The following is a 57,135-nucleotide window of genomic DNA, read 5'->3' as shown; positions in this document are numbered from 1 at the left end:
ACCGTCGCTGACGGGTCGCGGGCTCGGCGCGCAGGACGCGGACCTGCTGTGGATCGTGGCAGGGGTGACAGGAGTCGAACCTGCGGCATCCGGTTTTGGAGACCGGCGCTCTGGCCATCTGAGCTACACCCCTTGGTGCCTGAAGCATGGCACCCGCCGGCCCGCGCGGCCACCGAGTTTCGGTGAGCGCGATCAGGGCCAGATGGCGCAGAGGGGGCGCGGTGGAGGAGCGGCGGCGGGGGAGGGGCTCGATGCTGGGTGCATCGGACGCCTGCCGGGCCGGCAGGCGTCCGCACCGCGCCCGAGGAGGAAACACGTGCCCGTACCCGCCCCCGCAGCCGGCATCGGCCGGCGCGCTGCCCGGCGTGCCGTCGGCACGGCCCTTGTGGCCGGGGCCGTGCTGACCGGACTGCTGGCGACCCCGGTCTCCGCCGACGTACCGTCACCCGCCGCCCAGGGCCCTCACGACAAGGGCCCTCAGGGCGACGGCCCGCACGGTGGTCCTCATGACAAGGGTCTGCAGCGCGCCCTGGCCGACCTGGTGGCCGCGCCGGGCGGTCCGCCTGGCGTGATCGCCGTGCTCACCCGGGACGGTGATCGGCGGGTCTACCGGGCCGGTGCGGCGGAGCTGGGCACCGGACGCCCGCCCAGGACCGGCGACCACATGCGGATCGCGAGTGCGGCCAAGGCCTTCAGCGGAGCGGTGGCGCTCAGCCTCGTGGACCGACGGGCCCTCGCCCTCGACGACACGATCGGCAGACGACTGCCCCACCTCCCCGCCGCCTGGCACAAGGTGACGCTGCGACAGCTCCTGCAGCACACCAGCGGCCTGCCCGACTTCAGCCGGAGCCAGGCGTTCCAGGACATCGTCCGCGCCGACCCCCGCCACCACTTCGACTCCCGCCGGCTGCTGGACTTCGTCGCCGACCAGGACCTGGCCTTCAAGCCCGGCAGCCGCTACGGCTACTCGAACTCCGACAACATCGCCGTCGCGTTGATGTCCGAACAGGTCACCGGGCGCCCGTACGAGTCGCTGCTGCGCGAGCTGGTGTACCGGCCGCTCGGCCTTCACCAGACCAGCCTGCCGCAGGGCTACCGGCTGCCCCGCCCCTACCTGCACGGCTACGACACGACCCCCGGCGAGGCACCGGAGGACGTCAGCGAGGCGATCAGCGCGTCCGGCGCGTGGGCCTCGGGCGGCATCGTCTCCACACCTCGCGACCTCTCCGCCTTCATCGGCGGCTATGCCGGCCCGACGCTGCTGAGCCCGGCCACCCGCCATGCCCAGCAGGACTTCCTGCCAGGCGGCGCCTCCGAACCCGCCGGTCCGGGCAGCAACGCGGCCGGGCTCGCGCTGTTCCGCTACACCACCCGCTGCGGCACCGTCTTCGGCCACACCGGCAACACCCCCGGCTACACCCAGTTCGCCGCCGCCACCCGGGACGGCCGCCGCACGATCACCGTCTCCGTGACCAGCCAGCTCACGCTCGACCCGGCCCTGCTCGCCCGACTGCGGGCCACCGAGGAGAAGTTCGTCTGCGCCTTGCTGGACGACGGACGCCGGTGAATCGGGCGGCGCCGCCACCGCCGTACGGCGATCTCAGGCGCCCGGCCCGCCCGACCCGCCTGACCCGCCCCGCCCGCCCGGCAGCGCGGGGCCTTCGCCGACGCGCGCGATGCCCGACTCGTACGCGAACACCACCGCCTGGGCGCGGCTGCGGAGGTTCAGCTTGGCCATGAGCCGGTGGAGGTGGGTCTTGACGGTGGAATCGCTGACGCACAGGCGCTCGGCGATCTCCTCATTGGCCAGGCCCTGGGCGACCAGGCCGAGCACCTCGCTCTCGCGTCCGGTGAGCAGGCTCGTCGCGTCGCCCCCGGGCCGGACCGTCTGCTGACGCTGCTGATCGGGGACGGTGTGCTTCTGGATGAGGCGGCGGATGCGGGCCGGCGCGACCAGGAGGTCGGCGGAGAGGGTCGCGTTGACGGCGCTGAGGAGCTGCTCGGGCGGCATGTCCTTCAGCAGGAAGCCGGTGCAGCCGGCGCGCAGGGCCGCGTAGACGAACTCGTCCTCGTCGAACGTGGTGAGGACGACGATCCGCGGAGCCGGGTCGAGACCGAGGGCGAGGATCCGCTCGGCGGCGGCGAGTCCGCTGAGACGGGGCATGTAGATGTCCATCAGGATGAGATCGGGGCGGTGCTCGCGGGCCGCGGCGACGGCCTCCTCGCCGTCCGAGGCCTCCACGATCGGGCCCAGCCCGTCGACCGTGCGCAGCAGCGTGACGATGCCGGCACGGATCAGGTGCTGGTCGTCCACCACCAGGATGCGGGCCACAGCGCTCCTCGGCCTCGGGTGTCGCTCACGTCATGGTCGGCCGCTGTCCCGATCCCGATTCTGGAAGGTGTCGTTCCGCGGAGCGGCGTTCTGCTCCAGAGGGATGCGGAGGCGTACCTGGAATCCACCCCCCGGGCGGGCTTCGGCGGTCAGCGAGCCGTGCCAAATCTTCGCCCGTTCCCGCATTCCGATCAAGCCGTGCCCGGATCCGAGGGCGCTCGTGAGCGGCCCTGGGGCATCGTCCACCGCCCCCTCGTCCAGAACCGTCACGCGCAGTTCCTGGTCCAGATAGGCGACGGCGACGTCGGCGGCACGCGCCCCGGAGTGTTTGACGACGTTGGTGAGCGACTCCTGGACGACGCGGTAGGCGCACAGTTCGATCCCTGGGTGCAGGGGGCGTCGTGCCCCGGAGAAGTGCACGACGACACGCAGACCGGCCGCTTCGAGGCGCTCGGCGAGTGCGAGGATGCGGTCGATGCCGGCGAGCAGGTCGTCGGGGATCGGCGCGGACGGGTCCACGGAGACGGACGGGCCCTGTGCGCTGCTCGTCGCGCCGTTGCCGCCTCCGCCGAGATCGTACGTACGGAGCACGACCAGGAGGCGGCGCAGGTCGTCCAGCGTCTCGCGTCCGGCGGTGGCGGCGATGCCGAGCGCCTGGTGGGCCGCGGCGGGATCGGAGTGGAAGGTGTACTGGGCGAGGCCGGTCTGCAGGGTGACGATGGTCATGTGCTGCGAGATCGTGTCGTGGAGCTCGCGCGCGATCCGGAAGCGCTCGTCGAGCACCGCCCGCCGGGCCTCCTGGCGCTGCTGCTCGTCGAGCAGGAGGGTGAGCCGCCGCAACTCCGCGTTGCGCTGGGCGAGTCGGCGCTGGGTGAGCCCGACGGCGCCGGCCACGGCGGGCACGATCAGCGCCTGCACGACCGTCACGGGCCAGGGAAGCCGGCCGTACACCCCGCTGAGGGCGATGACCACAGCCAGCAGCACCGTGCCGCAGATGACCCGGCCGCGCCGCTCGCGGGCGCAGACGGAGACGAACGCCACCGCCGGACACCAGAAGTTGAGCGAGGGCTGATACCCCAGGAGCAGATATCCGGCGAATCCCGCCCCCGTGACCACGAGCACGCCGAACGCCCGCTTCTCCCGGAGCGCGAGAGGCAGGGCGATCAGCAGGGTGAGCAGGTACGCCCCCGGGCCGAACGGCCGCCACGGCGCCGGGTGGTAGAAGGTGCCGATCAGGCAGCCGGCGACGGCGAAACCGACGGCCAGGGCCACCGGCGCCAACCGTGGGCGGAGGGCCTGCAGCGCGGGCATCCGGACATGGTAGATGACGGTCCCCAACTGCTCGTTCCTCAGGGTGAGTCGAAAGTGTCGCCGGCGAGGCAGCTCTCGGCAGGCGCCGCTCCCGCCCGGTCGTGGGCGGCAGCAGCGTCCCCGTCGCCGCTCCTGCCGCCCACACCGTCGCCGGCTCCCTCGTGCGTCGGCACGTGCCGGGCCGCGGCCCGGCACGGCCGCGCTTCCCCCTGCCGAGCATGCCGGCCGGCGGGACGACCGAGGCGCCATACCCACGCCTTCCTCGTCCAGCCGGTACGCCGACCGTAGAAGAAGGCCGGCGCGGCCGGCATCCGCCGGCAGTTCACCGTTCCCGTCGACTTCTGGAGTCCCCCGCGCATCGAGGTCAACCTGAGGAGGACGGAGCGAGGCGGCGGAACCGGGGGGATACGGCGGAAGTTGGCGCGGAAGTTCAACCCCGTGTGGGACGCCGGCCCCGTCGGGAGTCCGTATCTTCTGAGACCACGACGCCCGCCGCCGGCGTGCCCTCGACAGGGCACACCGCATCACGCCACGTCGATCACGCAATCGCACACGGGGGAACCACCATGCGTACCGCACGCACGACCTTGAGGAATTACGCCCTGGGAGCGGCGGCCGTCGCCGCGCTGCTCTCGACCGCCGCCTGCAGCCCCGACGCCGGGGCGGAGGGCGCGGGGACCGCGCCGTCCAGCACCGCGAGCGCGACCCCGTCCGCCACACCGAGCGGCGGTACCGGCTCCGCCGCACCCGGCTCGGCCGCGCCCGGCTCCGCCGCGCCCAGCACCAGCCCCGGCAAGGGCGGTGACGGCGGAGGCGACGTCGGGGGCGACGGCGTCCCCGGCCCTCCGTGCACGGACGACAGCTTCACGATCACCGCGTCGACCTCGCCGCACGACTCGCTCCAGCACATCCTCCTCACAGCCACCAACACCAGCGACAAGGCGTGCGTCCTGGGCGGATACCCCGCGGTGGTCTTCGAGGACGCGCACCACCAGGCGAGCGTCATGAAGTCCCAGCTCGAGGAGTTCCTGGTCCAGCCGGGGAAGAAGGCGTACGCGGGCGTTCGCCTCTTCCGGACCGGCGTGCCGACGACCGCGGTGAAGAAGATGGGCGTCAGCCTCTCTCCGGAGGGCTACGAGCAGAATGTCCCGCTGCCCGGCGGCATGGGTTTCGTGAACATCGACAACGATCCCAAGGTCACCTACTGGACCGGCAGCGAGGACCTGGCCGTGAAGCAGTCGCTCGCCAAGTGACCTTCCATGCCTCGGTCCGAGGCTGACGTACGACGGATCCGCACCCGCCCGGCCCGGCCCCGCGTCGGGCCGGGCCGGGACGGGACGGATGCGGGGTGCTGTCAGGCGGTCCCGCGGCGCCTGAGGGCGTAGAAGGTGATGCCGCCCAGCAGGAGGACCCCGGCGCCGATGCCGACCGGCAGGGCGAGCCCGCCGACGAGCGAGCCGTCGTCCTTCGCGGCAGCACCCGCCGTGTCGCCGGCCCCATCCTGCTTGGCGCTCCCGCTCTCGGCCCCGTTCCCCGTCGCGCCCGACGGCGCGGGGCCCTGGGCGGCGTCGTCACCGAAGAAGAACACCGGGCCGTTCCCGGAACGCGGTGCGCCGGAGATGTCCACGGTCAGCGAGATCGGCACGACGATGCCCTTCGCCTCGTCGTGCGGCTCGGCGACCTGCGCCTGGATGTAGTACGTGCCGGGCACGTCGTACCCCTTCGAGTCGGGGCTCTTCGTGTCGTCCGGCGCGGTGATCTCCCACGGCCCGCAGACCCGCTCGATGTGCCCCGTCCGACCCGCGAAGAGCTCGGTCACGTCATTGTCCTCATTGCACAGCGTCTCCTCACGCATGGCGTTGTAGACGGTGACGTTCCACCCGGTGGTGACGGAGTTGGGGAAGTCGGCAGGGATGTCCACACCGCCCTTGACCGTGAGCTTCTGGCCCGCCTTCACCTCCACCCGCCAGAACGGCGCCTCGCCGACGGCGATGGACTGCCGGTGGGTGCCCGGTCCGATCGGGGTGGCGCTGTTGAAGGAGAAACCGCCCTCGGCTTCGGCCCCGGTGCGGGGCGCCGGAGTCCGGGCTCCGGCCGCCTGGGTCGTCTTGTCGGCGATGCCGACGAGCAGCTCGACGGGCATCGGCTTGTCGCCGGAGTCGGTGATGTCGTTCTCGACCATGATGCAGCCGGTGTCGTCCGGCGCGGGCGATTCGTTGCCCGCTCCGGGCCTGCTGCGGCCTCCGGTGGTGATGATGTTCGCCCACCCCATGGACTGGTCGAACTCCCTCAGCCAGGCGCGGGGTTCACCGTCGCCCGCAGGCCCGGCCGCGACGGTGATGATGGCACCGCGCCCGTACCCCTCCTCTGCGACGGCGGTGGCGCTCACCTGCAGCCGCTGGTCGGGGCGCTTCTTGACCTTGTAGTAGAGGTTGCGGCCGCCGGTGAACTTGTCCAGGTACTGGCCGGGCGCGACCAGCGGAGCGTCCTGGCAGCCGTTGAGGGAACCCTCTACCGGCTTTCCGGTGGCGCGGTAGGTGCGCCATCCCTTGCGGAACAGGGTGCCCAGATCGGCGGTGAGCGAGTCGGCGTCGTCGGCGTCCGCGTACGACCCGTCGGTCACGTCGGCGATGCACTTCAGCTGCGCACGTGCCGAGGAGGGCGTACGGAACCCGACCACGTCCACGGCGAGGTCGACGCCCTGCGCCTTGAGCTCCCGGGCGACGTCGCACGGAGGCGGCGGCGCGCAGGTGTCCTCACCGTCCGAGACCAGGACGATGCGGCGCCTGCCGCTCGTGCCGAGGTCCTTGGCGGCTTCGCGGAGCGAGACGCCGATCGGGGTGAACCCGACCGCCTTGAACCCGGCCACCCGCTGCTTGGCGTCGGCACGCGCCGCCCCGTCCATCGGCGTGACCGGCAGGACCTGCTGGGTGTCGGCACAGCCCCGCTTCTTGTCCTGTCCCGGGTACGTGGCGCCGTAGACGCGCAGTCCCAACGGGGCCTGTCCGGGGGCCGTGTCGATGATCCGGGTGACGGCCTGCTTGGCGGCGGCGAGACGGGTCTGGCCGCCGGCGTCGTTCTCGTTCATCGACCCGGACAGGTCGAGCACCAGGTCGATCCGGGCCGCGGGTTCCGGAGCCGCGGGTCCTGCGGGTGAGACGGGTGCTGCCGGGGAGGCGCTCGCGGTCGCCGCCGGGGAGAGGAGCGCGCCGACCATCAGCGCGGGAAGGGCGGCGAGCACACGTCGTCGGCGTGGTCTGCGGTACATCAAGGTGAACTCCATGAGGGTTTTCGGTCGGCCCGGCACGTGGGCACGAGCCGGTCAGGAAACGGGCGCTCGACCGGACCTCGGAGGCACTGCGGTGCCTGAGTGTCTGCGCGCTGTCGCGCGTCTCGCGGCGCTGGTGGAGCGTTGCGCCGAAGTCCGGGAGCCGGCCGCTACTCGGTGCTGCCGGAGAGGTGCGCCCTGGACGCCGGTCTGGCGCCGTCGGGCACTCCCGTGGCCGGGATGGTCGAGGACGCGGTGCCTACCTCGCGTGCCGTCATCCACACCATCGAGGCGTCCCCCTGCAAGATCGGCTGGTCGCGGCAAGTCTCGCGGCGCGCGCCCACTCTTTCCATGGTGAAAACCTGCAGACAAATCCGCGGCCGGACGTGGCCGGACGCGATCGCGTGCCTGGCCGGCTCCCGGTCAACGGCCCGCGTCGGGGGCGGCCTCCTGGGCAGGGCCCTTGGCGGTGTCCTCGGCGCCGGCGGCCTTCAGCGCCGCTTCCACCCGGCGGTTGCTGGTCATGGACGCCGTGACGGCCGTCATCGCCAGGAGGAGGACGGCGGCGGCGTACAGCGGGGTGCGGATGTCGTACGTGGTGGCCAGCCAGCCGCCGAGGAAGGCACCGACGGGGGCGGCGCACATGGCCAGCATGCGGGAGGTGGAGGCGACCCGGCCCATCAGGTGGGCGGGGACGATCGCCTGCCGGAGGGAGGGCGCGAGCACCATGGTGGCACCCATGCCGGCCCCGCAGACGGCGAGCGCGAGCCCGGCCACGTACGGGTTCGGGGCGGAGGCGAGTCCGAGGATGGCAAGCCCTTCGACGGTGGCCGTGAAGGTCAGCGCGGCGCCGGTGCCGAGCCGCCGGCCGAGGTGGGAGGCGATGCCCGCGCCGAGCAGACCGCCGGTGGCCTCCGCCGTGAGGAGCAGGCCGAAGCCGTAGGTGTCGATGCCGAGGCGCTCGCGGGAGAAGAGGGCGAGCACGGTCTCCACGGCGAGAAAGGCGATGTTCCCGACCGCCGGACGGAGCGCGAGCCCGAGCAGCACCCGGTCCCGGAAGACGTACGAGGCCCCGGCCCGTGCCTGTCGGAGCAGCGACTCGCGGGCCTCCGGTGCGGGCCGGGGCACGGCAGGCAGCGTCCGTACGAGCAGGGCGGAGAGCAGGAACGACGCCGCGTCGGTGAGCAGCGGAACCGCCCGCCCGAGCGCGAGCAGGGCGCTGCCCGCAGGCGGCCCCGCGAAGCCGGACATGGCGGTCTGGGCGCCGCGCAAGCGGGAGTTGGCGCACTCCAGGAGCGCGGGGTCGCGCCGGAGGAGATCCGGCAGATAGGCCGTGGCGGCGGTGTCGAAGAAGAGTCCGCCGAGGCCGAGCAGGAAGGCGACGGCCGCGAGCAGCGGAATGCTCAGCAGGTCGAGCACGGCCGCCGCCGCGGGTATCGCGAGCAGGACCGCCCGTGCGGTGTCCGCGATCCACATCGTGTGCCGGCGGTCCCAGCGGTCCACGAGCGCACCGCCGAGCACCCCGAAGAGCAGCCACGGCAGCGTCCCCGCTGCCGTGACGACGGCGAGCGCCATCGGGTCCCGCGTCAAGGTCAGCGCGATCAGCGGCAGCGCGGCGTGGGTGACCCCGTCACCGAGCGAGGAGACCGTCTGCGCGGTCCACAGCCGTCCGAACCCGGTCGGCAACTTCCGTATGTCTGAGGTCACTTGGCGCCCCCCTCTACCTGCTGCTCGGGCCGTGCCGGGTGGAACAGCGCGAAGACGAGCGACGTGTCCGGCAGCGACGGATCGGACAGCTCCCGGTACTCCTCCGCCAGAGCCTGCAGCCGCGCCCCCAGCTCCGCGAACTGCTCGTCGGTGAGCCGCAGATGCGCCATCCCCACGTGCCGCTCGCCGGCCGCCGGCGACGCCTCCAGGTCCGCCACCGCGTGCCGCATCAGCACGTCCGGGCCTCCCTGGCCCGGATCAGGCAGCACGATCGACCGCGCGGCCATCGCGTAGTACCGCTCGGTGACGCCCCGGACCTTCCGGGTCCGCACCACCTTCACCAGGCCGGCCCGCTCCAGGAGCCGTACGTGGTAGCTGGAACTCCCCTTCGCGAGGCCCACTCGCTCGGCGATCTGGGTGATCGTCGCGGGCTCGAAGCGGAGCACGGCCATGATCCGGTGACGCGTGAGGTTGGAGACGGCGCGCAGTTGTTCGTCGGTGGTGACGTGAAAGGTCTCGGGCTGATCGTCCGCAGTCATGCGAGCAATGGTCAACGATTCTTGACCATTAGGCAAGGGGGTATCTCCGCGAGGTGCGCGGGGCCGTTGCCGGGCGAGGCCGGGGGTGGTCTTCCGGAGGCGACAGACCGTCAGGCGATCCCGTCCCGACCGGTCTCCCGGACAGCCGATCGCGGCGGTACCGCCGAGGGCCGGTACCGCCGCGATCGGGGCGGCTACGCAGGAGGCCGACCCCTTACCGCCGACCGCCTACCGTCCGGCGAACGGCCGCGGGGCCGGCCCCCCGGCTCAGCGCAGATGCCGGGTGAAGAACCGGGCCGCGGCTTCCCCCGCGTACGCGGGGACGCCGGTGTGCCCGCCCATGTTGGCGTGCAGGGACTTCTCCTTGGAGCCGAAGGCGTCGAACATGTCCAGGGCGGCCTGCCGGTCGTTCCCTTCGTCGTCCCACTGCAACAGGACGTGCAGCGGAATGGTGACCCGACGGGCCTCCTCGAACATGGCGCGCGGGATGAAGCTGCCGGCGAAGAGGCCGGCGGCCACGATGCGCGGTTCGACCACCGCGAGCCGGACGCCGATGGAGATCACGCCGCCCGAGTACCCGACCGGGCCGCCGAGCTCGGGCAGCGCCAGCAGGGCGTCGAGAGCGGCCTGCCATTCCGGAACCGCCCTGTCGACGAGCGGCAGGATGACGGCGTCGACGATCTCGTCACCGACCGGCTCGCCGGCCGCCAGAGCCTGCCGCAGCTCGGCTCGGGCCTGCTCGGCGGCGGGCCAATGGGGCCGGTCACCGCTGCCGGGGAGCTCGATGGTGGCCGAGGCGAAGCCGTCGGCCGCGGCGTGCCGGGCCCGCTCCGCCAGCCGGGGGTACATCTTGTCGAGCCCGAGCGTGGGGTGCCCGAGCAGGATCAGCGGCACCGGTGCGGACGGGGACGCCGAGGCGGGCGTCCACAGGATTCCGGGGATCTCGCCGAGGGTGAAGCGGCGCTCTAGAACACCGTCGTCGAGGTGCTGCTGGGAAGTGAAGTGCATGGGTCATGCCTTTCGGGAGTGCACTGATGCGGCGCTCCCGGACGACGACCTATCGCCCGACCGTGACCCCGGAAGGGAGCACCCATGTCGATACTGTGTTCACGGGTACCACCTCCTCGTTCTGCTGCACGGCCTCCGGAAACGTAACAGCGGTCGTCACGGTTGCCAAATGGATTTCCGAGGCGCCGCCGATCCGCCGGCCCGGCCGGCCTACGGCGGGCGCTCCTCGCCACGCTCTCGAGGTCCACGGACTCCTGACGACCGAGGTCAGTTCAGTGGGGTGCGGTGCAGGTTGACGAGCAGGCGCCAGACCCGCTGGGCGATCTCGGCGGGGGAGGCCTCGATGAGGCCGTGCAGCCAGTCGGCGAGCACCCCGGCGAAGGTCGCGGCCACGGCGGAGGCGACCAGGTCGGGTTCGGGCGCGCCGGCCAGGGCGCGCTCGGTGCGGCTGCGGGCGCGCAGATCCTGGTGCAGCACCTGGCCGAGCGGGCCGCTGCCGCCCGGGCGCAGCAGCTCCCGGTAGAGCGCGGCGTGCGGGGCGAGACGCTCGAAGAAGGCGGGCAGGGCCGGCGGCGGGGTGACGGGGTCGGGTACACCGCGCCACGCGTGGAGGGCGTCCACGGCTTCGCGGACGATGTCGGCGCAGGCGTCGACGGCGAGCGCCTCCAGGTCCGCGTAGTGGAGGTAGAAGGTCGCACGGCCGACCCCCGCCCGGCGCACCAGCGCGGCGACGCTGACCTCCGCCAGCGGGCGCTGGGCGCACTCCTCCAGGAGCGCGCGGCGCAGCGTGGCCCGTGTCCGCGCCGTACGGGGATCCGCGGGCACTTCGGTCACCGGGCGAGCAGGACGGCCGCCAGGGCCAGCGCGCCGGGCAGCGCCTGGGCGACGAAGATGCGCCGATTGGCGGTGAAGCCGCCGTACAGCCCGGCGACGAGCACGCAGACGAGGAAGAAGACCTGGACCCGGAACCCGGTCGGATCCCCGGCGATCAGCCCCCAGACAAGGCCGGCGGCCAGGAAGCCGTTGTAGAGGCCCTGGTTCGCGGCGAGCGGCGCGGTGGCGCGGGCCATCTCCGCGTCGAAGCCGGAGAGGTTACGGCCCGGCTTCCGCTCCCACAGGAACATCTCCAGAACCAGGATGTACGCGTGCAGCGCGGCCACCAGCGCGACCAGTACGTTCGCGGTTGTCTCCACGGATACCCCACTCCTCATACTTCATGGACGGGTGTCCAGCATACATGGACACCCGTCCATGAAGTCAGGTGTGGCCGCGGCCCCGGCTCAGAGCCCGTACGCCTTGACCACCCGCCGGGCCTGGGCGAAGAGCATGCCCACGTTCACCGACTTGCGGCAGACGACCACCGCGACCACGTCCTGGCTCTCCGTCATGCGGATGAACAGATGGGTCAGATTGGCGCTGTTGACGAGGATCTCCTGGAAGTAGTGTTGGTCGTTGGCGACCCCGCGACGCTCCTTGAACACGTCCTCGATCAGGACCACGGTGCGGCCCTGGAACAGGTCGAGGGTGGCTCCCGCGAGCAGGTCCAGGACCTCCGGAGGGTGGCTGTCGACGGTCTCGTAGGACAGGAGCATCCCCGTCCCCATGTCGACCACCCCGGCCGCGACGCAGTCGGGGGCATCGGCGCGCAGCTCCTTCACCAGCCCCTGGATCGCGTCCGAGAATCCCTGTGCCACAGGCTTCGTCACCTCGTCGTCACTTCCTTCCGGACAGAATGGCTTCGACCCGCTTCAGTACGGGTTGGGATTCGAGGTGGAGCCGCTCCAGGTCCATTCCCTCGTCGCCCAGGACGACCATCAGCGCCGTGTCGGCCACGGCGTAGACCGCCGCGCAGCCGGTGGTGCCGTACGCCACGGTCCGGCGCAGCGCCCCTCGGCCGGTCGCGCCGGTGGTCCGGCGGGCGAGGCCGAGACTGGCCGCGGCGAGGGCGGCCAGACCGTTGGGTTCTATGCCGTCCTCGGTGTCGGCCGCGATGAGGATGCCGTCGACGGCCGCCAGGGCCGTGTCGGTGATGCCGGGAATCTGGTCCCGCAGCCCTCTCATCTCACCGGTCAATGCCTCATGGTCCATTCGGTTTCCCTTCGCACCTGTTCCTGGCTTCCCCGAGCACCCATGGGCCGGTGGCCCTGGCGTTCACCACTCGGGTACGGCCCCGTATCCGGGGCCCGTCAACCCGTCACGGAGTCATCCGAGACGGGACTTCATCGTGAAACCGCTGGCCCCCGGGGTGCGGTACGGCAGGTCCGCGTCCGCGCCCGCCGTGCCGGCGCCGTGGGCCGCGCGTCGCGGTTCGAGCGCCGGGACCGACCGTGATTCCGTCGTCCCGAGCACCTCGCCCCGGCCGGCTCGCTCAAGGAGTCCTTCGCCGAGCATCCGGGAGATCTCGACGGTGACGTGGTAGACGCCGCGCCCCACCATGAAGGCGATGTCCCGTGCCGTACGCCGGCCGTTGGCGTGGAAGAGGATCTCCCTCCGCTGCCGGGCCAGGTGTTCGGCCGGCCCCACGACACCGGCGCCGGCGACGACCCGCTCGCGATCGGGGAGTACGGCCTGCGGCAGCGCGGCGAGGCCGGCGACCTTGCGGGCCGCCTCGTCGAGGAGCTTCAGCGGGTCGTCCCCACGGGCGGCGAGCGTCGTCGGCGCGTTCCGCGGCGGGACGGCGACGCACTCGGCGGTCTCGCCCGCGACGACGGCGAAGACCGCGTCCCGCAGGGCCATCACCGTGACCACCTGCAGTTCGGCCGCGCCGATGTGACCGCGCGTCACGAGTTCCTCGGCCGGCACGAGCGTCCCGGTCGGCAACGCTGTCGCCCAGTCCGCCGCGCTGACCCGTCCGGACCGCAGCAGCAGCGCCTCCGCCGTCGGAGCGCCAGGTGTCTCGACCGCGAACACCTGGCCCTGCCGCAGGTGGAACACTCCGCCCGGCCTGCCGTGTACCCGCAGGGCGAGGGTGGAACGTGCCGCCCTGCACTGAGTCAGGGCGAGGTAGAGCAGCCTGTGCCGAGCACGGTGCGGGCAGTTGCTCGTATCCAGCAGAACCCACCCTTTCCAGGCCTGTCGCACGCTCGATGCGGAGAATCTCGTACAGGCGTCTGGGGGGTGACACCGACAGGGAAGTGTTTATCAGCCGTCAGGACAAACATTCCATCAGAGACATCATGTGACAGAATCTGCAACATTGCGCCGAACTGGGCCTGTTGGAAGATCGAATCGAAGACCGGATTCGTGCGAATTCATTCGCGGTGCAGGTGAGTTGGCGCGTGCGCGCCGCGTCCCGGCACGACGATGCCCCGGACGCGGTGCGACCGGGGCAATCGGCGTGGTGCGATGCGGTGTGGGTGTGGGTGTGGGTGCGGGTGCGGGAGCGGTCCGAACCGCACCTACCGGACGACGACGTTGTGTGCCGGAATGATCGTGGGCCGCAGGTCGGCATGGCCGAGCTCGGCCAGGACCGGACCGAACGTCTTCGCGTGGGTCTCCAGGGCCTCCGCGCTCTCCCAGACCTCGGTCACGCGGAACCCTCCGTCGACCGGCCCCGCCGCATGGGAGACGAGCCCCGGGTTCGGCAGGTCCGCGAACCGGGAGAAGCCTCGGCCGCCCGTCACGCGATCGATGACCGCGTCGTAGAGCTCCTGTCCGGCGCCGGGGAGGTCGAACGTGACGATGATGGCCATGGTGATGCTCCTGTCTCGGTCCGCCGTGCGACCGCGGCGGCGCTCGCGAGCATAGCTCTGGGTGGTCGGGTGAACTCACAGGGCGACAGGCGGGGTTGGTCTCGCTCGGACGCCCGGAGCGGGACCGGTCGCTACGCCGCCGCCAGCGCCAGGGTCGGTGACTGGCGGGCGGCGCGGACCGCCGGGTACAGGCCCGCCACCGTGCCGATCGCGAGAGTCGCGACGAAACCGGCCCCGGCCGCCCAGGGCGGGACCACCCAGGGCAGGCCGCCCGCGGAGGCGTACACCGCCGTCGCCGCGCCGCCGAGCACGACGCCGGCGATGCCGCCGAGGCCCGACAGCATCAGCGATTCCGTGACGAACTGGATCCGGATCTGACCCCGCGTCGCGCCGAGCGAGCGGCGCAGCCCGATCTCGTGGCGTCGCTCCAGGACCGAGATGATCATGGTGTTGGCGACGCCGACACCACCCACGAGCAGGGCGATGCCGCCGAGCCCGAGGAGCAGCGTGGAGAACGCCCCCTCCGTCGCCGCCTTCGCCTTGAGCGCCTCGGACGGGTCGCTCACCGCCACGTTCTGCGGGTTCCGCGGGTCGATCGTCGGGGCGAGCAGCCGCTGGACCTGCCGGACGGACGCGTCCGTGGACCGCTCGTACACCGCCGTCGGATGCCCGTCGAAGCCGAGCAGCCGCTGCGCGCTCTCCCAGCCGACCAGCGCCGAGCGCTCGATCTCGGGGGCGAGCGGCAGGGGGTCGAGGATGCCGACGACGGTGAAGTACCGGTGGCCGATCCACACCTGCCGTCCGGGCCGGTCGATGCCAAGGCGTTCCGCCGCGACATGGCCGAGCACCACGGAGGGGTAGCGTCCGTTGGCGGCGTTCAGCCAGATGCCGGACGCCGTCGTGCCGCGCAGCACGCCGAGCAGGCCCTCGGTCGCCGCTTTCACGGCGATGCCGCCGGTCTCCGCCTCCGGGATCAACTGCGAGCGCCGCACCGTGTGCCGGAGGTCCGCGCTCGCGCCGGTCTCCTCCACGCCCTCGATGCGGCCGACCATGCCGACGGCGTCCTTGGGCAGCTTCACCTCCTGGCCGCTGAACACCCCCTCGCCTGGCTTCGCCACCAGCATGTTGGTGCCGAGGGCGTCGAGCCGTTGGAGCAGTTGCGCCTGGCTGGAGGCCGAGATGCCCACCACCGCGATCATCGTCGCGATGCCGATGGCGATCCCGAGCGCCGAGAGCACCACCCGCATGGGCCGGCTGCGCAGCCCGGCCGAGCCGACGTGCAGGACGTCGCGCGGCCGGAGCCGGCGGGCTCTGAGCGCGCCGGCCTCCCGGCCGGCGGCACCGGAACCGGCCCGGGACGCGCCCTGGGACGTCACCTGGAAAGCCATCGTGCCTCGTGGCGTGCCGTGGGACCTCGCCCGCCAAGTCGGCCGGTTCGTCCCGCGCTTGCGTGTGCCGGCCATCAGCTCACGCCCTTTCCCGGCTCCGACGGGGCCGAGTCCGCGACGACCCTGCCGTCGCGGATCCGGACCTGCCGGGGCAGGCGACGTGCGATCTCGGTGTCGTGGGTGATGACCGCGATCGTCGCCCCCTCCTGGTGGAGGGCGTGCAGCAGTTCCATGACGGTCTCGCCGGACGCCGTGTCCAGGGCGCCGGTCGGCTCGTCGGCGAGCAGCAGGTCAGGTCCGCCGACGACCGCGCGGGCGATCGCGACGCGCTGCTTCTGACCGCCGGACAGCTCGTGCGGCCGGTGGCCGGCGCGGTCGGCGAGGCCGACCCGTGCCAGTGCCTCGACGGCGAGCCTGCGGCGCCGGGCCCGGGGCATTCCGGAGTAGAGCAGTCCCTCGGCGACGTTGTCCACGGCGCTGACGCCCTGGGCCAGGTGGAAGGCCTGGAAGACGAAGCCGATGTGACGGGCGCGCAGGGCGGAGAGCCGCCGGTCGGTGAGCGCGGCGATGTCGTGACCGGCGATCGCGACCGTGCCGGCGGTCGGCCGGTCGAGGGTGCCGACGATGTGGAGCAGGGTCGACTTGCCGGAGCCCGAGGGGCCGACGATGCCGACGAGTTCACCCGCGCCGACGGTGAGGTCGACGCCGTCGAGCGCGCGGACGCAGCCCGCGTACTCCTTGACGACGCCGCTGAGCTCCACGACCGGCACCCGGACGGGGGAGGGGCGGGGGACCTGAGCCGGATCCTGAGCCGGATCCGGGGGCGGATCCGGGGTCGGGCCGGGGTCCGCGAGGTGTTCCAGTGTGCCGGTCATCAGGACGGCACCCCGACCTTCATGCCCTCGCGCAGCCCCTGGCCGCTGATCTCGACCCTGCCCTGGGCGAACATGCCGAGCTCGACCCTGACGTCCCTCGCCGTACCGTTCTCGACGACCTGGACGCCGAATCCGCCGTCGGGTAGCGCGAGCAGGGCGTTGACGGGCACGGAGAGGACGTCCCGACGGGTCTGGCCGGCCAGCTCGACGGTGACCGGGGACTGGTCGACGCCCCGCACCTCGTCCGGCTCGTCGAAGGAGACCGTGACATCGATCTTCGGGGTCTTGTCCTGGGGGTCGTCACCGGCTGTCGCGGTCCTGCCGACCGCCGACACCTTCCCCGGCAGCCGCTTGCCGTCCGGAAGCGTGACCTGGACCCGCGTCCCGGTCTTCGCCGAGCCGGCCTCGGAGGCCGGTACCCGGAAGGCCACGACCCGCTCGGAGCCCGTCACCGTGAGGACCGTCGAGCCCGGTGCGACCCGGTCGCCGACGGCGATCCGAACGCCCGCGCCGCCTCCGCCACCCCCGTCGCCCGAGCCCGTACCGGAGCCGGAACCCGCCTCCCTCACCCGTACCGCGCTGCCCGCGAAGGCGATCCGGTCGGGGCCGACGGTGCCGGTCTGCCGCAGGTCGTGCGACTTCTGCCAGCGCTTGACCGCCGCTGCGGTCTTCGCGGTGTACTCCTCGTCGACGTCGAAGCCGGTGAACCCGAGGGCGGCCAGGTTCTCCTCCAGCTGCCGTACGTCCGTGCCCTTGTCGCCGGTCTTCAGACTCCGGTACATGGGCTCGTCCCCGTACATCAGCCGGACGGCCTCGCCGTCGACCTCGTAGAGCCGCTCGTCCCGCCGCACCACGGAGCCGGACGGCGCGAGCCAGGTGAGGGTGCCGCCGGGACCGCCCGCGTTGATCTTCCGCTCCCCGAGGTGCCCGAGCGTGCCGTCCTGCTGCGAGCTGTCGGTGAGGTCGCCCCGGGTGACCGGAGCCGTGGCGGGCGGCAGCCCCTTGGCGCCGGTGCCGGCACCTGCGCCGCCGGCCGGAGGCTCCTTCGGCGCGGTCAGGGCGGTGACGGCGACGCCCCCACCCGCGACGGCGACGATCGCGAGGAGGGCGAACCCGAGCCGCCGCCGCCCGAGCGGCCGCCGTCGCTCGTCCGGGTACGGGTCCGGGTCCGCCGCGCCCTCCGCCGTACCGCCGCTCATCGGGCCACGCCTTCGCACGCCTCGGCGGCCTTCTCGAACTTCTGCTTCTGCGCGCCCTTCGGTATCGGCAGGGCCTGCTGCGCGCCGCCGTCGAACCTCGGGTCGGGCATGTCGAAGCCGTTCTCGCGCATGCACTTCGCGTACGCGAGCGCCTTGTCCTTGTCGGCCTGCGTCGGCTCCTTGCCGAACCCGGCGCCGCCGGCCTTGTCCGCGCAGGCCTTGAACGCCTTCTCCATCTTCTCCTTGGACATGCCGTCACCGCCGATGGTGAGCCCCACGCCGCTCTCGCCCGGCTTGGGCTCGGGCACGTCGAGCCCCTGCTCGCGCAGGCACTTGCGGTGCTCGAAGGCCTGGTCGGCCTTCCTGCCCTCCTCGGTCACGCTCCGGTCGTTCCTCCCGCCCGCGTCGGCGGCTCCTCCGCCGGTCCAGGAGCAGGCGGTGGCGAGCAGGGCGAGGGCGGCGGCCAGACAGGGCGCGGCAGCCGCTCGGGTGATCCGTCGAATCGTCATGCCGAGGAGCGTGCCGCGCGGGGATGTTTCGCTTCTCTCAGCGGTTTCGTTTACACCGGCGAAAGGCCCCCTTCGGATAGACAGGGGCCATGCGCGTACTGGTGGTGGAGGACGAGGCGTTCCTCGCGGAGATGATCGCCGAGGGGCTGCGCCGTGCCGCGCTCGCCGTGGACGTCGCGGCCGACGGCCTGGAAGCCCTGCGGAAACTGCGGTTCGGCGAGTACGACGTCCTCGTCCTCGACCGCGACCTGCCCGGGACGCACGGCGACGAGGTGTGCCGCCACGTGGTCGAGCGGCGGCTGATGACCCGGGTCCTGATGCTGACGGCGGCCGGTACGGTACGGGACCGGGTCGAGGGCCTGGGGCTCGGCGCGGACGACTACCTGACCAAGCCCTTCGCGTACGACGAACTCCTCGCCCGCGTCCTGGCCCTGGGCCGGCGGGCCAGGCCCGCGCTGCCACCCGTCCTCGAGCGGTCCGGGATCGCCCTGGACACCGCCCGCCGCCAGGCGAGCCGGGACGGCCGGCATCTGCATCTGTCGCCCAAGGAGTTCGGCGTCCTGGAGGCGCTGCTGCGGGCCGAGGGGGCCGTGGTCAGCGGCGAGGACCTGATCGAGCAGGTCTGGGAGGAGCACACCAGCTACCGCACGAACGCGGTACGGGTCACCCTCAGCAAGCTGCGGGCCAAGCTCGGCGAGCCACCGGTCGTGGAGACGGTCCCCGGAGCCGGCTACCGGATCGCGTCGTGAACGCCCGGCGGAAGACGTTTACGACACCGCACCCTCGCCCGCCCAGGACACCGGGCCCGGGCGTGGGGCATGGCCGCCTGTTGCCGTTCCGTGGTGAACGGGCCCGGCTGACCGCCCTCTACACCGGGCTGCTCCTCCTTGCCGGGGCCCTGCTCACGGGCGTCGTGTACGTGCTCGTGCAGGAGGGCCTGTACGCGTCCATCAGCACGGCCGTCACCACCGCCGTACCGGCCCATCGGCTGGAACAATTGCCGTCCGCCCGGCCGACCGCCTTCCCGACCGGGATGCCGACCGCCGCACCGGCGAGCCCCGCACCGGCGAGCCCCGGACCGAGCACCGGCACCGGCGTCGTCCCGCGCGAGGCCCTGGCGATCACGCGGACACTCAGCGACGCCGCGGAGTCCGCGGCCCTGGACCGGCTCCTCACCGTCTCCGTCACGGTCTTCGTCTGCTACGCCGTCCTGTCCGTAGCGCTCGCCTGGTGGACCGCGGGCCGGGTGCTCCGGCCGATCGCCGTGATCACCGACACCGCCCGCCGGCTGTCCGGCGAGAACCTGCACGAGAGGATCGCGCTCGACGGGCCGCCCGGCGAGCTCAAGCGGCTCGCCGACACCTTCGACGGCATGCTCGGCCGGATGGAACGGCTCGTCTCCGCACAGCAGCGGTTCGCGGCCAACGCCGCGCACGAACTGCGCACCCCGCTCGCCGTGCAGCGGGCGGCCGCCGAGATCGGGCTCGCCGGCGAGCCGTCCGCGGAGCGGGTGGCACGGATGCGTTCGAAACTCATCGAGGTCGCCGACACGAGCGAGCGGATCATCGAAGGGCTGCTCCTCCTCGCCGCCTCCGAACAGGGCCTCAAGGAACGCCGCCCGGTCGCCCTGGACGACCTCGCCCAGCAGACCGCGGCCGCGCTGGCCGACGAAGCGGCCGACCGCGGCGTGCACATCGCGGTCCGGGCCCTGCCGCTCACCGTCCAGGGGGATCCGGTGCTCCTGGAGCGCCTCCTGCACAACCTCGTCGCGAACGCGGTACGGCACAACGTCCCGCGGGGGCACGTCGAGGTGCGCACCGGCCCGGACACCGGCATCGAGGTGACCAACACCGGTCCCGTCGTACCGCCCGACACCGTCCCGCTGCTCTTCGAGCCCTTCCGCCGACTCCACGAGCGCACCCACACACCCGGCGAGGGCGCGGGCCTCGGCCTGTCGATCGTCGACGCCGTCGCCCGGGCGCACGGGGCCCGGGCGACGGCGACGGCCAACGCGGAGGGCGGCGGCCTGACCGTCCGGGTGGAGTTCTAGCCGACCGAGGACTGCTGGAAGGCGTCCGTGGCGTCCGTGGCGTCCGTCGCCTGTGTGGTCTCGGTGGCCTCAGTCTCGTCCGAGGCCGCGGGGGTCCTGCGCTCCGGGCCGCGGAAGACCACGTAGACGAACAGGACGCCCATGACGGCGACGCCTGCCCACATGGCCTGCTGCCAGCCGTCGACGAAGGACTGCTGGGCCGCGTGGAGAACGTCCTGCGCGTGCCGGCCGGCGCTGCCCGCCGCCTCGACGGCGTTGGCGACGCCCTCCCGGGCGGTCTCCGCAGGTCCCTCGGGGACGCCGTTCAACCGGCCGTCGATGGCCCGGCGGTAGCCGGCGGCGAGCAGCGCACCGAGCAGGGCGACCCCGAGCGCGGTGCCGAACTCGCGCGTGACGTCGTTGAGTGCCGACGCGACGCCCTGCTTGTCGCGCGGCAGGGAGCCGGTGATGGCCTCGGTGGACGGGGTCATCGACAGGCCCATGCCCATTCCCATGGCGAGCATGCCGGGCAGTACGGCGAGGTATCCGCCGTCGACCGAGACGAACAGCGCCATCAGCGCCAGGCCGACACCGGCCAGCGCGATGCCCATGGCCATCGTCGGGCGGGAGCCCAAATGGGCGGCGAGCTTGGGGGCCAGGCCCGAGGACAGCATCATCATGACGGCCATGGGCATCAGCGCCACCGTGGACAGCAGGCCCGACCAGCCGAGCACGGCCTGGAAGAACGGGAACAGGACCACGGCGATGCCCGCCTGGACACCGAAGACCACGAGCAGCGTGAGCGAACCGCCCGCCAGGCCGCGCTCGCGGAACAGGCGTACGTCGAGGAGCGAGGCGTCCCGACGGCGCAGCTCCCAGGCCACGAACCCGACGGCCGCCGTGAGTCCGACGGCGAGGCCGACCAGCGTCGCGGGGGCGGTCCAGCCGCGCTCGGGGCCTTCCTGCAGGACGAAGATGAGACCCACCACGGCCACGGCGGAGACGAGTGCGCCGACCGTGTCGAAACGATGCGCCGAACTCTCCCGGGAGTCGGGAACCGCCTTCACCGTCAGGACCAGGGCGGCGACGACCAGGACCACCGGCAGGACGAACAGCCCGCGCCAGTCGGCTATGTCGACGAGGAGAGCGGAGAGGAACATGCCCAGGATGCCGCCGCCTCCGGCGACGCCGGTCCACACGCCGATCGCCTTGCCGCGCTGCTCCTCGGGGAACGTGGAGGTGATGACCGCGAGCGTGATCGGCATGATCATCGCTGCCCCGATGCCGACGGCCACCCGGGCGGCGAGCATGACCTCGGCCGACGGGGCCAGACCCGCGACCACGTTCGCCACGCCGAAGACGCCCAGCCCGGCGACCAGCGTGGGCTTGCGGCCCAGGCGGTCGCCGATCGCGCCGAGCGGGAGCAGCAGCGCGGCCAGGGCGAGCGTGTAGATGTTGATGATCCACAGGACGGTGTTCTGCGAGGCGCCGAACTCCACCGCCAGGTGGGTCTGGGCGACGTTCAGCCCGGACACGGAGGCGACGACGGCCATCAGGGCGATCGAGACGGCGATCAGGATCGTGCGCAGCCGGCGGGCATCGGGTACGGCGCCGGGTACGGCCTCGGCGCCGGCTTCAGCGGTGTCCACGGGATGGTTCGTACTCATGGTTTCCTCTCGAAAGGGCATACGGAGTCAGCGCCGGGCGGGGGCCGGTCGCCGAGTGAAGGGAATGGGGGCCCGCGCGCCACCGGGCCGGGACGTCAGGAGGCGGGTGCCTCGCCCCGGGCCGCGGCCGCGAGGGCCGCATCGGTGTCGGCGGCGACAAGCAGGGCGTTGATGTGCGCGCCGGCCAGGGCGCCGGCCGCGGCGGAGGCGCCGACCTGCGCGGTGAGCTCGGTGGCGTTGCCGGCCACCCACACCCCCGGCACCTCGGTGGCGCCGGCCGGGCCCGAGGCGAAGCGGCGGCCCATGCCGTCGGGCAGTTCCTCCATCGGCAGCCTCAGACCGGCCAGGCCCTCCGTACGGGCCTGCATCCGCGTGGCGACCGCGAGGACCCGACGGGCCACGAACCGACCGTCGGCCAGGCGTACACCCGCGAGGCCGCCGTCCTCGTCGCTCGTGACCTCCCGTACCGGGGTGTCGACGGTGCGGATGCCGCGGGCGGCGCACCGGGCGCGGGTGTCCTCGTCCAGGGCGGTGCCGCGGGTGAAGTAGACCAGGTCCTCGGTCAACTGGCGGAAGAGAAGCGCCTGATGGACGGAGGCGGGACCGGTGGCGAGAACGCCGATGGGCGCGTCGCGCACCTCCCATCCATGGCAGTACGGGCAGTGCACCACGCCCTGTCCCCAGTGCCGCGCCAGGCCCGGGACCTCGGGCAGCACGTCGCGCAGCCCGGTGGCCACAAGCACGCGGCGCGCGGTCACCTGCCGTCCGTCGGTGAGGGCGATGCCGAAGCGCAGGTCCCCGTCGGCCGACGGGGCGGCGGGCTCGGCCGAGGCCACCTCACCGAGGACGACGTGGCCGCCGTACCGGCGCACCTGCTCCCGGCCCCGCCGAAGGATCTCCAGGGGCGGGGTGCCGTCGAGCACGATGAAGCCGTGCATGGCGTCGGCCGGCGCGTTGCGCGGAGTGCCGCTGTCGATCACCACGACCGAGCGCCGGGAGCGGGCGAGCATCAGCGCACCGTTCAGCCCGGCGGCACCGCCGCCGATCACCACCACGTCGACGGTCCCGTCAGGCATCGCGTCGCTCGCGTACACGGAAGCAGCCACAGCCAAGGCCTCCTGCCCTTTCCTCGTGCGTGGCCCGAGGAGCTCCGGACCCACGGCAACGACGTTAGGCGGGCCTTGCGGTGCAGGCATACGATGTTGCGTATGACGCAAGAAGATGGCGATCTGGACAGCCTCGTACGCAAACGGATCCGCGCTCTGCGCGTGGCGCAGGGCTGGTCCCTGGACGAGCTGGCCACCCGCGCCAACCTCAGCCAGTCCTCCCTGAGCCGCATCGAGAACGGCCGGCGCCGCCTCGCCCTCGACCAGCTGGTCGTCCTCGCCCGCGCCCTGGACACCACGCTGGATCAGCTCGTGGAGACCGCCGCCGACGACGTCGTCACCAGCCCGATGATCGACAGCGCCCACGGGCTGATGCGCTGGCCCGTCAAGGGCGATCCCGGCATGACCGTGGTGCGCCAGCGCATGACCGAACCGCCGCCCGAGAATCCGGCGCGCATGCGGGCCCACCCGGGGCGCGAATGGCTGGTCGTCCTGTCCGGCACCGCGATCCTCATGCTCGGCCACCGCCGCTTCCGCGTCGAGACCAACCAGGCGGCCGAGTTCCCCACGATGATGCCGCACGCCATCGGAGCCGACGGCGGACCCTGCGAGATCCTCGGCATCTTCGACCGCGACGCCCGCCGCGGCCACCAGCGCGGGGACGGTGACACCACCCCTCAGGGCACCGACACCGCCCAGGGCGCCGACGGCTGACCGCGCGGTGGTGACACCTCGGCGTTCGCCGGGCCTGCCGCGGCGGCGAGCCCGCCGCCGCGGCGTTCATTCCCGGCGCGGCGCGGGTCACACGGTGTGGCTGATCCACCGCCGGAGCGCGGCGTGCGTGGTGTCGTCCAGCTCGCACAGCGCGGTGATGGCGTCGAGGTCGCCCGGCAGCGGCGCGATGCCCGCGGTCGTGAGAGCCGCGTGCAGCTCCAGCCGGCGCCGGTCGGCCGGCTCGAGCGGATCGGCCAGCCGGCTCGCCGGGTCCGGTGCGGGCAGGGCGTAGTCACCCGGCTCCAAGAGGCCGCAGACGGTCGAGTGCGGCTCGGGCAGGTCGTCGACGATTGCGGCGGGGAAGCGGTAGGGGTCGAGATCCCACAGCCCGGCGGTGTTCGAGGTGAAAGCCTGAAAACCAGTCACAAGTGCCTCCTTGGTCGTCATGCCACTGCGGAGGACGACAGCGTGGGCGGCGGGGTCGGTTGCGGCAGACGACATATGCCACCCGAATGCCCCCTACGGCATCTCGTCACAAGTCCGATCAACCGACCGGTCCGTGCGGTCGATCGGGTGATCCCTCACCGGCCGCCCCGGCTCGCCACAGCGGCGCCTGACCCAGGGTCAGGCGCCGCAGGACCAGCTGGTGGATACCCCCTACCCCGCGTCGAGGAGCTCGGCCAGCTCCGCGATGGTGGGGTGGTCGAAGATGGCGTCGAGCGGGACCGACGTGCCGAGGCGGTTACGGATGCGGGAGGCCATGCGGCTCGCCTGCAGCGACTGGCCGCCCAGGGCGAAGAAGTCGTCGTCGCGGGTGACCCGCGGCAGGCCGAGGATCTCGGTCCAGATGGCCGCCAGGGCCTGCTCGGTGCCGGGGAGCGGAGCGCCGGCCTCCGTGGGGGAGTGCGACGTGGGCACGTCCGACGGCACCGCCGTCACGGCGGAGGCCAGAGCACGCCGGTCCACCTTGCCGTTCGGGGTCAGCGGGAGCGAGTCGAGCCGCACCAGGCGGTCGGGCAGCAGATAGTGCGGCAGACGGTCGGTCAGACGCTCACGGATCGCATCGAGCGGGCCGGCCTCGGTGTCCGCACCCACGCCCGCCTGCAGTACGAGGCAGGCCACGAGCGTGCCGTCGTCCGCCCGCTCCCCGTGGAGGAGCACGGCCGCGTCGGCGACGAGCGGGTCCTGGCGCAACGCCGACTCGATCTCGGCCGGTTCCACGCGATAGCCGCGCTTCTTCAGCTGCTGATCGGCCCGGCCGAGGAAGTCGATCGTGCCGTCGGGGCCGTACGTGGCCAGATCACCGGTCGCGTAGAGCCGCTCGCCGCACGCCCAGGGGTCGGGCACGAAGCGCTCGGCGGTCAGGGCCGCGTCACCCACATAGCCGCGGGCCACCCCGAAGCCGCCCGCGTAGAGGTGGCCGGGGACACCCGGCGGCACCGGACGCAGGTCGTCGTCGAGGATCTCGGTCCAGGTGCCGTCGACGGGGCGGCCGATAGGGATGCGCGGCGCCTTCGTGTCGGCCGCCGTGACGGTGTGGCACGCGGTGAAGGTCGTCACCTCCGTCGGACCGTAGCCGTTGATGAGCGTGCAGTGCGGCGCCGCCCGCAGGAACCGGCCGGCGTGGTCGGGGGACATCACGTCGCCGCCGGTCAGCAGCTGCTGCAGGGCGGCGAGGTCGTCCGGGCATTCGTCGACCATGATGTTGAACAGTCCCGCCGTGAGCCACGCGCAGGTGACGCGTTCCTCGCGCAGCAGCGTGCCCAGCTCCTGCGGGGAGAGCGGGCCGGGCGGTGCCACCACCAGCCGCGCGCCGTTGGCGAGCGCGCCCCAGATCTCGAACGTCGCCGCGTCGAAGGAGACCGAGGACAGCTGGGCGATCACCTGGTCCGCGTCCAGGCGGGCGTAGTTGGGCTCGTCGACCAGACGGACGATGCCCGCGTGGCGTACGGCCACGGCCTTGGGCGTACCGGTCGATCCGGACGTGAACATGATGTAGGCGACATCGTCCGGGCGTGGGTCCGGATACGCGGTCACGGCCGGCGCGCCCATCGAACCGGCCTCGCCGCCTGCTTCCTCGTACGCCGCCGCCTCTTCGACGTCCAGCACCGTCACGGCCGTCATGGCCGTCATCGCCCCATCGGCGAGGTCGGCCCGCCCGGCGAGCCACCCCGGGGTACTCCCGCGCGACACGACGACCCGGGCGCCGGCCAGTTCCAGCATCGCCGTCAGCCGCGCCACCGGATACTCCGGGTCCAGGGGGACGTAGCAGCCGCCGGCCTTCAGGATCGCGAGGACGGCCACGACGAACTCCGCCGAGCGGTCCAGAAGGACCCCGACCGGGACGTTGCCCGTCACGCCCGCCCGGTGCAGCCGCTGGGCCAACCGAGCGGCGCGGGCGTCGAGTTCGGCGTAGGTGAGGTCGAGGCCCGCGCAGGTGAGGGCGACGCGGTCGGGTGTGGCGAGCACGTGCCCGGCGAACAGTTCGTGGACGCACAGGTCCGCACAGCGTGCGTCGTGCACCCGGCGGGTGAAGCCGTTGCGCATGTCAGCGACCATCCCTTTCCGTAGAGCTGGATTCCGTAGTGCTGGATTCCGTGGAGCCGGATTCCGTGGAGCCGGCGTTCGGCAGGTCGGTGATCACGTCCGTGACGAGGAAGTCGCAGCCGGTGCCGGTCAGCAGCGCCTCCACCGGCCCCGCGACCGACGGCTCGCCGTCCCGGTCGCCCCGGCCGTCGTCCCGGTCGTCCAGCACGGGCCACAGCCCGGCGAGCCGGCGACGCGCGGCGGCGCACGCCAGGTCGGCGAGCGGCAGCTGCTCCGGGTGGCCCTGAGCCGCGCGGGCGGCGGCCCGGGCCAGGACGAGAGCCATGCCGAGAAGTTCGGTGCCGATCCGGCCGAGGACGGTGGTGCGGCGCTGCCGGGCGAACACCTCCTGCGCGGACCGGCCGATGGTCAGCCGCGCACAGGCGGAGGCGAGCCTGTGTGCCTCGGCGTGGAGATGCTCCAGGTGCTCCCGGCACGGCGGGGACAGATGGGCGCCGTCGGGCGCGGGCACCCGGTCCAGGAGCGTGATGTCGGGCGGCTCGCCGGTGGTCCAGCAGGTGCTCAGGGCGGCCTCGGCCGACCACCGGTCGACCATGAAGTCGACGCCGCCGGCCACCCGCAGGGCCCGTGCGTCCCGGAAGAACCGCTCCACGGGAAAGGGCTGGGCGCCCCGCCGGGCCTTGCTGGCGGCGGTCTCGTACCCCTCTCCGCCGAGCAGCGAGACCGTACGGTCCACCGTGCGCCAGCAGGCCAGCGAGACGAGGTTCTTCGCCGCCGTCAGTTCCGGCTGGCTGTCCCCGGACTCGTGGGCCTGCAGGACCCACGCCATCACGCTGTCGATGGTGTACACGTCCGCGGCCGTCGCGGCGATGCGGTGCCGGATCTCCTCGTACTCCGCGAGGCTGCGCCCGTCGATGACGCGCTCGGCGGCGAACGCACGGGACCAGTGCAGACACAGCCGGGCGATGGCGAGGGACGACGGGCCGATCACCAGCATCCGCCCGAGGGAGGCGAGTTGTCCGAGATCGGTGGGCGTGAATCCGGCCTCGGCCACCGGGCGGGAAACCGCCTCCGGCTCCCCTACGCCCGGCTTCTCTTCGCCCGGCTCCCGATCACAAGGCTCCCGTTCCCCCGGACGCATCCGCCAGCTGTCCTCGGACTCGTCCATCAGGTGGAAGGCGGGCACCCGGACCCGGTCCAGTCGCAGCCGGCCGATCTCGGCGCCGTGCAGGCCCATGAACTCGTGCCGCCCCAGCGCCCGGAACCCCTCCGCGCGGCTGTCCACGAACAGCAGACGGACCTCGTCCGGGCCGTCGGGGCACGGGACGGTGGCGGAGACGTCCATCAGGTCGGCGACCGTGCCGTTGCCGATGAACACCTTCTCGCCGGTGATCTCGTAGAACTTCCCGCCGTCCACCGGAACGGCCGTGGTCGCCCGCCGTTCGTTGGCCGTGCCGATGGGTTCGGCGTCCGCGCCGGCCGAGACGATGCCCTCGCGCACGCGCTCGGTGATGAGCTCCTTCAGCGGTCCGGCGGGCAGCAGTGGCAGGTACGAGCCGGAGCCGAAGCCGTTGGTGATGGCGAGGCTGAAGGCCACCGGTGTGCACCAGCTCGCCGCGACCTCCAGGACCCGGAAGGCGTGGTACGGCGTCAGGCCGAGCCCGCCCAGGTCCGTGCCGATCATCAGCTTCAGGAATCCGCCCTCGCGCAGCGCGGGCATGAGCTCCTGCGGGAGGCGGCCCGTGCGTTCCACCTGTTCGGGGTCGACGTGCTCGCGGAGCAGCCGGGCCATCGCGGCGACCGCCGCGTCCCCGGCCGCCCGGCCGGGACCGGCGCCCGGCTCGGGGAAGGCGAGGAGCCGCTGCCAGGGCACGGTCCCCGAGTAGAGGGTGTGCAGCGGACTACGCGAGGGGGCGGTCGAGGGGACGGTCGAGGACGCGGTCGAGGAGGGCGAAGAAGACATCGGGGCACTCCCGGAAGTAGAAGTGGTCGCCAGGAAGGATCTGCAGGTCGAACGGCCCGGTGGTGTACGTGCGCCAGGCGCCGAGGCCGTCGAGCGGCTCGGAGTCGTCGCTGCCGCCCAGCACGGTGAGCGGGCAGGACAGCGGGGGCACCGGCCGGTGCCGGTAGCCGCTGACGATCTCCAGATCGGCCCGCAGACTGGTGAGCAGCAGATCGCGCAGCTCCGGGTCCTCGTGCAGCCCGGCCGGCAGCGGACCGTACGTCCGCTCGACGGCGGCCGCCAGCTCAGGTCCGTCCAGGTGCCGCAGCGACGGCCTGACCGGCAGGGCGTGCGGCGCGGCGGTGCCGGACAGGACCAGCGCCCGCGGTCCGGGCAGGCCCCGTTCGCGCAGGGCGAGCGCCGTCTCGTACGCGACGAGCGCGCCGAGGCTGTGGCCGAAGAGGGTGTACGGCTCCTCGAACGCGACCTGGGAGACCAGGGCGTCCACGAGCGGCGCCATGTCGGTGTACGGCTCCTCGTCCAGGCGGCTGCCGCGGCCCGGCGGCTGCACGGCCCGGACCCGGTGCGCGGGAAGCCGCGTGGCCCAGCGCAGGTACTCGCCCGGCGAACCGCCGCTGTGCGGGAAGCAGTACACGTGGGCCCCCTGCGGGTCACCGCCCGGGCGGGAGAGCACCCACCGGGTGCGGGTCCGTGTCATTCCCCGGCCTCCTTCGCCAGCTCGATCGCCGCGGCCAGCCGGGCCACCGTGGGCGCCCGGAACACCGCGCGGACGGCGACCTCGGCGCCGGACGCGGCGCGGATCAGCGCGCAGTACTGCGCCGCGACCAGGGAGTCGCCCCCGTAGTCGAAGAAGTTGTCGTGCCGTCCGACCCGGTCCAGGCCGAGCACTTCGGCGAACGCCGCCGCGACGGCCCGCTCCAGGGGGCCGACCGGCTCCTCGTACTCGTCGCCGAGGTCGGGCCGTGCGTACTCGACCGAGCCGCCGCCTCCACCGGCCTCCGGCTCCGGTGCGACCGCCGTGACCTCGGCCACCGGAACTCCGGCGCCAGGAACCCCGGCCTGGGCCGCCGGGGCCGCCAGCCGGAATCGCTGCCGCTCGAACGGGTAGGCCGGCAGCGGGGTACGGCGCCGGGACTCGCCGCCGTGCACGGCCGCCCAGTCCACGGCCACGCCCTCCTGCCACAGCCGGCCCAGGGCGGTCATCAGCGTCAGACCGCCGCCCGCCTCGTCGGCGGCGTGCGGGAGGCTGGGCGCGAGGGCGCGGTCCGCCCCGCAGTCCGGGTGCCGGCGCGCGAGGGTGGTCAGCGTGTGGCCCGGTCCGATCTCCAGCAGGGCGTGGTCGCCGGCGGCGAACAGGGTGCGCAGCGCCTGCTCGAACCGGACGGTGTGCCGCAGGTGCCCGCTCCAGTACGACGGGTCGCAGGCCTGCTCCGGGGTGACCGGAAGTCCGGTGCGGTCGGAGATCCAGGGCAGGACCGGCGGCCGCAGCGTCACCTCGGCGAGATGCTTCTCGAACTCGGGCAGGGCCGGTTCGACCAGCGCGGAGTGGGCGGCGGCGCTGATGTGCAGCAGCCGGGCGTCCACCCCCTGCGCGTCCAGGCGCCCGCGGACCGCGGCGATCCCGTCCGTGGTGCCGGTGAGGACGCACTGCCGGGGCCCGTTGACCGCGGCGACGGACACCTCGGCCGGGAGCAGCGGCAGCAGTTCGTCCTCGGACAGCGGGACGGCCAGCATGGCCCCGCCCGGCAGGCCGTCGAGAATCCGGCTGCGCTCCAGGACCAGGCGCAGGGCGTCCGGCAGGTCGAGCACGCCCGCCACGGTGGCCGCCGCGTACGCGCCCAGACTGTGCCCGAGGACGATCGCGGGCTGCACCCCCCAGGAGCGCCACAGCGCCGCGAGCGCGCACTGCGTGGCGAACACCGCCACCTGGCTGCAGCGCATGGTCCGCAGCAGCGCGGCGGCCTCGCCGCTCTCGCTGTTTTCGTCCTCCGACGGGTAGAGCACCGAGCGGATGTCGGTCCCGAGTTCGGGCTCGGCAAGGCGCGCGCACTCGTCCACCACGTCCCGGTACACCGGCTCGTGCCGGTACAGGTCGCGGGCCATGCCGATGTGCTGCCCGCCCTGGCCGGGGAAGAGGAACGCCACGGGGCGCGGCCGCCCCCGGTAGCGGGACGGGGACAGGGCCCCCGGGTCACCGCCCGCCAGGAGCCCGGCGGCCTCCTCGTGGCCGGTGGCCGCGACGAAGCCCCGGTGGGTGAACTCCGCCCGCCCGGTCTGCAGGGTCCACGCGACGTCCGCCAGTGGGGCGGCGCCGTCGCGCAGCGCGGCGCCGAGCCGCAGGGCGCCGGCCTTCAGCGCGGTGCCGGTGCGGGCGGACAGGGGGAGCAGCTGGTACGGGCGGCCCGGGGAGCCGGCCGGAAGCGGCGGCGCCTCCTCCAGGACGACATGGGCGTTGGTGCCGCCGATCCCGAGGGAGTTCACGCCGGCACGGCGCGGAGCCGCTCCCCGCGGCCAGGGGCGAGCGGTCGCACTGACCGTGAACGGGGTCCGGTCCAGATCGAGTTCGGGGTTGGGCCGCTCGAAGTGGACGGTTCCCGGGATCAGCTCATGGCGCAGCGCCAGCACCGTCTTGATGAGGCCGACGACCCCAGACGCCGCGTCCGTGTGCCCGAGGTTGCTCTTGACCGACCCCAGGACGCAGGAGCCGGGCCCGCCCGGCGCGTCCGCGAACGCCTTGGCCAGCGCGCGGACCTCGATGGGGTCGCCCACCGGCGTGCCGGTGCCGTGCGCCTCGACGTAACCGATGCTGTCCGCGCTCACGCCGGCGACCAGATGCGCGGCCCGGACGGCGGCGACCTGCCCGTCGACGCTCGGCGCGGTGAATCCGGCCTTGGCCGCGCCGTCGTTGTTGACCGCGGAACCGCGGACGACGGCATGGATCTCGTCCCCGTCGCGCAGGGCGTCCTCGAGGCGCTTGAGTACGACGACCCCGACGCCGTCGCTGGAGACGGTGCCCGTGGCGGCCGCGTCGAACGCCCGGCAGTGGCCGTCGTGGGCCAGCAGACCGTCGCCGAGGTTCTCGTCCACGGGGTGCGGGACGCGCAGCGTGACCCCGCCCGCGAGGGCCAGGTCGCACTCGCCGGCGAGGAGCGCCTGCAGGGCCGTGTGCACCGCGACGAGCGAGGTCGAGCAGGCGGTCTGCACGGTCACGGCGGGGCCGTTGAGGCCGAGCTTGTAGGCGACCCGGCTGGTCAGGAAGTCCGCTCCGCCGGCGAGGCGCAGCTGCCACTCGCTCACCCCGGGGAACGCGGCCCGGTGGGCGAGCAGGGTGGAGAAGTGCCCGGTGTCGCCGCTGCCCCCGTAGACGCCGACCGGTCCCGGGTGGCGGCCGGGGTCGTACCCGGCGTGTTCCATCGCCTCCCAGGCGCACTCCAGGAACGCCCGGTGCTGCGGGTCGAGCAGCAGGGCCTCGCGCGGGGCGTAGCCGAAGAAGGCCGCGTCGAACTCGTCGGCGCCGTCGACGGCACCGTAGGCGGACGCCCGGCCGGTCTCCGGGGCGGCCGGCCGGCGGGTGAGGGGTTCCTCGCCGCGGACCAGGACCTGCCACAGGCCGTCGAGGTCCCGGGCACCGGGAACCCGGGCCGCCATCCCCACCACGGCGGCGAAGCCGCCGATGTCCTCCGCCTCTTCCGGCGCCCTTCCCGACGCCTCTTCCACGTGCTCTGTGCTGTTCATTCTTCCCCCGTCGTTCGCGTCGAATGTCGGAACGTGCCCTGTCATGCCGCGCCTTCCGTCTCCAGGGGCGGCGCACCTGCCTCGTCGGTCGATTCCTGCTTCGGCCCGGACTCCGGACCGGACTCCGGCTCCGGCTCCTGCTCGGGTCCCTCGACGTAGCCGCGGATGCGCGAGAACAGCGGCGGCAGGACGGAGAGGGCGCACACGCCGGCCGCGGCCCACAGCACGCCCCGGATGTCGAGCGGTCCGACGAGGACACCGCCGACGGCGGCGCCCAGCGGCACCGAGCCCCAGGAGATGAAGCGCAGCGTCGCGTTCATCCGCCCGAGCAGCCGTGCCGGGGTGACCGTCTGGCAGATCGTCACCTGCAGGATGTTGAAGACGACCACGCCCAGGTACACCACGAACAGTCCGGCCGCGAAGCCGACCGCCCCGCCGGCCAGCGGCACGAGCGCGGCACCGGCACTGAAGACCACGATGCTCACCAGGACCGTACGGCCCGCGCCGAGGCGCTCGGCGAGCCGGCCGCTGATCGCGGCGCCCACGAGCCCGCCGGCGCTGCCGACGGCGAGGGCGATGCCGATCACGCCGGACTCCAGGTGGAGGGTGGTCGCCGCGTACGGGACCTGCAGGGCCAGCACCGCCGCGAAGGCGAGGTCGGCGGCGAGGGCGCACAGCGCCAGCGGCCGTACCAGCGGGTGCGCGAAGACGAACCGGACGCCTTCGGCGATCTCCTTGCGCAGGCTCATCTGCTCGATCGGCTCCGGCGGCACGTCCCGGCCGCGCACCCGCAGCAGGAAGAAGGCCGACAGGATGTAGCTGAACACGTCGACGGCGATGGCGACGGGCACGGTGAAGATCTGGATCAGGAATCCGCCCGCCGTCGGCCCGCCGAGCTGCGCGACCGAGCGCGCCCCCTCCAGCTTGGCGTTCCCGTCGGTCAGTTCGTCCTGCTCGATGAGCGCGGGCAGGTACGACAGCTGCGCGATGTCGAAGAAGATCGTGCCGAGGCCGATCACGAACGCGACGACGAACAGCAGCGGAAGGCTCAGCGCGTCGAGGACGTACGCGAGCGGGACGGCGGCCATCGCCACGGCCCGTACGACGTCGGACACGATCAGCACGGCGCGCCGGGGCAGCCGTTCCACCCAGGCGCCGGCCGGCAGGCCGAGCAGCAGGGAGGGCAGGAACTCCACCGCGGCGAGCATGCTGACCTCGGTCGCCGAGGCGTCGAGCAGCAGCAGTGCCATCAAGGGGAAGGCCAGCACGCTGACCTGGGTGCCGATCAGGCTGACCGAGTGCGACAGCCAGAGGTTGCGGTAGTCGGGGACCCGCCACAGGTTGCGCTGCATGTCAGTGACCCGCCGTCTCGCGCAGGGACCGGGGGCGCAGATCGGTCCACACCCCGCGGATGTGCTCCAGGCATTCCTCCTTGGGGCCCGAGAACCCCTGGTCGTGCCAGCCGCTTGGCAGGGCCCGGCCGTCCGGCCAGATCGAGTACTGCTCCTCGTCGTTGCGCACGACGACGTAGCGTCGCGCCTCGGGTTCGGTGGACCGCCGCACGGCGGACTCGGTGGACATCTGAGACGTACCTCTTTCGGGGCAAAAGGGAAGCGTGCGGGGCAGGGACTGCCGGCAGCGCGTGCGGCCGTGCGGAAGCAGCCGGCCGAGGGAGGGGGAGGGGGGCCGCCGGCCTGGTCGTGACCGGCGGCCTGGTCACTGCTGCTGGAGCCGGCGCCGGCGCAGCCGGTCCCGGCCGGCGCTGAGAGCCGTGTTCTGCGGGGCCGCCGCACGAGGGCCTTCCGGGGCGGGGCTTCCCGTGGCGGAGCCTGCCGGGGTCTGGCCTTCCGGGCCGGCGCCGTCGGCCGTGTCGGCCAGGTGGCGGGCGAGGGCCGCGATCGTCGGGTACTCGTACAGCGCGACCAGCGGCAGCCGTCCACCGCTGTGCTCGCGCAGCCGGACGTGGACCGCGGCCAGACCGTACGATGTGCCGCCGAGGTCGAAGAAGTTCTCGTGCACACCCACCTCGTCGAGACCGAGCACCTCCTGCCAGATCCCGCAGAGCAGCCGCTCCAGGTCGGTGCCGGGTGCCGCGCCGGCTCCGGCGTGCGGCGCCGGGGCGACGGGTTCGGGCAGGGCGGAGCGGTCGACCTTGCCGCTGGGCAGCAGCGGCAGGGCCGGCAGGGCGGTGAGGGACCCGGGCACGAGATGGGCCGGAAGGCGCCCCGTCAACTGCTCGCGCAGGTCGGGCGGTACGGCACCGGAGCGGGTCACCACGTAGGCCGTGAGCCGTACGACGCCGTCGGCGCCGGGCCGGGCGGCGACCGCCGCCTGCACCACATCGGGGTGGCCGCACAGGGCGGCCTCCACCTCGCCGGGCTCGATGCGGTAACCCCGCACCTTCAGCTGCGTGTCGATCCGGCCGAGCACCTCGATACCGCCCGAGGGCCGCCGCCGGGCCAGGTCGCCGGTGCGGTGCATCCGGGCGCCGGGCTCGGGCGAGAACGGGTCGGGCAGGAAGCGCTCGGCCGTCGCCCCGGGCCGGTCCAGATAGCCCCGCGCGAGTCCGGCGCCGCCGACGTACAGCTCGCCGGGCACACCCGGCGGGAGCTGCCCCAGGCCGTCGTCGAGGACATAGGCGCGCACGCCGCCGATGGGGGTGCCGACCGGCACCACGGTGTCCGCGAAGGGGGCCGGCACCTCGTGGGCGAGCGAGGTGATCGTCGTCTCGGTCAGCCCGTACGCGTTGACGACCGGAGCGCCGCCGCGGGCCTGCCAGCCCCGGAGCGCCGAGGGGTCGACCGGCTCGCTGCCCACCACCAGCAGGCGCAGCGCGCGGGCCTGCGGGGAGGCGCCGCCGTCGATCGCCGCGTCCCACCGCTGCCAGTAGCTCGACGGCAGGTTCGCCACGGTGACGGCGTGCTCGTCGAGCAGCCGGGTCAGGTCCTCGGGCACCGGCGGCTGTTCGCACAGCACCGCGCAGGCGCCCGCCGCCCAGGTCGGGAACAGCTCCTCGGCGGCCACGTCGAAGGCGACGTTGGCGAACTGCAGCACCCGGTCGCCCGCCTGCAGCCGGTAGGCGTGCCGGATGGCCGCCGCGTGGTTGGCGAGGGCGCGGTGCGGGACGCCCACGCCCTTGGGCTCGCCGGTCGACCCGGAGGTGAACAGGACATAGGCGAGGGCGTCGGGGTGGGGGAGCGGGGCCGGCTCGTCCCGCTGCTCCCGGCGGCCGGACGCCCCGGTCTCGTGGACGTCGAGGACCCGGGCCCCCGTCTGCTCCAGCCGCGGAGCGGAGGCACCGTCGGTGAGGACGTGCCGGACGCCGGCCGCCGCCAGGATCCTCCGCAGATGCCCGGCGGGGTGGGTGAGGTCCAGCGGGAGGTAGGCGGCACCGGAACCGAGCACCCCCAGGAGCGCGGTGACCAGATCGGCGCCGCGGGGCAGCAGGATGCCGACCACGTCACCGGGCCGCACGCCCTCCCGGGTGAGCCCGTGGGCGAGGCGTTCCGCGGCGCGGTCGAGTTCCGCGTACGTCAGGGTGCCCGCCGCCGACGTCACCGCGGGCGCGTCGGGGCTCGTGGCCGCGTGCCGGCGTACCCAGTCGTGCACCGGCACGAGCGCGTCGGGGTCGCGCGGCGTCCGCGCCGGGTTCCACACCTCCGCCGCGGCCCGCTCCTCCTCCGGGGTGAGCAGCGGCAGCCGGTGCAAGGGCAGGCCGGGGTCGTGGGCGCCCGCGTCGAGGAGGCGGTGGAAGCGGCGCGCGAACGCCTCGACCGTGCCGGCCTCGAACAGATCGGTGTTGTACGTGAGCGAGAGGTCGTAGTCGCCGCTGCCGTCCGGCGCGCGCACGATCATGACGTCCAGGTCGAACTTGGCGGCCGACGGCAGCAGCGGCAGCAGTTCCGAGGCGAGCCCCGGGAAGTCCGGTTCGGCCAGCGGCCGGGACTCGAAGGTGAGCATGGCCTGGACGAGCGGCACGGTCCCCGGGTCCCGTTCGACCCGCATCCTGTCCACCAGCGCCTCGAACGGCACGCCGGCGTGCGTGACGGACGCGAGGGTCGCCGAGCGCACCCTCCGCACCAGCTCGCGGAAGTCCGGATCGCCGCTCAGATCGATGCGCAGCGGCACGGTGTTGACGAAGAAGCCGATCAGAGGCTCGTACTCCTCCTCCGTGCGGCCGGTCACGGGGGTGCCGATCAGCAGGTCGGTGGCGCCGGTGAGGCGGCCGAGCAGCGCGGCGTAGGCGGCGGTCATCACCGTGAACGGGGTCGTGCGCAGGCTTCGGCCGAGCGCCGCGCCCGCCTCGACGAGCTCCCGGGGCAGCCGGACGGTGTGAGTGTCGCCCCGGCCGCTGCGCCGGCCGGGCGCGGGACGGTCGGTGGGCAGGGCGAGCCGGGTCGGGGCGCCGTCGAGGTGCTCCTGCCACCAGTCCAGGGCCGCCGGGTCGGGCGCACCGTCGCCCTGCCGTTCTGCGTAGTCGGTGAACTGCAGGGGAAGCGGAGGAAGTTCCTCCTTGCCCGCGTAAAAGGCGCCGAGCTCCTCGAAGAGCACGTGCACGGACGGGCCGTCGCACACGATGTGGTGCAGGAACAGCCCGAGCAGGTGCTCGTCGTCCGCGAGGCGCAGCAGGCCGGCCCGGAAGAGCCGCCCGCCGGCCAGGTCGAACGGTGCGTCGGCCCAGCCGCGCAGCGTGGCCAGCGCCTCCTCCTCCCGTGCGGCGAGGGGGAGATCGCGCAGGTCCACCTGGACGAGCGGGACGGTGGGGTCGGTCAGGACCTGGGCGTACGGTTCGCCGGCGTGCTCCGGGAAGACCGTGCGCAGCACCTCGTGCCGTTCGGCGACACGGGACAGCGCGCGGTCCAGGGCGGGGACGTCGAGGTGTCCCCGGAGCCGGACGGCGAAGGGCACGTTGTAGAGCGGGCGACCGGGATGCAGTCGGTCCAGCAGCCACAGGGCCCGCTGGGCGCGGGCGACAGGCAGACGGTCCGGTCGGTCACCGGACGCTTCCCCGTTTGGCTCGCTGCTGACCGCTGGTGTACGGGCAAATATCTCCGACGGGTGGTCGGATGTGCGAGAGGCCATGGGGCACATCAAAGTGGGCCTCCCCACGGCCGGGCGAGACATTTAGTCTGGGCCGAATGTTGGTCCTTCGCTTTGACGCCGATGATCTGGCGTCCGTCCGTTTCGCCTGCTCTCCCGTGCAGGAGGCGGTGATGAGTCTGTGGATCTGGCAGAACCCTGCCAAATACGCGATTCACCAGCCGCTTGTGCGCGCTTCGTCGCAGCATCTGGCACATCTCGACTGGGCTCTGTTGCAGGCTCTGATCGGCCCCGCGGGATTCCTACCGGATTTCCTTACTCCACATCCGACCGGTCCCAGACCGGACATCAACGACGAATTGGCCGCCATCCGTTCGACGGATCACGATGTCGTGCTGCGCGATCTCCTCGACGCCGCGAACGGCGGCCGGCTGCACCCCCGGCTGAAGGGGGTGAGAACCGATGCGGCGGGTCTCCTGGAGGAGATCACCGCGGCCCTCCGGGCCTACTGGACGGCGGTGCTCGAACCGCACTGGCCGAAACTGATCGCGGCCCTGGAGGCGGACGTGCTGTACCGGGCCAGACGGCTGGCCGACGAAGGCGCCCAGGGACTCTTCAACGACATCGACCGCGGCCTGCGCTGGAGCAACGGCGCGCTCAGCGTGGACGAACCGGGCGTCGAGGAGCAACTGGACGTCCGGGGCCGCGGACTCACCTTCACGCCCTCGCTGTTCTGCAACCGCGCGGTGACCCTCATCGACTACTCCGGGCCGCCCCGCCTGTGGTACCCGGCACGCGGACGCGGCACGGTATGGGGCGCCGGCGTGGTCTCCCACAGCCACGGCCTGGCCGAACTGCTCGGCCGCAGCCGCGCCCGGATCCTGGAGGTCCTCAGCCAGCCGCTCAGCACCACCGAACTCGCCCGCCGCCTGGAACTGAGCCCCGGAGCGGTCAGCCAGCACCTCGGCATCCTGCACCGCGCCCGCCTCCTGGACCGGGCCCGGCACGGTCACGCGATCCTGTACTCCCGCACCCCGCTCGGCGACCGGCTGGTCGGGTGACTGTTATTGATCGCTTGTGTGCGCCGCCCATCGTCCGATACGAATGTCCCCGTGATACGAGGCGAGAAGATCGGGCTGCGCGCCCGCCACGAAGAAGACATCGCCGTCCTGCAATCGGAACTGTATGACGACGTCAGAACGCAAGCCCTGGCCGATTCCGCACCATGGCGCCCCATTCCTCCGGGATCGCCGAAATCCCCCTACGCGGTGGGCGACCACTCCGACGACATCGTCTACTTCTCGGTCGTGGAACTGGCCTCGGAAAAACTCGCCGGAGAAGCCCTCCTCTGGGGCATCGACACCTACAACCGCCGCGCCCACCTGGGACTCTCGCTGCTCCCCGACTTCCGCGGAATGGGACTCGGACCGGACATCGTGACTGCCCTGTGCGCCTACGGATTCGAGGTGCGCGGCCTTCACCGTCTCCAACTCGAAACCGCCTCCTCCAACACCCCGATGATCCGCTCCGCCGAACGCGCCGGATTCACCGTCGAAGGCACCTTCCGCGAATCCGCCTGGGGCTACGGCGAATTCGTCGACGAAGTGGTCCTCGCCATGGTGGCCCCCGAGTGGCGCAAACGAAACTGACCCGGACACCGCCCGCGCCGTTCTGCGGGATGTGGCGGACTGCGGGTCGGCGCCGTGTAGACCAGCGACCGGCAGCACCGGCTGGACATCCTGCTGGCCGTCGCAGGCGCCATGGCCCACCCCGGAGTTGCACGTCGGGCCCGGCCGGGACGGCCGGCTCGGCGCCGACCCTCCGCGGGACACACCCTGACCGCCATCCGCCGGCACCTCGTCCTGGACGAGATGCCCGACTCGTACACGGTCTGCAACCACCAGGGCTTGGGCGCCTGCGACGAGCACGGGCGACGATTCGTGCGACCCCCGGCAGCGGACCAGCCCCGCGAACCGGTCTGGCGCCCGATCCGGGAAGCCGGCCACCGCCGCAGCCACTCGGAGGAGTCATGAACCCGCACATCGACAGACTCGTCCGGCAACTCGACGGCGAGGCAGCGGAGTCCTATGACGCCCGCGCGGAACTGATCTGGATCGGCGTGGACGCCACACCCGCCATCATCGACGGGCTACCCGCCCTCGGCGGCTTCGGTCAGCTGACCGCCATCGAGGTCTTCGAGGAGGTGGGCGATCCTCGCTGCGGCCCTGCCCTCATCGGCCTGCTGGACAGCGACAACCCGACCGTCCGCGAATGGGCGGCCATGGCCCTGGCGAGCCTGGAGATCGACGGCGCCGTCGAGCCCGTACGCCGCGCCTACCTCGCCTGCCTGCAGCGCGCGACCCCACCGGACTGGACCGAGCCCAGCGGCATCCGCTGGGCCCTGACCGAACTCGGCGCCCGCACCCCCGTCGTCCCCTCGCTCACCGCGCGCCTACGAGCCACCGCTGCGGCCGACGCCCCCGGCTGGCCCTCGACCCGCTTCACCGAGATCATCAACGACCTGGCCGACCACGCCCAGGTGATCCTCCACTCCCAGTTCTGGCGCATGGACGCCGGCCGCACCTAAGGCATCTCCGGCACCGGTCTGGACTGGGAACTCGACTGGACCCTCCGAGAGCCGGGGCGGAGGCGAACTCTCTTTCCTCGTCGCTTACTTCAACTCTTGACGGAAGTTGGTCCAGACCTCTAGTTTCTGGTCGCGCGGCAGCCCTTTCTTCCCCCACCCCAGCCGACTGCTCGGCGACGGCGAACCCGAGGAGCGTGTCCCCTCCATGCCCAGAAGTCGATTCTCCGGACGGGCCCTGGCCCTGACAGCGCTCACCGCCGTCCTCTCCGCCCTCTTCACCGTGGCGCCCGCCGAGGCCGCCGAGGGGTCCATCACCGGACTCGCCGGCAAGTGCGTCGACGTCGCGGCCGCGAGCAGCGCCAACGGCACCGCCGTCCAGCTCTACTCCTGCAACGGGACCAACGCCCAGCGTTGGTCCAACCCCGGTGACGGGACCCTCCGCGCCCTCGGCAAGTGCCTCGACGTCGTCGACCGCGGTACCGGCGACGGCGCCTCGGTCCAGCTGTGGGACTGCAGTGGTGGCGCCAACCAGCAGTGGGTGGTCACCGCCGCGCACGACATCGTCAACCCGGCCGCGAACAAGTGCCTGGACGTCCGGGACAACAACAGCGCCGACGGCACCCGGCTGCAGATCTGGACCTGTACCGGCGGGGCCAACCAGAAGTGGAACGCCCCCGCGAGCGGCGGCGGCACCACCCCGCCGCCGTCCACCTCCGGATTCGTCGTCTCCGAGGCCCAGTTCAACCAGATGTTCCCGAGCCGGAACTCCTTCTACACGTACTCCGGCCTCAAGGCCGCCCTCAGTGCGTACCCCGGCTTCGCCACCACCGGCAGCGACACCGTGAAGCGGCAGGAGGCCGCCGCGTTCCTCGCCAACGTGAACCACGAGACCGGCGGCCTCGTCCACATTGTCGAGCAGAACACCGCCAACTACCCGCACTACTGCGACTGGAACCAGCCGTACGGCTGCCCCGCCGGGCAGGCCGCGTACTACGGCCGCGGCCCCATCCAGCTCTCCTGGAACTTCAACTACAAGGCCGCCGGTGACGCCCTCGGCATCGACCTCCTGAACAACCCCTGGCGGGTCGAGCGCGAGCCGGACATCGCGATGATGACCGGCCTGTGGTACTGGAACACCCAGAACGGCCCCGGCACGATGACCCCGCACAACGCGATGGTCAACAGCGCCGGCTTCGGCCAGACGATCCGCTCCATCAACGGCTCCCTGGAGTGCGACGGCCGCAACCCGGCGCAGGTCCAGAGCCGGGTGGACGCCTATCTCCGGTTCACGTCCATCCTCGGGGTCGCGCCGGGCGCCAACCTCTACTGCTGACACCCTCCCACCCGGTGCCGGGGCAGGCCCGGCTACGCGTCGGAGCCCGCCCCGTCCGAAGGTGGCCCGGTCGGCTCGCAGGGAATTGGCCCGTGTGGTGGGGCCGTTGCGCACTAGCGTGAGCGTAATGACGAACAGATCCACTTTGACCGAGGCGCCGATGCGTCAAGCTCGTAATTCCGCCGCTTTCTGGATCGCGACCGGTCGTTGCCGGGGGCACGAGGTCGTCCGGCGCCGCGGCTTCGTCGCGGTCGACGGCGACGAGCGCGCCGGCCTGCGGGTCCTGATCCAGGAGTGCGGCCTTGAGCCGGGCGAGCTGGCGGAGTTGAGCGAGTTGGTTCTCCACGCCCCGGGCCCGGTGGTCGTGGAGGATCCATTCAGCTCGACGGATCTTGGCCACCTGGGCATGCGCGACTGGCAGATGCCGGTCATGCTGCGCCCGCCCGGGCCCGTCGGCGGTCCGGCGCTCGACGCGGTCCGGGTTCGGCGGCCCGAGGACCTCCAGGCGGCCGAGCGGATCGTGATCGAGGGCTTCGAGCTGGACGGCTTCGAGCCGTACCGCCCCGGCGAGCTGTTCCCGGCGGCGCTGATCGAGCAGCCGGGCGTGGAGGTGTTCGTCGCCTTGCGCGACGGCGTGCCGGCGGGCGCGTGCGTCAGGGTGGTGGACGACGGCGTCGGGAGCCATTACTGGGTCGGCACGTCGCCGGCGTTCCGGTCGCGTGGCGTGGGACGGGCGGTCATGCTCGGTGCCCTCGCCGACCTGGCGGACCTGCCCTTCACGCTCACGGCTTCGAAGCTGGGCAGGCCGTTGTACGAGTCGCTGGGGTACGTCGCCGCTGCGCCCTCGACCTGGTGGGCCTCCGTCCCGGTGAGGTGACGGTCGCAGCGGAGCGCCGCTGCGTGCGGCACAGGCGCAGGGGGCGGTCCTGACCGTGTGTGTCAGTGGTGCTGACCACTCGTCCGGTCCGATGTGGCGGCGGTGCGGCTGGGTGCCTGCCCTACGGAACGCGCGCGGGCTCCGGAATACGTACGGGCTCCGGCGGCGTGCTCTCGGGCTCGGCCCCGTGGCTGTCCGGGGCGCCGAACCACGCCACCGCCACCGCGCCCGCGACCGCGAGGACGAAGCCGAGGACGGCGAGCCAGGCGAAGCTGGGGCGGGAGGCGTCGCCCAGCCACCACACGCCGATCATGCCGGGCAGTACGGTCTCGCCGACCACGAGCGCCGCTGTGGCTCCGTTCACCGAGCCGATCTGGAGGGCGACGGTGTGCAGGTACATGCCGCCGACGCCGGCGACGAGAATCGCGTACAGCGCCGGGTCGGTCAGCACCGTGGCCGGGTCGAACGGGTCGATGCCGTTGAGGATCCGTACACCGACCCCGAGCGCGCCGAAGCCGAGACCCGACAGGAGGCCGGCGAGGATCGCGGCCCGGGCGCCGAGCACCCGTACGAGGACCGTGCCGCCGGCCATGAGGAGAAGGGAGATCGCGAGCAGCCACCAGTGCGTGGCGATCGGCGTGTGCCCGCTGCCCTCTGGGCCGGCCGCGGTCGCGAGCAGAACCAGGGCGGAGCAGACCACACCGATCGAGGTCCACTCCGCTCGGGTCAGCCGGATGCCGAGAAGCCTCACGCTGAGAACGGCCGTGATGACCAGGTTGGCGCTGATCACGGTCTGGGAGAGGAACAGCGGGAGCATGCGGGCGGCGAGCGCGCCGAGGCCGAAGCCGACGAAGTCGAGGATGGTGCCGACGATGAACTCCCAGGTCATCGCGGCCTTCGCGGTCGACGACAGGCTCGGCCCGCCGTGCTCGGTGAGCTGTCCTGCCGCGGCCGCCTGGTGCCGGGCGGACTTGCGGGAGCCGACGGCCTGCAGGACGGATCCGGTGCCGTAACAGATCGAGGCCGCGACCGCGGTCAGCAGTCCTATGAGCACCAGTGGGCTCCTTTCACGCGGCGGGGTCGGTCCGCCCGGTTCGTTCTCTGCTTGGCAGACGTCGGATCGGGCGTCCGCGTTGCCTCCGGTGTCCGACCTTCGGCCGCGGGCCTCTGGCAATCACCGAGCAGTTGCCGGCGCGGGCTTTCGCCCGAGTCGTTCGTGAACCGCCCCTACGGCCGGACCTTCTCCAGGAGGTCGACGCACCGACCCAGCAGGCCGATCAGTGCTTGCCGCTCCTCGTCCGTGAACTCGGCGGCCAGGGCCCGTTCCACGCGGACGGCCCGCTCGTCGGCTTCGGCGAGGACCGCGCGGCCCTCCTCGGTCAGGCGAGTCTCGAGGATGTTCCGGTGCCATTCGTGCGGGGTGCGTTCGATCAGCGAGCGGTCCTGGAGGTTCTTCAGAACCGTGTTCATGGTCGGGGGCGTGACCCCGCACCTGCGCGCCAGGGCCGCGGCCGAGATCCCCGGGTTCTCGTCGAGGCCGAGCAGTGCGGCGTACTGGGGGACGGTCAGGCCCGACGGTTTCAGTACTGCGGCCTTGGTCGCACCCAGGGCCTGTTCGGCCCGCTTGAGGTGGGAGCCGATGCGCTCGGAGATCGGCATGGACGTCATCTCCGCAGGATAGCGGGGCTGTCGAGCGTGAGCATGCTGGCAGCCATTAGAACCTTGACGAGGATTAGGGTTCTAACCTATCTTCTCGGTCACTGGTTAGCGTGTATTCGAACGAGAGGTGCCCCACGTGTCCCACTCGATCCACCGTCGTACCTTCCTGGCCGCCGCCACTGCAGCGCTGGCCACCACCGCGGCAGCGCCGGCTGCTTGGGCGGCCGGCGCGAGCCCGGGGAGGGCACCGAGGATCACCACGGCCTTCGCACTCACCGGCGACCGCGTGTACCCCGAGGGCATCGCGCTCGACCCGCGCAACGGAGATGTGTACGTCGGCTCCTACGCCGACGGCTCCGTCCAGCGGGCTGTACCGGGAGCCCGCTCCGCCGAGGTCTTCCTGCCCGCCGGAGCCGACGGCCGAGCCACCGCCAACGGGCTCAAGGTGGATACGGCCGGGCGCTTGTGGGTGACCGACTCGACGAGCGGTGTCGCCGTCTACGACCTGCGCGACCGCTCCCTCGTGGCCCGCCTCGACGTCCCGGACGACGCACCGCGGTTCGTCAACGACCTGGTCATCACGCCCGACGGCACCGCCTGTCTGACCGACAGCATCCGGGCGGTGATCTACCGGGTCACGCCCGCCGACCTCGCCCGCACCCGCGGCGGCCGTGCACCGCTGACGCCCTGGTGCGACCTGAACGGGCTGATCACACCGCGCCCGGCCGGCGGGTTCTCGCTCAATGGCGTCACCACCGACGGACGTCACTTGTTCGTGGTCGACATGCCGGTGGGCGAGCTGTTCCGGATCGACCTCCGGTCCGGCGCCGTGCGGCGGGTCGCGCTGCACGGGGGCGACGTGACGCATGGCGACGGCCTGGAGCTGGCCGGGCGGACCCTGTGGGTCGCACACAACACGTCCCAGACGATCAGCCGGTGGCGGCTGACTCCAGACGGCGGTGCGGCGCACCTGGAGCATCAGGTGACCGACCCGAGCCTCCAGATTCCGACCACGCTGGTCCGCGACCGGGGACGACTCCTCGTCGTGCGGTCGCAGTTCGACAAGGGCGGCCCGATGGGTCCGGGGACGCCGGAGGCGCCGTTCACGGTGGCGGAGGTGCGCGGGCTCTGAGCCCGAACGCAGGGAGCCGTCGCCAGAGACGTTGCCTTGCCGAAATTGGAGCAACGTCCTGGAGCGGTCGGTCCGCGGCTGCGGGAGCTGCGGCGCGGGCGGGGCATGACGCTGGCCGAGCTCTCCGCGGAGACCGGGATCAACGAGAGCACGCTCTCCCGCCTCGAGGGCGGGGCGCGCAAGCCGACCCTGGAGCTGCTCCTTCCGCTCGCCGAGGTGTACGCCGTACCGCTGGACGAACTGGTCGGCGCGCCGCGCACCGGCGATCCGCGGATCCGTCTCAAACCGGTCACCCGCGGCGGACTGACCTACGTGCCGCTCAGCCGCCCCGGCGGTGTCCAGGCGCACAAGGTGCTGATCCCGGCCCGGCCGGGCACGGAGCCGCAGCTGCAGACGCACGGCGGCTTCGAGTGGGTCTACGTCCTCGGGGGCAGGCTGCGGCTGCTCCTGGGCGAGCGGAGCCTGGTCCTCAAGGCCGGTGAGGCGGCCGAGTTCGACGCACATGTCCCGCACTGGCTCGGCCCCGACGACGAACGGACCGTGGAACTCCTCGTGCTGTTCGGGCCGCAGGGGGAGCGGGCCCACCTCAGGGCCCGCACCGCCTGAGCCGGCGACCGCCGCGGAACGGCCGTGGCGCCGTAACGCCGAATCGTTCTCAGCGGCCGCCGTGCCCGAGGCCCAGGCCCTGCGCCCGGACCCCCGGCACGCGCCGCGCCACCTCGGCCTCCGCCGCCCCGCCGAAGACACCGCCGCCCGCCGGGCGTCGGCCGTCAGCAGATCGTTGTTGATCGCCGCCGCGGCGGTCACTCCGGCCTGTGACCACGGGTCCCGAGCGGGCCAGGGCTCCTGCCGTTTCGGCAAAACTTGCCGAAACGGCAGGAGGCTTTGCGGCAGAAGCAGGCCGGTCCGCACTGTTATCGCGGGCCGGCGAGGCCACCCCGCCCTGCACCGGTTCGCCAGTTCCAGAGGAAGAGCCGAAGGCGGCCCGACCGCCTGCCCTGGTCGGTGCGGCCGGGTCGCTCGACTTCGACGTCGTCCGCGCCGACGCCAGTCGAACGCCGGCTGCGTGGCCTCCGGGCAGACGTACCGCTCGGAGGCCGTCCGGCGTCAGCAGCTGGTCTCGACGACCCAGGCGTAGAACAGGGAGCCCCTGGCCGAGTAGCAGTGCGTGTCGCTGTCGGCGTTCGCGAAGTGCCGCTCGTCGAAGTGGGAACCGGAGGGGTACTTGTACCAGTAGATGCTCACGTCGCGGGAGTCGCCAGGGGCACGCATCGGCCCGGCGGTGGCTCCGGCAGAGCATCCGGATCCAGTATGTTCGACCTGCCCGGCGGAGTTGGTCCACCACAGTTCGACGTGGAGGATGAACGCCGCTCCGCAGTAGCTGTAGAACGTCATGTCCCCCTGCGCGGCCTGGCGGGTGGCCGAGGTGGTGCCTGCCGTGGTGGGGCCGGCGGGGGTTGATGCTTCTGCCGCTGCGGGGAGCGCGGTGAGAGCGGCGGCTGCGGCCAGGGCGGCGAGGGCACGGCGCAGCCTTGTGGTGACCGGCTTCCGGGTCATGGAGGTCTCCTTGGTTGTGGGCATGGCAGGTCAGGCGCTTGTCGGCGCCGCCTGCTGTCCGGAGACGGGCGTGAAGCCCGAATGCCACGGAATGTAGGGACGGCGAAGGAGCTGGTCACTGCCCTGGAACAGGCAGACCGATTCTGCCGGGGGTGGTTTCACCCGAACAGCGGGGCGCACGCCAGGAGCTGTTTCCGGCTTGCGTTGCGCTGGAGCCCGACCGTATGCGGTGTCGGACGAGGTGTGGGCGCTGCTGGGCGCGGTCAAAGGGAACATCGCCGAGCTGAGCCGCCGGCTGGCTGCTGCGGTTGGCGGGGGTTCGGTGCCGTCGGCGTCGGCGTCGGCGTCGGTGTCGTCGTTGCCGCGCGGATGCGAACCTCGGCGTCCTCGACCGAGCCTGGGCCGGGTTATGCACGGGGCGGGTGGTCGGAAGGCTGTCAGTGGGCGCGCGTAGATTCCAGGTGACCACCCGGCCGGGTGGCGGGGAGGGAGTGAGAGATGGAGTGGGTCGGGGATCCTAGGCTGGCAGCCGGGCCTGAGGCCGCCGCGTACCTGGAGGCAGCGTTCACGCCCGGCGCTGAGCTGGGCACGGTGTACGACGATCCGACGACGCCGGTCGTCGTCACGGGCATCGAGGAGCTTACGACGATCCGTGTGCCCAGTGGCCGGCTCGTCGTCGATGCGCCCTGGCACGACGACGAGGCCTATGACTACCAGAGAGGGCTGCCGACAACGCCTCCGCGGGAGCTGGCGGTGAGGATTCGCCCAGGGACCTACCGAGTGGAGATCGCGTGGACGGCGGGCCCGTACGAGTTCATGGGCGAGCACTGCGACGGCATCGAGCGTGCCGCGACCCGCTTGTGCCTCAGCGACGAACCCGTCGTCGGGTGGGAAATGGGCCTGGGTGTCGAGGACGACATCGACCGGCTTCAGCCGGGCGAAGAGCCCCGGTTCTTCTCCGACGCCAATGTCGGCTGCTTTGCCGACGCAGGCGCGTGGACGGCCTTGTCCGCGCCGTTTCGCACGTTCAGCGATGACGTCCCTGTGCCGCGCAGTAGCGAGCAGCTGGCCGACGGTTGCGAGCGGGTGCGCGATGCGTCACACCAAGCCGACCTGGTCACCTTCGAGGCCGAATCGGGCGGCATCGTGTGGCTCGGGCGCACGAAGACCGGCGACGTGGCAGCGATCGTCGTCACCACCGGCATGCCCGGCGCGAAAGCCTGACGTCGCCGGGCGAGTGTGGCGGATCCAGCGGCCCCAGGGAGGTGCCGGATGACGCTCATCTGTCAGCCCGACGCCCCGAGCTGGGCTTTCTCGGCTGACGACCCAGCTCCACGGCATGTGATGTGGTGCGTCTGCGCCGACTTCCGGCGGCGGGCCGCAGTGGCCTTCCTCGCCGCGGTCTTTTTGGCAAGCGCCTTCTCCCGCGGTGCCGGCACCTCGTGCACGGTCGCCGGCCCGTCTCGACGAGGACTGAAGCCCGTCTTGGCCGGCCGAGCGGCAGCGGCACTCTGCCGTGGTACGCGAGGACTCCTCCAGGGGTGGCCCCGTGGCGCGCGGCACGCAGCGACTTCCCTCGAGGGCGACTCGGTGTGGCGGCGAGCTAGATTCAGGGCATGACGGATGCCCGGCGTACGGTCGAGGCCCTGGCGGCGGCGCTGGGCGAGCGGTTCGGGACGGCCTTCGCCGTCGAGGCGGACACAGGGGATGGGCCGGCGTTGGCCTGGACGGACGGGCCGACCGCCGACCAGGTGGCGGAGGCGGCCCGGGCGCCGGCATTGACGTCGGAGGCAGCCGAGGGGCTCGCGTTCCACCGTGCGTTGTCGGAGCGGGCGGTGGCGCTCGGCGCGATCCGGCTGGCGGTGGCCCCGAGCCCGCTGGCCTGCGGACTGCCCGTGCCGGTCTCGCCGGCCGGCATCGAGTCGCTGTGGTGGAGGACGCCGTTGCCCGCCACGGCCACCCCGCGCGAGGAACGGCTCGTGTACGGCCTCCTGTACGAGGTCCACGACGACCACCACAGCAACCACGTCACCCCACAGCAGATCTGCGACGGCCTCGCGCGCCGGGGCATCGCGACGCTGCTGCTGCGGTCCGGGGCTGAACTGACCCCCGCCGAGATCCTGACGGCCCGGTACGCGGCCGCGCACGGGCACCTCGCCTGGCGGCACCGGCTCGCGACGATGCCGGTCCCGGTCCTGCTGCGAGCCGTCCGCGAGGACCCGCAGGCATCGCCGGAGTGCCGGGCGGCGGCCCGCATGCTGGAAGCGGAGGAGGAGACCGGAACGGCCCCCGCCTGACCCTCCGTCGACATCCACCCCCTCTCGAACAGCCGCCCGATCGCCGTCAAGTGGCCGAGGCGGGCGCCTGGGACCAGGTGAGCCGCTCGGCCGACTTCACCGAGCCGCACCCCCCGTGCAACTTCCCCCGCAGGAGGCCTGAGGCCCGTCCGGGCGAGATACGCGGCGCCGACGGTGCGGACGGCTTCCCCCAGGGGTCGGGCTGCGCCCCGGTGGCGGAGGGGGCCGTGGGCACGGGGGGAGTGGTCGAGATTCGAAGGCCGACCCCATCGGGTGAATGTCGCTCGACCGCCGGTGTCGCCGGACGCCTCCACCGGTTATCTGCGCGGCATACGTCCGCGACATGGTGTGGGAGCAAGTCATGAGTACGGGAACGGTCCTTCTCGCGACACGGGAGCTGGGTGCGCGCGCCGGGGCGGTCAGCGAGCAGCTGCGGCGCATCGGGAAGGAGGCGGAGGCCCAGGGTTTACAGGTGCGGTGGGCCGGCGATGCGCGGGACGCGCAGGCCGTGCTGCGGACGGAGGCCGGGCTCGCCGGGGCCATGGTGGCCTGGGATCTGGAGGCGCAGGCCGGGACCGGCGGCGCGGCGGGCGGCGGGGCGGAGGTTCTGCAGGCGATCGGGAAGCGGTTCAAGGACCTGCCCGTGTTCCTGCTCATGCCACAGCACTCGCAGGACTCGGAAGGAGAGTTCGAACAGCTTCCGCTCTGGGTCGCCGAGGTGGTGACCGGCTACGTGTGGCCCTTGGAGGACACGCCCGTCTTCATCGCGGGACGCGTGACCGCCGCGGCCCGCGCGTATCAGGACGGTGTGCTGCCACCGTTCTTCAAGGCACTGCGCCGCTTCGACGACGCGCACCAGTACTCCTGGCACACCCCGGCACACGCCGGCGGGGTCGCGTTCCTGAAGTCGGCGGCGGGGCGGGCCTTCTTCGACTACTACGGCGAGCGGCTGTTCCGTACGGACCTGTCGATCTCGGTCGGCGAACTGGGCTCGCTGTTCGAGCACAGCGGCCCGATCGGCGAGGCCGAGCGCAACGCCGCCCGCGTCTTCGGCGCCGACCGCACCTACTTCGTACTGCACGGGGACTCCACCGCCGACCGCATGGTCGGCCACTTCAGCGTCATGCGCGACGAGATCGCCCTGGTGGACCGCAACTGCCACAAGTCCGTGCTGCACGGCCTGGTGATCTCCGGTGCCCGCCCCGTCTACCTGGTCCCCACCCGTAACGGATACGGACTCGCGGGCCCCTTGCCCCCTGCCCGTACCGATGCCGACGCGGTGCAGGCACGCATCGCCGACCACCCCCTCGTCGCGGAGGCCCTCTCCCCGCACGCGCAGTACGCCGTACTCACCAACTCCACCTACGACGGGCTGTGTTACGACACGCTCCAGGTCGCCCGGACGCTGGCGCCGAGCACACCACGGCTGCACTTCGACGAGGCGTGGTTCGCGTACGCCCGGTTCCACCCGCTGTACGAGGGCCGGTACGGGATGGCGGTCGGCCCCGACACCTTCGACGACCCGATGCGACCGACCGTCTTCGCCACCCAGTCCACGCACAAGCTGCTCGCGGCCCTGTCCCAGACCGCGATGGTGCACATCAAGCCCTCACCCCGCGCCCCCGTCCAGCACGAGCGGTTCAACGAGGCGTTCATGATGCACGGCACGACCTCGCCGCTGTATCCCGCGATCGCCTCACTGGACGTGGCCACGGCCATGATGGACGGCCCCCAGGGCACGTCACTGATCGACGAGGCCATCACCGAGGCCGTCCGCTTCCGCAAGGCCGTCGTACGCACGGCACGGCGCATTGAGGCCGCGGGCGACCGTCCCGGCTGGTTCTTCGGCGTGTGGCAGCCCGACACCGTGACGGATCCCGCCACCGGCGAGCGCGTGGACTTCGTCGACGCGCCGCCCGCCCTGCTCGCGGCGGATCCGCGCTGCTGGGAGCTGGAGCCCGGCGCCGCGTGGCACGGCTTCGAGGGGCTGACCGAGGGCTATTGCATGCTCGACCCGGTGAAGGTGACCCTCACCTGCCCCGGCGTCACCGCCACGGGACACAGAGGGGAGTGGGGCATCCCGGCCCGCGTCCTGACCGCCTACCTCGCCACCCGCGGCATCGTCGTGGAGAAGACCGACAGCTACAGCACGCTCATCCTCTTCTCCATGGGCATCACCAAGGGCAAGTGGGGCACCCTCATGGACGCCCTGATGGACTTCAAGGCCCTCTACGACAGCGCCGCCCCGCTCGAAAGGGTGCTGCCCGCCCTGGTGGAGGCACATCCGCACCGCTACACCGGCCTCACCCTGAAGCGGTTGTGCCAGGACATGCACGAACACCTCACCGAGGCCGAGCTGATCGACGCCCTCGATACAGCCTTCCGCGACCTCCCCGAGCCCGTCGCACCCCCGCAGCACTGCTACCAGCGTCTGATCCGTGGCGGGACCGAGCGCCTGACCCTGGCCGAGGCGGCCGGCCGCATCTCCGCCGCGATGGTCACCGTCACCCCGCCCGGCATCCCCGTCCTGATGCCCGGCGAGGCCGTCGGCACCCCGGACGGCCCGCTCCTGCGCTACCTCGGCGCGCTCGAAGCGTTCGACCGCGCCTTCCCCGGCTTCCACAGCGAGACGCACGGAGTCACCATGGACCCCACCACAGGCGACTACCTCATCGAATGCGTCCTCCCGGAGCCGGAGGACATCCGCCCCTGAGCGGTACGGGCCGGCGGCGGGCCCGCCGCCGGTCGTCCGCGTGGCCGCGGGTGCTCCCGGTCCGGATTCCGGTTCCGGTTCCGGGAGCACCCCTGCCTGATCAGGTCAATCAGGTCACGCGCAGCCGATGCCCGTGTCGGGGGCGGTACAGGAATCGGTGCCGGGGCCGCCGTTGTTGCTGTTCGTGCCCGGGCCGCCGTCGAGGGTGTCGTTGCCCGCATTGCCGAACAGGGAGTCGTCGCCGGGCCCGCCGAAGACGATGTCGGCGCCCTGGGAGCCGTGGAGGGTGTCGTCGCCCGTGCCGCCCGTGATCACATCGGCTCCGGGCCCGCCGGTGATCGAGTCCGCCCCGGGGCCGCCGCACACGAGGTCGTCGCCCGCGCCGCTGTTGATGGTGTCGTCGCCGCCGTGGGCGAGGATGACATCGCGTCCGGGCGTGCCGTTGATCTGGTCGTCACCGGGGGTGCCGGTGAGGGTGGGCTCTTCACCGAAGCAGGTGACCGCGTCGACGGTGGTGTTCTCCGTCGTGGTGTCATTGGCCGGGGCCGGGTCGGAGACCGCGCCGGCCACGCCCGCCGTGTCGACGGCGACGTCCTCGGTCGTGGCCGTCGCGGTGATGGTCCGCGCGGCGCTCGCCCCGGCGGCGAGGCTGCCGATGCCACAGGTGACGACGTCCGGTGCGGTGCCGGCCGCGGTGCACCCGGGGGAGGCCGAGACGAACTCCATTCCGGCCGGGAGCGCGTCACGCAGCACGACCCCCTCGGCCGTCTGCGGGCCGTTGTTCGTCGCGGTGAGCGTGTACGTCACGCTCTGCCCCTCGACGACGGGATCGGAGCCCGTGTCGGACTTCGTGACGGACAGATCGGCCTCGGTCAGACGGAGGCGCCCGATGAGGCCGGCCGTCTCGGCGAACCAGATGTCGCCGTCCGGGCCCTTGGTGATGCCCCAGGGGTCACGGGTGGGGAAGGGCAGGGGGAACTCGGCGATGACGCCGGACGTGCTGATCCGCCCGATCTTCCCGCCGTTGCGTTCGGTGAACCACAGGCTGTCGTCCGGCCCGGCGGTGATGTCCTGGGGCGCGGGCGGGAATTCGCCCGCGGGCAGCTCGTACTGGGTGATCACGCCGGACGTGCTGATCCGGCCGATCCTGTTGCCGCCGAACACGGTGAACCAGAGGTTTCCGTCGGGGCCGGTGGTGATGTCGGACGGCCCGCCGCCGCCCGGGACCGGGAATTCGGTGACGACGCCGGACGGCGTCATACGGCCGATGAGGCTGGCGTCGATCTCGGTGAACCAGAGGTTCCCGTCCGGCCCGGCGGTGATGTAGGACGGCTGGCCGGAGCCCTCGGGCAGAGGGTATTCGGTGACGGCGCCGGTGGTGGTGATACGGGCGATCCGGTGGCCGTTCTGCTCGGTGACCCACATGGCCCCGTCCGGGCCGGCGGTGATCCCGGTGGGCTCGACGAGCTGGTCGGGGAGGGGGTATTCGGTGATCGTGCCGTTCGTGTCGATCTTCCCGACCCGGGAGTCGACGTCCTGCATGGTGAACCAGACGTTCCCGTCCGGGCCCGTGGTGATGTCGTGCGGCGTGCTGAACTCGCCGGGCAGGGGGTACTCGGCGATGAGGGCGCCCGTCGGGCTCATCCGGCCGATCTTGTTCCCGGCCGCCTCGGTGAACCACAGGTTGCCGTCGGGGCCGGTGGTGATCCCGACCGGCGTGCTGGTGGCGGATACGGGGTACTCGTCGATGCCGACGTCGGCCCGGGCCTGCGGGGCTCCTGCGGCCAAGGGGAGGGCGGCGGCCATCAGGACCCCGCCGAGCAGCGCCGTGAGACCGCGCCGACGGCGGGGTCTCGGCCGGGGGAGCGTCCCTGGATCTGGCGTGCTGCCGGTGGTGGGAGGCATGGGCGATCACCTTTCGGTCGTGGGATCGCGCCCGTCCTACCAAAGCCCAATCGTTTCTTCGGGCGCGTCGGCACCTGCGACACGCCGGTTCCTCGACCGTATGTCGCCCGAACGGCGCCGTGCCCGGCCGGCCCGGACCGCATCGCGTGAGTGATCCGGCTGCTGAACGCGTACCGGCTCCGACGGGCCGCCGGGCTCCACCCCATGGCTCTCCGGGGCACCGAACCACGCCACCTGCGGACGGAGTGCTGGACCCGGACGGTGAGCGCGGTCTGGCCCGCCTGAAACGCACGGGTCCTGTCTTCCGCCATGACCGCATGGTGTCCCCGGACGGAGCGGCACCGCACCGTGGTTTCAAGCGGCCCGGGTCACGGCGTCCAGCCGCCGAGCCAGTCCGCGACTTCCTGGTCGGCCGCTCGGGCGTCGGTCAGGTGGGGCCGGTCCGAGCTCGCGGGGCCCGCGCCCGGACCGGTGTTCCGGTACTCGGCGAAGCGGTCCTCCTTCCAGGAGAAGCCGCCCATGTCGGTCCACGGCGTGCGCTTGATCGCGGCGCTGAGACGAGAGTCGCGGACCGTGGCCTGGGGGTCGGCCGTGGTGTCGCCGCCGGGGTGCCAGTTACGGCCGAGGAAGAAGGAGGAGGCGGCCACATCCCCGTTGACCGTGGACCGGTTGATGAGGATGCCCTTGCTGCCCGCCGGGGTGCTCGGGGCGGTGATGTAGCCGGCCGACGTGCCGTCCCAGCGCTTCTTGAGGGTGATGACCGAACGGTCGATCACGGCGGTGGCGCGGCCGAAGACGAAGTCGACGTTCCCGACGACGTAGGAGTTGGTGACGTAGACCCGGCCGGGCACGTCCTTGGCCGCCGTCTCCAGCTCCAGGGTGTCCTGGTCGCCGGTGATGATCAGACCGTCCAGCACGATCCTGTCCGCGGCGGCGAGCAGGGCCACCGCCTGATGGCCGGTCAGAGACCGGTGCGCGGCCTCGTCGAAGTCGTTGGAGACGGTCAGGTTGCGCAGCCGGGAGTCGTCGGACCGGACGGCGACGGTGGCGCTGCCCGGGGTGCCGTAGGTTCCCGAGCCGTCGGGCTTCCGCAGGCCGGCCGCGTTGCCGTACACGATGACCGTGTCCTTGCGGCTCGCTCCCGAGCCCTGGATGGTGACGTGCGGCTTGTCGGCCGGCACGGTCACCGTCTCCCGGTACGTCCCCGGCTTGACCGAGATGACCACGCGGGAGGAGTTGCCGGCCGGGACGGCGTTCACCGCGGCCTGGACGGTCGTGTACTGGCCGCTGCCGTCCTTGGCGACGGTGAGCGTCCTGGTGGCACCGGCACCGGCGCCGGCAGCGGACCTCGTGGCACTGGCGCTGCCCAGCGAACTCCGCGGCCCTGCCCCGGCCTTCACCACCGCCGGTACGTCCACGGCCGCGTCGGCCGTGTAGCCGTAGTACGCCCTCGGGTCGAAGGCCGCCCCGCCACCGCTCTCGTTGCGCCCGCTCGTCCCGGAGAGGACGTTGCCGCGCTGCGCGAGGACGGCGGTGGAGTCCCTGATCACGGGGTTGCGCATGCCCTGGAAGTAGGAGTTCTCCAGCAGCATGCGCGTTCTGCCACGCGCGTAGTTGCCGTAGGAGGAGGTGATGGCGGTACCGGGGGTGTCCTCCAGGTAGTTGTTGTAGAGGTGGGCGTGGGCGGCGTTGTCCGTGGACGGGTTGCGCTGCTCGGTCTCGCGGATCCAGTTGTGATGGATGGTGATGTCGGTGACGACGTTCTGGGTCCATCCGATGCCGAACGCCTTGTTGGCGTTGCTCAGCCGGTTCCACGACACCGTCACGTACGTGCTGTCCTTGCGCACGTCGATCAGCCCGTCGGCGGTGTGCCGCAGATCGTTGTGGTCGATCCAGACGTGATGGGCGCCGTCCATCTGGATCGCGTCGAAGTCGTGTTCCTTGTCGTTCCACACACCCTGATACGAATCCCTGATCGTCAGGTTCCGGATGATGACGTTGTGGACCCCCTGGGCGAGGAAGAAGCCGCCGCCGACGATGTGGCCGGAGGTGCCGGAGCCGATGATCGTCTTGTCGGAGGCGACCTTGATCTCCTTGCCCGTGGGGTTCACGGTGATCGCTCCGGCGACCACGATGACGTACGGCTCCGGCGCGGCCGCGTACTTCTCCAGATCGGCGAGGGACGTGACCGTCACGGTCCGTCCGCCGCGCCCGCCGTACGTGCCCTGCTGGCCGAGCGCGTTCACCGCGGCGAATCCGTCGGCGGCCGCGGTCGTCCATGCGGGTACGGCGGCGGCAGCCCGGTCCTTCTCGCCGAGCCCGAGCCCGAGTCCGAGACCGAAGACGGACCCGTAGGCGAGGGCGCCGGAGGCCGCCAGGGCCACGGGCAGTCCTATCGTCAGGGCCGTGCGGCGCCTTCGGTGGCGAGGCGTACGGCGGCTGTCACTCATGGGCATGTCCGTTCCGTGAGGGGCTGTTCCACCGCGTAGTCGCCGCCGCGTCCGGAAAGGTTGCCGAGGAAGCGGGAGGCGGCGAACGCCGAGGTCGGGCTGGCTCGTCGGGGCCTTGCCGCCGGCGTCGAGGAACGACTGTTCCGGCACGTACGCTGCGATCATGGATGACCCTGTGCTCACCGCCCGGGAGCTGGTGCGGGAGCGTTTTCCCGCCGCCCGGGCGGCCTTTCTCGCCGGCAGCGTGCTGACCGACCGCCGTACGCCGACCTCGGATCTGGACATCGTGGTCCTCCTGGACGGGCCACCGGCCCCCCCTCCGGGAGAACCTCGTGTACGGCGGCTGGCCGGTGGAGCTGTTCGTCCAGACGGAGGACGCCTGGCACAGCTTCGCCGACCGGGAGACCGAGCAGCGGCGTTCACCGCTGCTGGCCATGTGTGCCGAGGGCAAGCTCCTGGTGGACGCGGACGGTCTGGGCGCGTCGCTCCAGGACAAGGCGCGAAGGCGCCTGGCCGCGGGTCCGCCGCCGCTCTCGGAGCGTGAGCGTGACTACCAGCGCTACATGCTGACCGACTTGCTCGACGATCTGCGGGGCTGCACGGACCCGGCGGAGCGGGTGTACGTGGTCTCGCACATGCTGCAGCGTGCCTCGGAGCTGGTCCTCCTGGGAGGCGGGCACTGGCTCGGCGGAGGCAAGTGGTTGTCGCGGCGGCTGGCCGCGGCCGACCCCGGGATGCACCGCGCCCTGACCGAAGCCGCCGGGCAGGCGATCGCCGGCGACACCGAAGCCTTCGCCGCTGTCGTGACGGACGTACTGGACCGGTGCGGCGGCCCGCTGTGGGACGGATACGCGATCCGCTGAGGCAATCCGCTGAGGCGTGAGGCGTGAGGCGTGAGGCGTGAGGCGGCCGTGAGGCCCGGCCGGGGAAGGGCGAGCCCGGCCGGGGCGGGCACGGTGTCAGCTCTTGGGACACGCCTTCCACGCGAGGTGGTAGACGGTGCTGATGTCACCGTCGGTCGAGTCCATGGTCATGTAGCTGGTGGTCGCCGGGTCGGACGTGCCGGCGCTCACCCGGAGCTCGGTGTTGATGTTGAAGTTCCGCTGCACGCCACAGGGCGCCCACACGAGTTGCGCCCAGTCGGTGTCGTCAGTGGCCTGCCAGTTGTCCTCGTACGGCCCTCGGAAGCTGTGCGTCCGGGACGCGGTGCTCGGCGAGCCCTGGAAGTAGTACGAAGCCTTCTCCGTACTGCTCGCTCCGGGCCGGAGCGACGCATAGCCGCGGTAGTCGGCGCTGGCGATCGCGTAGGTGAACCCCTGGGGCACATGCACCAGCAGGTTGAGCTGGCAGTTCCTGCGAGCTGCCGTGGGGGAGGAGCCGCCGCCCGCCTGCGCCAGGTACTCGCTGTAGGTGACGGTGAAGGCGGTGTTGTCCTCGGACACGGCGACGGCGGCGCTGCCGAGGGGACAGCCGGAGCCGTTCACCGTGGCGATGTCGATGACGATCCGGTCCGGGGGCGGGTCGGCGATCGACGAGGGGCTCGCCTGCGCGGGCAGGGCCGAGGCGAACAGGGCGATGACCGCTCCGCTCACCAGTGAGGGGATTCTCATGGTTCTCCCATCCAGTGCTTCGGTGGCCGGGCGAGCGCGGGCGCACGAGGGCGTCCGCTCGCGGGCTGGGGGGTGCGGCGCGCCACAGGGTCGGGCGGCCGTCACGGACCTACTGCGGTGGATCGACGCGCTCTTGGTGCGGAGAGGCTGATGCGGCCGGCAAGGGCTGCACCGTCATACGCACGTCATGGCATCCCGGGGTGGCCCCGCCGGTACCGGCGGGAGCGATTGAATGCTAGAGGCCCGAGCGCGCAGGAGCAGGACGGAGCCCGGCCAACAATCGCCTCGCGAACGCCCTTCCTCTGGCTCGGAACAGCGGGTGCCGAGCTTTCGTACCCGCCACCGGCGGTGAGCACCCTCTCGACGGCCGGTTCGTCACGGGCGTT

General features: G+C 72.5%; 47 protein-coding genes, 1 tRNA gene and 1 pseudogene. 16 read left to right on the top strand and 33 right to left on the bottom strand.

Annotated elements, in window-relative coordinates:
• Nucleotides 1-56: 56 nt before the first annotated feature.
• Nucleotides 57-133 (bottom strand) — tRNA-Trp (locus tag JAO84_RS00245).
• Between the two features lie 183 nt (nucleotides 134-316).
• Here JAO84_RS00245 and JAO84_RS00240 point away from each other — a divergent pair.
• Entirely contained in the window at nucleotides 317-1,567 is a 1,251-nt protein-coding gene (locus JAO84_RS00240; RefSeq protein WP_370409316.1) for a serine hydrolase domain-containing protein, read from the top strand.
• A 33-nt stretch (nucleotides 1,568-1,600) separates the two neighbouring features.
• On the opposite strand, the gene JAO84_RS00235 is transcribed toward JAO84_RS00240, so the two are convergent.
• Nucleotides 1,601-2,332 (bottom strand): response regulator, encoded by a 732-nt coding sequence (locus JAO84_RS00235; RefSeq protein ID WP_370409315.1) that lies wholly within the window; start codon nucleotides 2,330-2,332, stop codon nucleotides 1,601-1,603.
• A 30-nt stretch (nucleotides 2,333-2,362) separates the two neighbouring features.
• Nucleotides 2,363-3,643, bottom strand: a complete 1,281-nt coding sequence (locus JAO84_RS00230) for a sensor histidine kinase (RefSeq protein ID WP_370409314.1) — start codon at nucleotides 3,641-3,643, stop codon at nucleotides 2,363-2,365.
• 566 nt (nucleotides 3,644-4,209) lie between these two features.
• Here JAO84_RS00230 and JAO84_RS00225 point away from each other — a divergent pair.
• Nucleotides 4,210-4,896, top strand: a complete 687-nt coding sequence (locus JAO84_RS00225; RefSeq protein ID WP_370409313.1) for a DUF4232 domain-containing protein — start codon at nucleotides 4,210-4,212, stop codon at nucleotides 4,894-4,896.
• Nucleotides 4,897-4,997: 101 nt separating this feature from the next.
• Here JAO84_RS00225 and JAO84_RS00220 read toward each other — a convergent pair whose 3' ends face one another.
• The 14 genes from JAO84_RS00220 to JAO84_RS00155 form a co-directional block, all read right to left on the bottom strand.
• Nucleotides 4,998-6,911, bottom strand: a complete 1,914-nt coding sequence (locus JAO84_RS00220; protein WP_370409312.1) for a VWA domain-containing protein — start codon at nucleotides 6,909-6,911, stop codon at nucleotides 4,998-5,000.
• Nucleotides 6,912-7,334: 423 nt separating this feature from the next.
• Nucleotides 7,335-8,618: an MFS transporter gene (locus JAO84_RS00215; protein WP_370409311.1), complete on the bottom strand. Its 1,284-nt coding sequence runs from the start codon at nucleotides 8,616-8,618 to the stop codon at nucleotides 7,335-7,337.
• Entirely contained in the window at nucleotides 8,615-9,157 is a 543-nt protein-coding gene (locus tag JAO84_RS00210; RefSeq protein ID WP_370409310.1) for an ArsR/SmtB family transcription factor, read from the bottom strand. The genes JAO84_RS00215 and JAO84_RS00210 overlap by 4 nt, the downstream gene beginning before the upstream one ends.
• Before the next feature lie 267 nt (nucleotides 9,158-9,424).
• The gene (locus tag JAO84_RS00205; RefSeq protein WP_370409309.1) at nucleotides 9,425-10,165 is read right to left on the bottom strand and encodes an alpha/beta hydrolase; all 741 of its coding nucleotides are present in this window, start codon (nucleotides 10,163-10,165) and stop codon (nucleotides 9,425-9,427) included.
• Nucleotides 10,166-10,432: 267 nt separating this feature from the next.
• Complete coding sequence (locus JAO84_RS00200) at nucleotides 10,433-10,990, bottom strand: TetR/AcrR family transcriptional regulator (protein WP_370416618.1); 558 nt, start codon at nucleotides 10,988-10,990, stop codon at nucleotides 10,433-10,435.
• Nucleotides 10,991-10,995: 5 nt separating this feature from the next.
• Nucleotides 10,996-11,358: a DUF1304 domain-containing protein gene (locus JAO84_RS00195; RefSeq protein WP_370409308.1), complete on the bottom strand. Its 363-nt coding sequence runs from the start codon at nucleotides 11,356-11,358 to the stop codon at nucleotides 10,996-10,998.
• 87 nt (nucleotides 11,359-11,445) lie between these two features.
• A complete protein-coding gene (locus tag JAO84_RS00190) occupies nucleotides 11,446-11,859 on the bottom strand; it encodes a hypothetical protein (RefSeq protein WP_370416617.1) in 414 nt (137 codons plus the stop codon).
• 19 nt (nucleotides 11,860-11,878) lie between these two features.
• Nucleotides 11,879-12,253 carry a roadblock/LC7 domain-containing protein gene (locus JAO84_RS00185; protein WP_265865767.1) on the bottom strand — a complete coding sequence of 125 codons (375 nt, stop codon included), beginning with the start codon at nucleotides 12,251-12,253 and terminating at the stop codon, nucleotides 11,879-11,881.
• Between the two features lie 114 nt (nucleotides 12,254-12,367).
• Nucleotides 12,368-13,099 carry a MarR family transcriptional regulator gene (locus JAO84_RS00180; RefSeq protein ID WP_370409307.1) on the bottom strand — a complete coding sequence of 244 codons (732 nt, stop codon included), beginning with the start codon at nucleotides 13,097-13,099 and terminating at the stop codon, nucleotides 12,368-12,370.
• 464 nt (nucleotides 13,100-13,563) lie between these two features.
• Nucleotides 13,564-13,857: a hypothetical protein gene (locus JAO84_RS00175; RefSeq protein WP_370409306.1), complete on the bottom strand. Its 294-nt coding sequence runs from the start codon at nucleotides 13,855-13,857 to the stop codon at nucleotides 13,564-13,566.
• A gap of 131 nt (nucleotides 13,858-13,988) precedes the next feature.
• The gene (locus JAO84_RS00170) at nucleotides 13,989-15,245 is read right to left on the bottom strand and encodes an ABC transporter permease (protein WP_370409305.1); all 1,257 of its coding nucleotides are present in this window, start codon (nucleotides 15,243-15,245) and stop codon (nucleotides 13,989-13,991) included.
• Between the two features lie 74 nt (nucleotides 15,246-15,319).
• The gene (locus JAO84_RS00165; protein ID WP_370409304.1) at nucleotides 15,320-16,120 is read right to left on the bottom strand and encodes an ABC transporter ATP-binding protein; all 801 of its coding nucleotides are present in this window, start codon (nucleotides 16,118-16,120) and stop codon (nucleotides 15,320-15,322) included.
• Complete coding sequence (locus JAO84_RS00160) at nucleotides 16,120-17,319, bottom strand: peptidoglycan-binding protein (RefSeq protein ID WP_370409303.1); 1,200 nt, start codon at nucleotides 17,317-17,319, stop codon at nucleotides 16,120-16,122. Before JAO84_RS00160 ends, JAO84_RS00165 begins: the two co-directional genes overlap by 1 nt.
• A complete protein-coding gene (locus tag JAO84_RS00155) occupies nucleotides 17,316-17,828 on the bottom strand; it encodes a hypothetical protein (protein WP_370409302.1) in 513 nt (170 codons plus the stop codon). Before JAO84_RS00155 ends, JAO84_RS00160 begins: the two co-directional genes overlap by 4 nt.
• An 89-nt stretch (nucleotides 17,829-17,917) precedes the next feature.
• Here JAO84_RS00155 and JAO84_RS00150 point away from each other — a divergent pair, with 89 nt between their 5' ends.
• Together JAO84_RS00150 and JAO84_RS00145 are read left to right on the top strand one after the other, a co-directional pair.
• Complete coding sequence (locus JAO84_RS00150; RefSeq protein ID WP_370409301.1) at nucleotides 17,918-18,577, top strand: response regulator transcription factor; 660 nt, start codon at nucleotides 17,918-17,920, stop codon at nucleotides 18,575-18,577.
• Nucleotides 18,578-18,657: 80 nt separating this feature from the next.
• Nucleotides 18,658-19,878: an ATP-binding protein gene (locus JAO84_RS00145; protein ID WP_370409300.1), complete on the top strand. Its 1,221-nt coding sequence runs from the start codon at nucleotides 18,658-18,660 to the stop codon at nucleotides 19,876-19,878.
• On the opposite strand, the gene JAO84_RS00140 is transcribed toward JAO84_RS00145, so the two are convergent.
• Entirely contained in the window at nucleotides 19,875-21,524 is a 1,650-nt protein-coding gene (locus tag JAO84_RS00140) for an MFS transporter (protein WP_370409299.1), read from the bottom strand. The two genes, JAO84_RS00145 and JAO84_RS00140, sit on opposite strands and share 4 nt — an antisense overlap.
• 95 nt (nucleotides 21,525-21,619) lie before the next feature.
• The gene (locus tag JAO84_RS00135; RefSeq protein WP_370416616.1) at nucleotides 21,620-22,600 is read right to left on the bottom strand and encodes an NAD(P)/FAD-dependent oxidoreductase; all 981 of its coding nucleotides are present in this window, start codon (nucleotides 22,598-22,600) and stop codon (nucleotides 21,620-21,622) included.
• Between the two features lie 132 nt (nucleotides 22,601-22,732).
• Here JAO84_RS00135 and JAO84_RS00130 point away from each other — a divergent pair, with 132 nt between their 5' ends.
• Entirely contained in the window at nucleotides 22,733-23,344 is a 612-nt protein-coding gene (locus tag JAO84_RS00130; RefSeq protein WP_370409298.1) for a helix-turn-helix domain-containing protein, read from the top strand.
• An 87-nt stretch (nucleotides 23,345-23,431) separates the two neighbouring features.
• On the opposite strand, the gene JAO84_RS00125 is transcribed toward JAO84_RS00130, so the two are convergent.
• The 8 genes from JAO84_RS00125 to JAO84_RS00090 all read right to left on the bottom strand — a co-directional run bounded on the left by JAO84_RS00125 (nucleotide 23,432) and on the right by JAO84_RS00090 (nucleotide 36,671).
• Entirely contained in the window at nucleotides 23,432-23,770 is a 339-nt protein-coding gene (locus JAO84_RS00125; protein WP_370409297.1) for a hypothetical protein, read from the bottom strand.
• A gap of 231 nt (nucleotides 23,771-24,001) precedes the next feature.
• The gene (locus JAO84_RS00120) at nucleotides 24,002-25,891 is read right to left on the bottom strand and encodes an amino acid adenylation domain-containing protein (RefSeq protein ID WP_370409296.1); all 1,890 of its coding nucleotides are present in this window, start codon (nucleotides 25,889-25,891) and stop codon (nucleotides 24,002-24,004) included.
• 1 nt (nucleotide 25,892) lies between these two features.
• Nucleotides 25,893-27,764: an acyl-CoA dehydrogenase family protein gene (locus tag JAO84_RS00115; protein ID WP_370409295.1), complete on the bottom strand. Its 1,872-nt coding sequence runs from the start codon at nucleotides 27,762-27,764 to the stop codon at nucleotides 25,893-25,895.
• A gap of 28 nt (nucleotides 27,765-27,792) precedes the next feature.
• Complete coding sequence (locus JAO84_RS00110; protein WP_370409294.1) at nucleotides 27,793-28,551, bottom strand: thioesterase II family protein; 759 nt, start codon at nucleotides 28,549-28,551, stop codon at nucleotides 27,793-27,795.
• A complete protein-coding gene (locus JAO84_RS00105) occupies nucleotides 28,548-31,589 on the bottom strand; it encodes a type I polyketide synthase (protein WP_370409293.1) in 3,042 nt (1,013 codons plus the stop codon). Before JAO84_RS00105 ends, JAO84_RS00110 begins: the two co-directional genes overlap by 4 nt.
• Before the next feature lie 41 nt (nucleotides 31,590-31,630).
• A complete protein-coding gene (locus JAO84_RS00100) occupies nucleotides 31,631-32,941 on the bottom strand; it encodes an MFS transporter (protein WP_370409292.1) in 1,311 nt (436 codons plus the stop codon).
• A 1-nt stretch (nucleotide 32,942) separates the two neighbouring features.
• Nucleotides 32,943-33,170 (bottom strand): MbtH family protein, encoded by a 228-nt coding sequence (locus JAO84_RS00095; RefSeq protein WP_370409291.1) that lies wholly within the window; start codon nucleotides 33,168-33,170, stop codon nucleotides 32,943-32,945.
• 135 nt (nucleotides 33,171-33,305) lie between these two features.
• The gene (locus JAO84_RS00090; RefSeq protein WP_370409290.1) at nucleotides 33,306-36,671 is read right to left on the bottom strand and encodes an amino acid adenylation domain-containing protein; all 3,366 of its coding nucleotides are present in this window, start codon (nucleotides 36,669-36,671) and stop codon (nucleotides 33,306-33,308) included.
• Between the two features lie 350 nt (nucleotides 36,672-37,021).
• Here JAO84_RS00090 and JAO84_RS00085 point away from each other — a divergent pair, with 350 nt between their 5' ends.
• From JAO84_RS00085 to JAO84_RS00065, 5 genes are all read left to right on the top strand, one after another.
• A complete protein-coding gene (locus JAO84_RS00085; RefSeq protein ID WP_370409289.1) occupies nucleotides 37,022-37,690 on the top strand; it encodes an ArsR/SmtB family transcription factor in 669 nt (222 codons plus the stop codon).
• A 51-nt stretch (nucleotides 37,691-37,741) separates the two neighbouring features.
• A complete protein-coding gene (locus JAO84_RS00080; RefSeq protein ID WP_370409288.1) occupies nucleotides 37,742-38,278 on the top strand; it encodes a GNAT family N-acetyltransferase in 537 nt (178 codons plus the stop codon).
• A 380-nt stretch (nucleotides 38,279-38,658) separates the two neighbouring features.
• Nucleotides 38,659-39,216, top strand: coding sequence for a HEAT repeat domain-containing protein (locus JAO84_RS00075; RefSeq protein ID WP_370409287.1), 558 nt, complete (start codon nucleotides 38,659-38,661; stop codon nucleotides 39,214-39,216).
• A 205-nt stretch (nucleotides 39,217-39,421) separates the two neighbouring features.
• Nucleotides 39,422-40,549 carry a glycoside hydrolase family 19 protein gene (locus tag JAO84_RS00070; protein WP_370409286.1) on the top strand — a complete coding sequence of 376 codons (1,128 nt, stop codon included), beginning with the start codon at nucleotides 39,422-39,424 and terminating at the stop codon, nucleotides 40,547-40,549.
• Between the two features lie 127 nt (nucleotides 40,550-40,676).
• Complete coding sequence (locus JAO84_RS00065; RefSeq protein WP_370409285.1) at nucleotides 40,677-41,426, top strand: GNAT family N-acetyltransferase; 750 nt, start codon at nucleotides 40,677-40,679, stop codon at nucleotides 41,424-41,426.
• A 121-nt stretch (nucleotides 41,427-41,547) separates the two neighbouring features.
• Here the strand turns inward: JAO84_RS00065 and JAO84_RS00060 are convergent, their stop codons facing one another.
• Nucleotides 41,548-42,480, bottom strand: a complete 933-nt coding sequence (locus JAO84_RS00060; RefSeq protein WP_370409283.1) for a hypothetical protein — start codon at nucleotides 42,478-42,480, stop codon at nucleotides 41,548-41,550.
• A 173-nt stretch (nucleotides 42,481-42,653) separates the two neighbouring features.
• Nucleotides 42,654-43,094: a MarR family winged helix-turn-helix transcriptional regulator gene (locus JAO84_RS00055; protein WP_370409282.1), complete on the bottom strand. Its 441-nt coding sequence runs from the start codon at nucleotides 43,092-43,094 to the stop codon at nucleotides 42,654-42,656.
• A 127-nt stretch (nucleotides 43,095-43,221) separates the two neighbouring features.
• Between JAO84_RS00055 and JAO84_RS00050 the strand changes: the two genes are divergently transcribed.
• Both JAO84_RS00050 and JAO84_RS00045 read left to right on the top strand, forming a co-directional pair.
• Entirely contained in the window at nucleotides 43,222-44,217 is a 996-nt protein-coding gene (locus tag JAO84_RS00050; protein ID WP_370409281.1) for an SMP-30/gluconolactonase/LRE family protein, read from the top strand.
• Between the two features lie 45 nt (nucleotides 44,218-44,262).
• Entirely contained in the window at nucleotides 44,263-44,823 is a 561-nt protein-coding gene (locus JAO84_RS00045; RefSeq protein WP_370409280.1) for a helix-turn-helix domain-containing protein, read from the top strand.
• Between the two features lie 501 nt (nucleotides 44,824-45,324).
• On the opposite strand, the gene JAO84_RS00040 is transcribed toward JAO84_RS00045, so the two are convergent.
• Complete coding sequence (locus tag JAO84_RS00040) at nucleotides 45,325-45,774, bottom strand: hypothetical protein (RefSeq protein ID WP_370409279.1); 450 nt, start codon at nucleotides 45,772-45,774, stop codon at nucleotides 45,325-45,327.
• A gap of 498 nt (nucleotides 45,775-46,272) precedes the next feature.
• Here JAO84_RS00040 and JAO84_RS00035 point away from each other — a divergent pair, with 498 nt between their 5' ends.
• The 3 genes from JAO84_RS00035 to JAO84_RS00025 all read left to right on the top strand — a co-directional run bounded on the left by JAO84_RS00035 (nucleotide 46,273) and on the right by JAO84_RS00025 (nucleotide 50,784).
• The gene (locus tag JAO84_RS00035) at nucleotides 46,273-46,998 is read left to right on the top strand and encodes a DUF4241 domain-containing protein (RefSeq protein ID WP_370409278.1); all 726 of its coding nucleotides are present in this window, start codon (nucleotides 46,273-46,275) and stop codon (nucleotides 46,996-46,998) included.
• Nucleotides 46,999-47,390: 392 nt separating this feature from the next.
• Nucleotides 47,391-48,071: a hypothetical protein gene (locus JAO84_RS00030; RefSeq protein WP_370409277.1), complete on the top strand. Its 681-nt coding sequence runs from the start codon at nucleotides 47,391-47,393 to the stop codon at nucleotides 48,069-48,071.
• Nucleotides 48,072-48,432: 361 nt separating this feature from the next.
• Complete coding sequence (locus JAO84_RS00025; protein WP_370409276.1) at nucleotides 48,433-50,784, top strand: Orn/Lys/Arg decarboxylase N-terminal domain-containing protein; 2,352 nt, start codon at nucleotides 48,433-48,435, stop codon at nucleotides 50,782-50,784.
• A 114-nt stretch (nucleotides 50,785-50,898) separates the two neighbouring features.
• On the opposite strand, the gene JAO84_RS00020 is transcribed toward JAO84_RS00025, so the two are convergent.
• Together JAO84_RS00020 and JAO84_RS00015 are read right to left on the bottom strand one after the other, a co-directional pair.
• Nucleotides 50,899-52,689, bottom strand: a complete 1,791-nt coding sequence (locus tag JAO84_RS00020; protein WP_370409275.1) for a hypothetical protein — start codon at nucleotides 52,687-52,689, stop codon at nucleotides 50,899-50,901.
• Nucleotides 52,690-53,057: 368 nt separating this feature from the next.
• Complete coding sequence (locus JAO84_RS00015) at nucleotides 53,058-55,139, bottom strand: pectinesterase family protein (RefSeq protein WP_370409274.1); 2,082 nt, start codon at nucleotides 55,137-55,139, stop codon at nucleotides 53,058-53,060.
• A gap of 163 nt (nucleotides 55,140-55,302) precedes the next feature.
• Here JAO84_RS00015 and JAO84_RS00010 point away from each other — a divergent pair.
• Nucleotides 55,303-56,002, top strand: a pseudogene (locus tag JAO84_RS00010) (nucleotidyltransferase domain-containing protein).
• Between the two features lie 96 nt (nucleotides 56,003-56,098).
• Here the strand turns inward: JAO84_RS00010 and JAO84_RS00005 are convergent.
• Nucleotides 56,099-56,749: a DUF4360 domain-containing protein gene (locus tag JAO84_RS00005; protein ID WP_370409273.1), complete on the bottom strand. Its 651-nt coding sequence runs from the start codon at nucleotides 56,747-56,749 to the stop codon at nucleotides 56,099-56,101.
• Nucleotides 56,750-57,135 lie beyond the last annotated feature (386 nt).

It is taken from the genome of Streptomyces fradiae (assembly GCF_041270065.1).
Lineage (GTDB): Bacteria > Actinomycetota > Actinomycetes > Streptomycetales > Streptomycetaceae > Streptomyces.
Note: the sequence above shows the minus strand (reverse complement) of the source record. Positions and strands in the feature narration are given on the sequence as shown.

What these genes read in the sequence shown, in the direction of transcription:
- JAO84_RS00170 (WP_370409305.1), bottom strand. Translation starts at nt 15,245, where the DNA reads ATGGCTTTCCAGGTGACGTCCCAGGGCGCGTCCCGGGCCGGTTCCGGT.
- JAO84_RS00185 (WP_265865767.1), bottom strand. Translation starts at nt 12,253, where the DNA reads ATGGACCATGAGGCATTGACCGGTGAGATGAGAGGGCTGCGGGACCAG.
- JAO84_RS00005 (WP_370409273.1), bottom strand. Translation starts at nt 56,749, where the DNA reads ATGAGAATCCCCTCACTGGTGAGCGGAGCGGTCATCGCCCTGTTCGCC.
- JAO84_RS00015 (WP_370409274.1), bottom strand. Translation starts at nt 55,139, where the DNA reads ATGAGTGACAGCCGCCGTACGCCTCGCCACCGAAGGCGCCGCACGGCC.
- JAO84_RS00075 (WP_370409287.1), top strand. Translation starts at nt 38,659, where the DNA reads ATGAACCCGCACATCGACAGACTCGTCCGGCAACTCGACGGCGAGGCA.
- JAO84_RS00040 (WP_370409279.1), bottom strand. Translation starts at nt 45,774, where the DNA reads ATGACCCGGAAGCCGGTCACCACAAGGCTGCGCCGTGCCCTCGCCGCC.
- JAO84_RS00025 (WP_370409276.1), top strand. Translation starts at nt 48,433, where the DNA reads ATGAGTACGGGAACGGTCCTTCTCGCGACACGGGAGCTGGGTGCGCGC.
- JAO84_RS00175 (WP_370409306.1), bottom strand. Translation starts at nt 13,857, where the DNA reads ATGGCCATCATCGTCACGTTCGACCTCCCCGGCGCCGGACAGGAGCTC.
- JAO84_RS00135 (WP_370416616.1), bottom strand. Translation starts at nt 22,600, where the DNA reads ATGCCTGACGGGACCGTCGACGTGGTGGTGATCGGCGGCGGTGCCGCC.
- JAO84_RS00150 (WP_370409301.1), top strand. Translation starts at nt 17,918, where the DNA reads ATGCGCGTACTGGTGGTGGAGGACGAGGCGTTCCTCGCGGAGATGATC.
- JAO84_RS00160 (WP_370409303.1), bottom strand. Translation starts at nt 17,319, where the DNA reads ATGAGCGGCGGTACGGCGGAGGGCGCGGCGGACCCGGACCCGTACCCG.
- JAO84_RS00055 (WP_370409282.1), bottom strand. Translation starts at nt 43,094, where the DNA reads ATGACGTCCATGCCGATCTCCGAGCGCATCGGCTCCCACCTCAAGCGG.
- JAO84_RS00030 (WP_370409277.1), top strand. Translation starts at nt 47,391, where the DNA reads ATGACGGATGCCCGGCGTACGGTCGAGGCCCTGGCGGCGGCGCTGGGC.
- JAO84_RS00095 (WP_370409291.1), bottom strand. Translation starts at nt 33,170, where the DNA reads ATGTCCACCGAGTCCGCCGTGCGGCGGTCCACCGAACCCGAGGCGCGA.
- JAO84_RS00225 (WP_370409313.1), top strand. Translation starts at nt 4,210, where the DNA reads ATGCGTACCGCACGCACGACCTTGAGGAATTACGCCCTGGGAGCGGCG.
- JAO84_RS00130 (WP_370409298.1), top strand. Translation starts at nt 22,733, where the DNA reads ATGACGCAAGAAGATGGCGATCTGGACAGCCTCGTACGCAAACGGATC.
- JAO84_RS00035 (WP_370409278.1), top strand. Translation starts at nt 46,273, where the DNA reads ATGGAGTGGGTCGGGGATCCTAGGCTGGCAGCCGGGCCTGAGGCCGCC.
- JAO84_RS00140 (WP_370409299.1), bottom strand. Translation starts at nt 21,524, where the DNA reads ATGAGTACGAACCATCCCGTGGACACCGCTGAAGCCGGCGCCGAGGCC.
- JAO84_RS00120 (WP_370409296.1), bottom strand. Translation starts at nt 25,891, where the DNA reads ATGCGCAACGGCTTCACCCGCCGGGTGCACGACGCACGCTGTGCGGAC.
- JAO84_RS00205 (WP_370409309.1), bottom strand. Translation starts at nt 10,165, where the DNA reads ATGCACTTCACTTCCCAGCAGCACCTCGACGACGGTGTTCTAGAGCGC.
- JAO84_RS00105 (WP_370409293.1), bottom strand. Translation starts at nt 31,589, where the DNA reads ATGAACAGCACAGAGCACGTGGAAGAGGCGTCGGGAAGGGCGCCGGAA.
- JAO84_RS00090 (WP_370409290.1), bottom strand. Translation starts at nt 36,671, where the DNA reads ATGGCCTCTCGCACATCCGACCACCCGTCGGAGATATTTGCCCGTACA.
- JAO84_RS00070 (WP_370409286.1), top strand. Translation starts at nt 39,422, where the DNA reads ATGCCCAGAAGTCGATTCTCCGGACGGGCCCTGGCCCTGACAGCGCTC.
- JAO84_RS00155 (WP_370409302.1), bottom strand. Translation starts at nt 17,828, where the DNA reads ATGACGATTCGACGGATCACCCGAGCGGCTGCCGCGCCCTGTCTGGCC.
- JAO84_RS00020 (WP_370409275.1), bottom strand. Translation starts at nt 52,689, where the DNA reads ATGCCTCCCACCACCGGCAGCACGCCAGATCCAGGGACGCTCCCCCGG.
- JAO84_RS00210 (WP_370409310.1), bottom strand. Translation starts at nt 9,157, where the DNA reads ATGACTGCGGACGATCAGCCCGAGACCTTTCACGTCACCACCGACGAA.
- JAO84_RS00230 (WP_370409314.1), bottom strand. Translation starts at nt 3,643, where the DNA reads ATGCCCGCGCTGCAGGCCCTCCGCCCACGGTTGGCGCCGGTGGCCCTG.
- JAO84_RS00165 (WP_370409304.1), bottom strand. Translation starts at nt 16,120, where the DNA reads ATGACCGGCACACTGGAACACCTCGCGGACCCCGGCCCGACCCCGGAT.
- JAO84_RS00100 (WP_370409292.1), bottom strand. Translation starts at nt 32,941, where the DNA reads ATGCAGCGCAACCTGTGGCGGGTCCCCGACTACCGCAACCTCTGGCTG.
- JAO84_RS00110 (WP_370409294.1), bottom strand. Translation starts at nt 28,551, where the DNA reads ATGACACGGACCCGCACCCGGTGGGTGCTCTCCCGCCCGGGCGGTGAC.
- JAO84_RS00065 (WP_370409285.1), top strand. Translation starts at nt 40,677, where the DNA reads ATGACGAACAGATCCACTTTGACCGAGGCGCCGATGCGTCAAGCTCGT.
- JAO84_RS00220 (WP_370409312.1), bottom strand. Translation starts at nt 6,911, where the DNA reads ATGTACCGCAGACCACGCCGACGACGTGTGCTCGCCGCCCTTCCCGCG.